This is a genomic window from Gordonia jacobaea (assembly GCF_001186365.1).
GTDB classification, from domain to species: domain Bacteria; phylum Actinomycetota; class Actinomycetes; order Mycobacteriales; family Mycobacteriaceae; genus Gordonia; species Gordonia jacobaea.
Genome location: NZ_LDTZ01000017.1, coordinates 115016 through 172686 on the forward strand (window position 1 = coordinate 115016; position 57671 = coordinate 172686).

Consider the following 57671-nt stretch of genomic DNA (forward strand, 5'->3'; position numbering starts at 1 on the left):
TCGGCTGGCTCTACTGGTGGTTCTGGGTGCTCGTCATACCCGTCGAAGCGACGGCCGCAGCCGCGATCCTCACCGACCTGGTCGGTGGTCAACAGTGGATCTGGGCGCTTGCCGTGACACTGCTGCTGACCATCACGAACCTCGCGAGCGTCGGCAACTACGGAGAGTTCGAGTTCTGGTTCGCGCTGATCAAGGTCGTCGCGATCGTGGCGTTCATTCTCGTTGGCGTCGCAGCGATCTTCGGCTGGATTCCGAGCTCAGAAGTCAGCGGTGTGAGTCACCTGTGGCAGCCGGATGGGTTCATGCCCAACGGGTTCGGCGCGGTGATCGCGGGCATGCTCATCACGATGTTCTCATTCATGGGCACTGAGATCGTGACGATCGCCGCCGCAGAATCTCCGAACCCCGAACGCGGCATCACCAAAGCGGTCAACTCGGTGATCTGGCGGATCTCGCTGTTCTACATCGGGTCGATCTTCGTCGTCGTCGCACTGATGCCCTACAACAAACTCGAGAACGGTTCGTACCAGTCGGTGTTGGAGGCCATCGGGATTCCGGGGTCGAAGATCATCATGGACATCGTCATCCTGACGGCCGTCGCGTCGTGTTTGAACTCGGCGCTGTACACGGCGTCGCGCATGATGTTCTCGCTGGGAACCAGGCACGACGCCCCGCAGGTGGTGCGCAGCCTGACGCCGAAGGGAGTGCCGTGGGTTGCGGTGTTGATGTCGATGGTGGTCGGATTCCTGGCAGTGGTCGGCAATTATGTGTTGCCGGACAAGATCTTTGCGTGGTTGCTCGCTACGAGCGGTGCCATCGCGCTGTTTGTCTACCTGACGATCGCGGCGAGCCAGTGGCGGCTGGGACGCGTACTGCGCGCGGAGGGTCACCGGCCGCCGGTGCGGATGTGGCTGTTCCCGTACCTGACCGGTGTGGTGATGCTGTTCATTCTCGCCGTACTGATCTTGATGGTCTTCGACAACGATCAACGGCAGGCGATCATCTTCTCCGCAATCTCCGCGATGATCATCGTCTCGGCAGGATTCATCGTGCAGCGACGCAGCCGCTACCACTCCGACGACGAGGGTCCTCAGACGCGGTACCGAGAAGAGGTCTCGTGACGTCGACGTGCCGGTTGGGTGGCGCATCGACGCCCCCGACGTACTCGAGTGAATCTCCACTTCTCGATACCGCTGGTACTGACGGCCGTGATCGATAATGTCCCGATGACCGCGGAATCGTCAAGCTCCACTTCCCCAGGCGCCGGAGCCGACGTCGAGCCCCAACCGAAGCGCAGGCCGAGCCGCGCGAACGTTCAGGCCGACATCAGGGCGGCCGCGCGCGAGGTCTTCCTCGAACGGGGATACGCCAACGCGTCGTTGGAGATGATCGCGGGGCGCGCCGGATACTCCAAGGGCGCGGTGTACTCGAACTTCGCCAGCAAGGGCGCGCTGTTCATGGACCTGACGTCGTCTGTGTTCACCGAGCGGGCGACGGCCTTCACCGCGCCCGCGCTGGTGCCGACGTCGGAGAGCGCCGACCCCGAGACGGACATGCGCTTCCTGGCGCTGATGATCCTGAAGCAGATCCGGGACACGTACCGGACAAATGTGGTGTTCGCGGAGTTCCGGTCGGAGGTCGATCGGGACCCGCAACTCCTGGAGGACTACACCGCTGCGCGGGCGCAGCTCGCCGAATCGCTCGCGAGGAACATCGAAGAGGTCGTGGCTGCTCGACACCTGCGACTGCGGGTGCCTCCGCTCGACGCCGCCGTGCTCGTTCTCGCGCTGATCAACGGGCTCTCGCTCGAGTACGTCGGCCGCGAGGGCGAGCACGTGCTGTCCGTCGACACCATGACCGGCGTCCTGCTGTCGTTGGTGACGCGGGCGGAGTAGGTCGGCCGAATCGGCTACGGACCTTGTCCTGCACACGCCGGCGACCTCGGGGTGCTGCGATCAACATTGACTATCGATCTTCCCGCGCGCTGGGTTCAGCTGGCCGCTTCGACGCTTCAGCAGCGTCGCACGCGGGCCGAGAATCGTTCTGTCGACTGCGTCGACACTCGCGCGTTGTGCTCCGCTGCCTCATAGGAGAGGCTGTCATCCTTCAGGCGCCATGCGTCGTGCGGGCCCGAGTTCGATGTGCACGAGCCTCTTCCCGGGCAAGTTCTTAGAAGGTTTCACAGCGCAAGGCCACTGTTCTACGTACACAACTGCGACCTCAGCGCGAGGCCATCGAAATTATTGTCGTGGCGCCTCGCTGACGACCGAGTTGTGTACGTGCCTCGTCAAGGTCGAGCGCCATCGCGGTCGGCAGACGCTTATTGTCAGACCATTGAGTACAAAATGACAGGTCGAACTGCATGAAGGTGAGAGATGCCGGAATAGCCCGCAAATGGCACCCTTGCCACTCGCGATGACCCGTGTGCTCAGCACAACGGTGAACGAAACTACCGAGGGGAAGGAACACCCCGAGTCCCTGGGACAGAGCATCTGCCGTAGCAGGCTCGACGCATCAGGCAAGATCAGAGGCCTGAGGCCGAGTTGAACCGCTCGTCGAGTCTCTAGTACCCATTGCCACACAACTCCGTCGTCAGCGCGCCCACGCCGCCTGGCACCTGGCCCGGTTCGGTGGCAAACCTTCTGACCCGAACTGTTAGTGAGTCCGACGCAACCTGACTTAAGTCACTGGTCTTGCGTTCAATTCAAGTGCTGGTCCTGACATTTCTCGATAAGAGCATCGGAGTAGAAGCGCGCCCTAGGTTTAGACACGCGAAATTCTGCAACTGCTGCACACATGATCGAACCTAGGTCGACTGGATCCGGGACGATCGAGCGATCGTAATCGAGCGCGGACTGATAGGCAGTGTTCCAAACTCGCTGTGAGCCACTCACCTCAGCAACCAGCGCAAGGCCGCGCTCGGGGCAATCTCTGTAGTCAGTCTTCACCGAAAAAGTATCCTCGGAGCCATCGAGGTAGACGAGCAACGAATCTATACCGACAGACTCCATTGCCGAAACATACTTGGAAACAGGCCAGTCCTTCAACGTCGAGTTGTAATTGGGCTTGAAATACGAAATTAGCACATTCTCCAGAACAGCTACGATATCCAAAGATTCGAGGCGCCCATCTCGCGACACAAATTCTTGAACCCGTCCCACGGTAGGCAATGGACGCCCAGCTACAAAACCCCCTAAGACTGCTGACTGCGTGCAGGTCATCGGAATTATGCGGATATCGTAGGGCAATCCGCTGTGCTCGTCCATTATTCGAAGAATAGTGCTGTGTTTGGACAGTCTTTCGACTAGTGACCCATAGCCCTTGCCGTAAGACATTCCTACGTATAGGACATCCCAGCTCAGCAGTTCGAGGTATGTTCCCACATCATAACAGCCGGCGCCAAGTCCTTGGTATAGCACCTCTGCGGCAACGTCATGAGAATAGCACCAGTCTCCACAATCTACATCCTGCACCTTTTTCCCATGACAGAAGGCTTCAAAACCAATTAGAGAAGTCTCGACGCAATACGAATAGCGCGCGTCATCAGGATTGCGTGATTCGATATCGAGTCGATCGCGAGATATTGAGACTGTGACGGAAGGACGGATAACGACCATATACAGATGCGAGGAGTTAATCCTCTCCCGCAGACCCCGGTCACTCTGAATATCCGACCACGACGCAATCCCTTGCGGATGGATCGTGACGGCGAGAGGATTGCCGAACGCATAGCCCATATTGTCTCTCCTTAGTAGCCACAGCACGAGTAGCGTATAGGCCGGTACCGACAGCTCAAACGGGCAGATTCTTCTACCCATCAGTAATAGCTCCCGATGACGTTACGAACATAGCTGGGCTGGGCGTGTCGTCCTGGGCGTTAGCCCGACAGGACGATCTGATGGTTCACCGCCGAAGCGTTGTGGTGTCACGCCAACCTTTGCATTGGAAACCTCCTGGCCGCCGGGACTGAAATAGTCATGCCGCCCACCGCGAGGCTATTGCGCGCGGGAGATGTGTCAGACCTGAGAGCTAACCTCAACGAGCTGTAGCCTCCGGCAGACGCCGAGGCGTTGAGAGGAGCCAACGATGGCAACCAAGACCGTGTTCTATTCGTTCCATTACGAGCGCGACGTGCACCGAGTGCAACTCGTCCGACAGATCGGAGCGCTCGAGGGCCAACCGCTACTTGGCGCCCAGCAGTGGGAGGCGGTCCGCCGACAGGGCGCGCAGGCGATCAAGGACTGGATCCACAAGGAGATGGCCTATAAGCGCGCCGTTGTCGTTCTGATTGGTCAAGAGACCGCTTCTCGACCGTGGGTGTTGTACGAGATCGAGAAGGCGTGGAACGACAAGAAGCCACTAGTCGGTGTGCGCATCCATGGCCTGGCATCGATGGGTTCCGGTGCCGACCGTCGCGGAGCCGACCCGTTCGCCAAGGTTCCGGCTGTGAGCGGCGTTCCAGTGTTCGACCCGACACAGACGAACTGGCAGGGACAAATTGACACCAAGGCCACCTACGCGTGTTTGTCCAAAAACCTGGAGAACTGGGTGGGGCAGGCAAAGACTCGACTGCTGTGAACCCTGAACAGTGCCCGTTCTGCACGATCGTCGCTGGGACCGATCCCGACGTCCGAGAGGTGTACCGGAATGAGCATGTCGTCGCGTTCTTTCCGACGGAACCGGCCGTCTTAGGTCACGTACTTGTGGTGCCGAGGCGGCATGTGGAAGACATCTGGGGACTGCGGCCGGAGGAATTGGCGGAACTATCGACTGCAGCAGTATTTCTCTCCTCAGCGCTACGCATCGCGCTGCTGCCGGAGGGTCTCAACGTCATCCAGTCCAACGGAGATGCCGCTACCCAGACCGTGCACCACCTTCACGTGCATCTCGTCCCTCGACGAGGTGGGGACGCGATGGGACCGATCTGGCCACCAGAGACCGACTACACGGAAGCTAGCAAGGACGACGCGCTTCGTCGCGTGAAAGCTGCGGTTCAGTCCACTCCGCCGCTCGCGCAGCCAGAGTTGTCGCCCGAAGATCGACGCAAGCACCTCGACTACATCCAGGCTGTGGTGACGCGACAATCTGCGGCGTCTTCGTCTGCGAAGGGATGGCTCCTTCCGGTCACAACAGCAGCCTTCGGCTTCGCGCTCACCCAGCACCTATGGCCACTGGCCCTCCTCGGTGTTGTCGCGGTAATCCTCTTCGCTTACCTCGACGCCAACTACCTGCGCAGCGAGAAGGCGTTCCGGAAGCTCTACAACACGGTCGCGCGAGCGGAACGCATGGTCCCACGGTTCACTCTCGATCCGACAGACGCCGACGAGCCGCTGGCGGACGGCACGCCCGAAAAGACGAGGTGGCAGAAGCTCAAGCAGTCATACCTCCCGGAATGGTCTGTCTGGCGGTCATGGTCTATCGCCCCCTTCTACGTCGCGATGCTCGTCCTCGGGGTCGGCGTCCTGATCGCTGCAGCCGTCACCCGCCCCACACCGGTGGGCTCGCGGGAGAACATTCAATCGCCACCGCCGACGCATACAACGGTCACCTCTGTGCCCATCCCGGCAAACATCCCCGAGCCGCCACGGCCCTAGCGAAGCTACCCTCCCCGCCGGGTCAGCATTCCCGATGCGAGGATTCGACCAAGGGCCCCGCTCGCCGTCGCAGATCGATCTACTTATCCTCCGATCGGCCATGCCCCGGTCACCGCGAACGCGAGAGCCTGAGCCGCGAAGAGTCGGAGATCCGAATCACCTGGAGCACATCCGCAGCAGCGAACATGTTGCTCACCGTCACGTCCGGAAGGAGCCCCACCGGCAGGGTCACCTGCATTCCGAGCGCGTCACGAACCATCACGATGTGCTGTCGCTCCTCGAGAGCCGATAGTGGGAACCCGAGCTGATTCATCTCCGCCGCCATTCGCCCCGCATTCGTGATCTCGACGGGCGCGATCACTGAGACTGTGTCGTCGAGGGTGTGTGACACGGTCCCCGTCGGGGAGTACGCGCATCTCGTTCGTCCGGTGTGCGAAGCGCTACCCCTCATGCCGCCCAGCGTGCAGCGTCGGCGTGTGCGGCGGCCAGGACCTCAGCGAACTCGTCGCCGCCGCCGGTCGCGTAGCGAACCGCGGTTTCGTCGTTGAGGGCGGGGTTGGGTGAACACATCCAGAGCACAGCGGTCCACGCGTTGGTGTGTTCGCGCAGGATTTGCCACACCTGCAGCAGATGTTGGTCGACCTTGGCGGCATCGGTGAACTGCCATGTGGGGTACACCCAGGTACCCGACTCGAGTTGGCAGCCGATGAGAGTGTTGTTCTTGACGCGTTTGGCGATCGCCTGCTTGCTCACACCGAGCCACGAGGTCAATCCGGCAGTGTCGTAGAACGGCCCCACTCGCTGGTCGTGCACCGTGACCGATGGCAAGGCAGCGGCCATCGCCGTCGCTATCCGCTGGGTGTCGGCGAAGACTTCGGCGTCGACACCGGCATCCTCGGCCATCGCGAACCGCTCATCGACCAGCCTGCTCAACTCGTCGAGCAGCGCCTGCTTGCAATCGGTCAGATCAGACACAACAACCCCTCCGGCGAACCTAGACGACTTACGACGTGTCTACGCCGCCACGCGGCAGCGGGCAACCCAGTCAACCTCGATGAGCGTCCTGTAGACGGGTTCCCGATGCTCCGATTGGGGTATTCGCATGGCCACCGCAAGTGTTCGACCGGACAAAGCAGCGCACTCTTCGACCGGAGCTGACACCCGGATGTCTGTGGCGCGTGACCACCCAGCCCCACGCCGCATGCCCTGCCCGCATCGAACACCGCAACGACTCAAGTTTCGGAACGTCAATTTTGTTACAGACAGGCGGATTCAATGATGATGTCGCCCAATCGGGTTGGCGTCAGCGACGAGTGCCCGGGCCGCGCGGATAGACGCAGGGGCTCGGTCGGCTACACCCAGGCTCGGGCAAGCTTGCGCGCACACGGTTGTCACAGACCACACGTACGCGCACGACACGCCTAGCGGCCAGCGCTCTCCGTCGTTAGAGCGTCGAGAGGCAGCTGCTGGCGGCGAGCGTGCAGTTGCCTGTTTCATTGGCGTAGCGCTTTTTGGCACGTAACAGGTCTTCGACGCCGATCCCTCTCTCGAGGACGAGCGACAGGTCATGACCGCCGATGGCCTAAAAGGTGTGCCACGCTGATAGTCGCGTAATCCCTCCGCGCTGAACCCTGAGAGGCTGACGAACAGGCCTAACGCACGTTATGCAGCATTGAAGGGCGACGGAAAGTGCAGGTAGAGGCTGTGCGGCCACTTGCCGGCTCGCCCTCGTGGAGCGTTTCCAGCAAACGAAGGGCGACGATGTAGGTCCTCAGGACACACAGCAGACGGCGAAGATCGGATCTACCTTCGGGCGTGTCGCCTCGGCCAAGCTGTCGGAGCGACGCGCTATACAGTTCTGTTCGGGTTCATCACGACTGTTTGGGAGTACACGAGAGTGATCACGGGAGAGCAGAAGAGCAAGGTCAACGCCGTTTGGGACGCATTCTGGTCCGGCGGCATTTCTAACCCGTTGGAGGTGATGGAGCAGATCACCTACCTGCTGTTCATCCGCCGCCTCGACGACGAGCAACAGCTCGCCCTCAACCGCGCCAACCTCACCAAGAAGCCCATCACGGGCAACCCGTTCCCCGTGGACCGCACCGACCTGTCGTGGTCGGAGTTCAAGAACTACGCCCCCGACGACATGTTCCGCACCATCGATGAAGAAGTGTTCCCGCTCATCCGCACCATGCGCGACGAAGACTCCACCTACGCCCACTTCATGAAAGACGCCCGCCTCTCCATCCCCAACCCGGGCATGCTCACCAAGGTCGTCGACCTCCTCGACAAGATCGAGATGCGCGACCTCGACACCAAAGGCGACGTCTACGAGTACATGCTCGCCAAGATCGCCAGCGCAGGACAGAACGGCCAATTCCGCACACCCCGCCACATCATCAAACTCATGGTCGAGATGATGGCGCCCGAACCCGGCGACACCATCGTCGACCCGGCCTCAGGAACCTGCGGCTTCCTCGTTGCCGCCACCGAATACATGCGCGATCACCACGCCGCCGAGATCAACTCGAGCAAGGGAGCCAAGCACTTTCACCACAACATGTTTCACGGATTCGACTTCGACAACACCATGTTGCGAATCGGATCGATGAACATGCTGCTACACGGAGTCGAGCAACCCGACATCCGCTACCGCGACTCACTCGCCGAAGCCAACAGCGGAGACGCCGGCGCCTACTCCCTCGTGCTCGCCAACCCACCCTTCGCCGGCAGCCTCGACTACGAGAACACCGCCAAAGACCTCCAGCAAATCGTCAAGACCAAGAAGACCGAACTACTCTTCCTCGCCTTGTTCCTGCGGTTGCTCAAGCCTGGTGGGCGGGCGGCCGTGATCGTGCCCGACGGCGTGCTCTTCGGCTCCTCCAAGGCGCACAAGGCCCTCCGCAAGATGCTGGTCGACGACCACAAACTCGACGCCGTCGTGAAACTGCCGTCGGGCGTCTTCAAGCCTTACGCGGGGGTCTCCACAGCGATCCTGTTCTTCACCAAGACAAACTCAGGCGGCACAGAGCATGTCTGGTTCTACGACGTCCAAGCGGACGGATTCTCGTTGGACGACAAGCGAATCGCGCTCCTTGACAGCGAGAACCTCGGACCGCTCGCCGAACTCACTAACGACGAGCACGTTAAGAACAATCTTCCCGACGTCCTCGCCCGCTGGGCCGAACGCGACGGCACCGAACTCGAGCGTGAGCGCACCGAGCAGTCCTTTTGCGTTCCGCGGAACGCCATCGAGGAGCAGGGCTACGACCTCAGCCTCAACCGGTATAAGGAGATCGTCCACGACGAGGTTGAACACCGAGCACCCGAAGAGATCCTCGACGAACTCGCCAAACTCGAACTCGACATCCAAACCGGCCTCGCCGAGCTACGCCAGATGCTCGCCGGTGGTGCCAAGTGACTTGGCGCGAAGCGCAGTTGGGGGATGTCGCACTGATTGAGCGCTTGGGGGTTGCACCGAGTGAGATTCAGGACGGCACTACATATGTTGGATTGGAAAACATCAAGTCCGGAGGCGGGTTCGTTGACGTCGAACAAGTGGTGAGCGGCCAACTCGCGAGTACCAAGTTCACTTTTAGTGACGATCACATTCTTTACGGAAAGCTCCGACCGTACCTAGCGAAGATTGAGGCTCCGGACTTCCCCGGTGTCTGTAGCACTGACATTCTTCCGATTCGCCCTGGACCAGAACTTGACCGCCGCTACCTTCTGCATTTTCTTCGCCAGCCATCCCAAGTGGCTCTTGCTGATAGCAGAAGCTCCGGAGCGAATCTCCCGAGGCTGAGTCCGACGGAACTGGCCAAGTTCAGTGTTCCTCTCCCTCCCCTACCCGAACAACGCCGCATCGCAGCCATCCTCGACCACGCCGATACCCTGCGCGCCAAGCGTCTACATGCAGTTTCTGTTCTGGATGACCTTGGCGGCGCCGCATTCCAACATTTCGCCGCAGGCGCACCCCAAGCACCGCTCGGAGATCTATTAACCTTCGTGACCAGCGGAGGCAGAGGTTGGGCGAAGTACTACGCTGATCGTGGTGACCGCTTCATCCGATCGTTGGACGTTCAAATGAACTCAATTTCCGATGATGACTTGGTATATGTGTCTGCGCCAGACAACGCAGAAGCTGGTCGAACACGTACACGGGAAGGCGATGTACTGCTAACCATTACCGGATCGCGAATCGGACGGGCAGCGGCGCTGCCCTCGAGCCTCTCCGGGGCATACATAAGTCAGCATGTCTCGATACTTAGGACGGATACCGAGCGGTTACTACCAAGGTACCTGTCCGCATTTCTGTGTTCAGAAGTGTGGGGGCAGCGACAGATTCGTTCGAGTCAGTATGGTCAGACGAAGCCCGGCTTGAACTTCAAACAGATCCGTGATTTCGCAATACCTCTACCCGCTGTGGGACAGCAACAGAAATTCTGTGACTTCGCCGCGGCGTCGGAATGTCGCGGCGAAATGGGTCGAGAGGCTTTGGCTGCAACAAAAATGCTGTTCGACGCTCTCCAATCTCGTGCGTTCAGTGGTGAACTGTGAGCGATGTTGACCACAAGTTCGAGGGTTTGGCTTTGCAAAAAAGACTCACGCTCACATCTGGTTTATTGTCCTGTCGTGCGCAGAATGGCGTTCACTAAGACGGGATTGTGTGAGTTCTTGTTTTTCCCCATCTTGCCTTTCTTCATGAGATGCAAGGCTGCGGTTGCGGCTGCGCGAGTGACTGCAGTGTCATCGAGGAGGTCATCAATCGAGGTGAGGTCTGGTGCCCACAGCATCAAGTTGAAGGGCCCGGCCTCCTGAAAGTCGGTTTCCGTAACGCACACTCCAGGGTGTTGACGCATAAATCTGATCAAGGCGTCGTCGGACATTGACTCTCCAAGGAGTTCAACGCCGTTGACATGCAGCATTCCTCGTAGATGTTTGTCCTTGTCGATCATGGTTCTGAACGCTTCGGTGTTCCGAATGCTGAGATTGGACAGGGTGCGGAAATATGGAGTGTTGCGCGGAGAGCTCAATACCCAGTGCTGGTATTCGGTGTGGCGCGGAAGCGGAAGACATCGCTCCATGTAAGTCCGTAACAACGAACGCACTGTGTCGGCGTGCTCTCCAGTGCGTTTGAGCCACACCCTGTAGTCGTCTTCGGCGGCCGTCAGGCTTCTTCGGCTCTGGTTGGGCGAATGGGCTATTTGCTTGTGCGCGTTGACGCCGATGGGATCGGCGAGCCATGCCGCGGAAGTTGTCCCGTTCTTCCTGAAGATGTCATCTAGCGAGCTGTCATCGCCGATGGCGTAGGTCATTTGAGCTTTGTTTCGTGCCGGAAGTCCAGCTTGTTGGACGCTGTGGATCAGGGTCGCTTCGTGGTCGAGGAGGTGTCGCAGCGGGTTCACGATGCTTCCTGCTTCGATATCCGGCCGTAGGCGGATTCCGCGAATGTCTTTGTGTGTGCTGCGGTGTCCTTTGAGCCGATCGGCGATGGATATCGACTGGCCTAAGTAGCAATCGCCGTTAGTGAAATCTAGAAGGTAATAGCCGGCGTTTCCGGAGTCGAGTGCGTCGAGGGCTCGCTGCACATTTGCGGGCATTGCGGGGTGGACTGGCGATGTGAAGTCGTTGCTCGTAGCCCATTGGTCCACAGCTCTCCGCCGTTCATCGATCTCGTCTTGGGTAGGTGCCTGTTTTATCGGCGGCTGGGTGACGATGGATGTTTTCATCGAGCTACCGGAGGTATGCCGCTGGATTGGAGCGTCGAGATCGGGGGTCAGTGTCCACGTTGCTGAGCTGCACAGCGCAAACGTGAACATGTCCTTGAGTCGGATGGTTTGTATTGTGCCGCTGCGTGTTACAGCGCTGACCTGCTCGTGGGGAAAACCCCACGATTCTGTTCCGTCGCCTGCCCCTTGCTTGTATGTGGCCTCAACGCGTGAGAAGCCCGTCGGCAGACGCATGGCTCGTACTGCGGTGTACGCGCGGTCGTGGTCGAGCTCTGGCGCATCCGCGCGGAGTGTGATCTGCGGTGTGCCATCTTCGGCAGCTCCGTGTTGCACCGTCACTTGCCAACCACTTGCGACGAGTGTCGTGAATAGGTCGATCAACGCAGCGTGTGCCTCAAGGGTGGCATCTACTTGGTCGGAAAATGCATCTTCGTCGCCCGGATCGATCTCCGAAACATCGTGAGGAATCAGCGGGGTCCATAGACCTGAGGATTCCGAATCTTCCCCGTCAACCGTGGGATCGTTATCTACCCAGCGATCGCCGTCGTAGGTCTTCACGAACTCGCCGCCGCCATCCTCTTCGAGGAACTCGACGGTCAACGTCAATACTCCTTCGCAAGGACATAGCCGTATGGCGAAGTCGCAAGCAGCGAGCGGGAACACGCTGAGTTCGTTGAGCAGGTCAGCTAGGAACGCAGTTCTCGTGGTGGCGAGTGGCATCTGATTCTCCGTTGCATGGTGGTCGAGCAGTCTGATTGTTCCCGCCGTCACCGACAGTGTTCCGGTGGAAGTTGGCGAGTGCGCTCTGTCGGACCAGCGGCCTATTCTGTCTGGCTTGCCGAGATTCTGCGGGGTATGTGTCAAGATCGGACAGGCTGGAAGGGAGGCATCGTGGCCGGTAACTTTGATTTCTTGCAGGGTGAGTGGCCTCATGTTCACGCGTCTGCGAAGAACGCTGAACGCGATGCGCTCTTCGACAGCCGCTCCACCTGCTTCTACGCACGGCGTGCGGTCGAGGCGGCGGTCAAATGGCTCTACACGGTCAACGATCTGGACCAGCCGTACAAGGCCGACCTGTCAGCCCGCATCCACGATCCTGCCTTCCAGGCGATCGTTCCAGGCGCGGTGCAGACCAAGCTTGATCTGATTCGACGGGCTGGCAACCACGCGGTGCATGATGACCGTCCGATCGGTCAGGAATCCGGTGTCCGGCTGCTCGAGGAGCTGTTCCATGTGATGTCGTGGCTGGCGCGCACGTACGCGTCCCAGCCGGATTCCAAGCCGACACCCGAGCAGAAACTCGACCGGGCGAAGCTACCCAAGCCGGGTGGCGGGGCGGCAGTGGCTAAGACGATGGCGCAGTTGCAGGAGCTCGGCGCCGAGCTCGAGGCCAAAGACGCCCAACTTGAAGAAGCCGCGAGTGCGCGCGCTGATCTCACCGAGCAGTTGCTGGCCCGCGATGAACAACTCAAGGCCGCCGACGCCGCCCATGCCAGCTTGGAAGAACTCGTAGCGCAGCTGCGCGCGCAGGTCGCCGCGGCACAATCAGCAGCTGCCGGGCACGCCGATACCCACGACTACGACGAGGCCCGCACCCGCACCGACATCGTCGACCTGCTGCTGCGTGAAGCCGGTTGGGATGTTAATTCCCCCCGGGTCCGCGAGTATCCGGTGACAGGCATGCCCGACGGCAAGAACGGTTTCGTCGACTACGTGCTCTGGGGCACCGACGGATTACCGTTGGCGGTGGTCGAGGCCAAACGCACCTCCAAGGATGCGACCGTCGGTCAGCACCAAGCCAAGCTCTACGCCGACTGCCTCGAAAAGATGCACGGGCAACGTCCGATCATCCTCTACACCAACGGATTCGACACCTGGCTGTGGGACGACCTCTACTACCCGCCACGCGAAGTCGAAGGCTTCTACACCCGCGACGAACTCGCGCTTGAGATCCAACGCCGGACCACCCGCAAGAAACTCGCCGACGTCGACATCAACACAGCAATCGTCGAACGCCCCTATCAGACACGCGCGATCCGCAACGTCACCGAAGGCTTTGAGGACAAACGCCAACGCGCCGCACTACTCGTGATGGCCACCGGGTCCGGCAAGACCCGCACCGTGATTGCCCTGTCGGACGTGTTGATGCGCGCGAACTGGGCCAAACGCATCTTGTTCCTCGCCGACCGCAAAGCCCTCGTGAACCAGGCGGCCAACGCGTACAAGACATTCCTGCCGGACACGTCACCGGTCAACCTCCTCACCGAGAAGACCACCGACGGCAGGGTCTACGTGTCGACGTATCCGACGATGATGGGGTTGATCAACGACCTCGACAACGGCCGACGGCGCTTCGGTCCCGGCCACTTCGACCTGGTTGTCATCGATGAAGCCCACCGCTCGGTGTACCAGAAGTACCGTCGCATCTTCGAGTACTTCGACTCTTACCTCCTCGGGCTGACCGCCACCCCCAAGGACGAGGTCGACTACAACACCTACCTACTGTTCAACCTGGAAACAGGTGTTCCCACAGACGATTACAGTCTCGACGAGGCTATCAAGGACGGATATCTGGTACCGCCGCGCGCGGTGACGGTGCCGCTGGCGTTCCCGCGATCGGGCATCAAGTACGACGATCTGTCCGAGGAGGAGAAGAAACGCTGGGAGGGCGAGGACTGGGGCGAAGATGTCGATCCCGACGAGTTCCCCGACGAGGTGTCGTCAGAGGCAGTCAACAAGTGGCTTTTCAACACCGACACTGTCGACAAAGCTCTCGAGGTCCTCATGACTCGCGGCCACCGCGTTGCTGGTGGTGATCGCCTTGGCAAGACCATCATCTTCGCCAAGAACCAGAAACACGCCGACTTCATCGCCCAACGCTTCGACCGCAACTATCCGCAGTACAACGGCCACTTCGCCGCTGTCATCACCCACGCCGTCTCCCACGGCCAAGACCTGATCGACCAGTTCTCCCAACCAGATTCCAGCCCGCACATCGCAATCTCAGTCGACATGCTCGACACCGGGATCGACGTTCCCGACGTCGTTAACCTGGTCTTCTTCAAACCCGTCCGGTCCAAGACCAAGTTCTGGCAGATGGTCGGACGCGGCACCCGCCTACGCCCCGATCTCTACGGCCCTGGGCAGGACAAGAGCGACTTCTTCATCTTCGACCTCTGCGGCAATGTGGAGTTCTTCAACGCCCACCCGGCACCTGCCGAAGCCCGGCTGCCAGCCTCCCTATCTGAGCGGCTATTCACCGCCCGCACCGACATCGTCTGGGCGCTCGACCGGTCCCACAGGAACACTGAGCTGCGCGACGGCATCACCGACGTGCTGCACACTCAGGTGTCTGGAATGAACCTCGACAACTTCCTCGTCAGGCCACGCCGCCAGCAAGTGGAGGTCTACCGTGATCGCAGCGAATGGGAATCGCTGACCGAACAGAAGGTCCGTGAGATCGTCGAGAACCTCGCTGATCTACCCACGGCCGTTCGAGACACCGACGAAATGGCAAAACGCTTCGACCTCATCGTCCTACGCGGCCAACTCGCCGTCATCGAAGCCGACGACACCACCCTCGAACGTCAGAAAGACAAAGTTCGCACCATCGCCGACGGCCTCCTCGAGCAGCTCACCATCCCCAAGATCAAAGCCAAAGAAGAACTGCTCCGCGAAGTCGCCTCCGAGGATTGGTGGGACGACGTCACCCCCGAGATGCTTGAGGACGCGCGCAAGGAATTGCGGTCCCTCGTGGGGCTACTCGAGAAGACAAAGCAGCCGATCGTCTACACCGATCTGCAAGACACCTTCACCGGCGACGTCACCGAGGTCGACATGCCGCACATGGCGACTGGTACCGACAAGGAGCGATTCAACGCCAAGATGCGCGACTACCTGCGACGACAACCCGACAATCTTGCGCTCCAGAAGCTGCGGACCGGAAAGCCATTGACACAGGCCGACATCGACTCGCTCCAGGAACTCCTCACCCGAAGTGGCGCAGGCTCGGAGGACGAGCTTCAGCAGGCAATCAATGACGCGCACGGCCTCGGGCGCTTCATCCGATCGCTTGTAGGGCTGGATCGGCAGTCGGTCAACGAGGCCTTTGCCGAGTTCATAGACGACGTGAATGCGACTGCCGACCAGATCCACTTCATCGGACTCGTCACCGAATACCTCACCCGAAACGGTGCAATGGATTCATCGCAGATCTTTGACCCGCCCTTCATCGACAACGCCCCCCAAGGTCCAACGCAAGTGTTTGCGATGGACGTTGTGTCCCGCCTGATGGATACGATCGAGCAGATCAGCTCATCAGCGGATCAGGAGTCTGCGTAGTTGCGACGACAAAAGCAGTTCGACGCGCGTTTGAAACATAGGAGTCGGCACCGGATTCGAACGATTCGATGGTAACCAGGGCACGTGTTCCAAAGGAGGCCGATCTGCGGAGTAGTTAAAACCAAGCTTTTCGAGGTGGATGTCTCAGAGACATAGCGTCCTCAAATCTTGATCAGGCCCTCTGAATCTGGTGAATTCAAGGAGTTGCAGTATTTGTTCAACAATACAGGTTGTGAGAAATGAAGAGAATTGCTGGGGTGCACGTCAAGAGTGGAGGGATCAATGTGGCTGTTGTAGAGGAAAGTGGTTGTGATACACCACTGCTGATCTCGACAAAGCGCATCGAGAGCAACAATGCGCTTCCTGACACGGCGCGCTTTGCAGACTTGATAGACCGGTTTCGGCAGCATCTTTCCCCAATGGGTGTGAACGCGGTCGCCATTCTCCAGACCAGAGCGTTCAGCAATCTAAAGTACTCTGCCGCGTTCAATAGGGTTTTCGCGATCTGCGCCGTGCTCCAGGGGGCATCAGCTCTCCACATCGATGCCACCACCTACACAACGAACGCAGTTGGGGCTTCCATGTCGCTCGAAGCCAACCAACTCAAACAGTTTGACTATAAGACGCTCGGAGTGACAGAGGCTCCCACTTACTGGACGACAGGCATGGCAGAAGCTAGTGCCGTATCCGTCTATGCCCTAAAGGCCTTGAGGTGAACGGCGAGGCGAGTCAACCGCACACCGGCTCGTCTACACAGCGACGGGACCAGCATGTTCTGTCGTTGCCATTCGAATGCCTTCGCAGTATCCCCGAGGGGATCAATGAAGTTCGCGTCTGGCATGACCCACTCCTGGATTGCAAGCGAGTCGGCAAACGCATCGAGATATCGCAGATTGACGATGCCTTACCAGAGGCCGCGACACTACAGTCGATCCAGCACAACAACGTTGTACCGGTGTTGGGGGCAGCAGAGGTGAGCGGTTATCCAGCGCCGCTGCGGGTTGTTGAGATCATCACACCCTACTTCGAACGGGGGTCGATCACTGATGCTCAGCTACGGGGGGAAGAATTCAGGGCTTCAGAAGCCGTCGCGATCACGCAGGCAGTATTGCGCGGTCTGGCGGAAATCCATGAGGTACATGGGATCGGCCACCGTGACATAAAGAGCGGAAACGTCCTGCTGTGTCACAATTACCGCGCGAGAGTGGCCGATCTCGGCCTCGCGGGTCGCTTCAATGACGGAGGCGAAGTCAGAGCCCTCAACAATCCGACCCTGTACAGCCCACCTGAGTTTGCGACGAGCAAGATGCTAACTAGGGCGAGCGATATCTACGGGATCGGACTTGTGCTGAGGGAGCTCCTCGGCGGCCATTTTCCATTCGCCGAGTATCCAATCTCGTTGATCATCAAGCGAATAAGTGCCGGTCGAACACCGCTCACGATTTCAGATCAGGCCCTGCCACTCTGGGCCTCGAGTTCCATGCGGCGCGTATATGCAAAGGCGACCCACCGAGACCCCGGTCAGCGATACCAGTCAGCGCAGGAGATGGACGAGGCATTAGCGCATGTCACGGCGATTGACTGGGAACAGACCGACATAGGCTGTTGGGAAGCACCATTCCTGTACGAGCAGCGCAAAGTCCGTGTCGAAGCGCGGCATATGGTGCGATCTGGCGATTACCGGATGAGCATTCTTACTCACGCCGGGCGCGGTTGGCGCAGGGCTGCCGAGGATGTCGATGTGCCAGATCTCGGCGGCCGTCCCGTCCGGAAGGTCTTCGACCAAGCGTCAAGGATCGCGACCGTTCGCTGAGCGCTTTGCTGAAGGATTATGGCGTGCCCGACTGCTCGGCCCATGTTGTGGGCCTCGGATCGCCACCGGGTCGACAGACTCCAGCCCGCGCATTCACCAACCCCCACAGGGATTAGATATCCAGCAGCGCTCAGTCGTTCGAATGAGGCGGTGACACGCGGTTGGACGACTCCGCGTTGCGGATCGGACAGGACGCCCAAGCACTGCCCTTCGGCGGACTGGCCAAACCCAGCGATCAACTGTTCGGCGAATACGGACATCGCCCACCCATGACGGGGAAGAACGGTGTAGGTGCGGTCGACGCCACGCGCCTTATCCAGTGCAACAACGGCAGCCAAGACCAGCGCATCAAGGTTGCCGATGCGGTCGGCCTCTGCCAGCATCTCCATGCAGACCAGATTACATGTTTCGTGTAACTCGTTTCACGTAACATGCTTCAATGGCCATGCCTAGTAACCCAATGGAGCGGCTATCGAAGATTGTCCTCGGGCAAATCCACCGATTAGCAGTCATGTCATGGATCGCGCAGTCCGAGGACGTGATAAATCCGAGCGATCTCGCAGCTGACCTGGGATTGCCTTCTCTCAGCGCGATACAGAACCCGCTGCGTGACTTGGCAGAGGCCGGGCTGATCCAGCGGCTACCTACGACCGCCGGTAGGACCTACTACGAGAAGGTGGACAGCTCGGCCTGGTCCTTCGCTGAAGAGTTAGTGGCCTCTCTCGGACCGATGGAAGGCGACGCCCTCAGTGCATACGGCCAAACACCTGCCGGACATCAGATGGCAAACGGAGACACGCAATGAGTCAACGCCGCGGATTGGTGTGCCAGTGCGACATTCTCGCTGTGCTATTGCTCGGAGGATCTGTGATGAGCCGCTGGTCAACACCATTTCCAAACATGCCTGCTCGGAGGTCAGTGTTTCACACGTTCTGGCTCTTCGCGCGTCCCCGTATCGGGGCCAGTTTTTCACCCTCGCATTACCCGCTGTCGCCCACTCAACTTGAGTATGCGCCCGCTCGCCCCGGCAGGGTTCCTCTCACAAGTGGACCTCGAGGCCGGACAAAACTCGAGCGAGCCCGCCTCCAAACAGACGGGATTAGCGCAATCGGGGATCTTCAAATCTCATGTCCCGCCGGCGCCGATAATGCCGAACAGCGACCTCCCACGTACACAAAAACAGAGGTCAAACCGGATTCACCAGCTTGACCCCTGCAGCAAATTTGCGATGAACTGCTCGTGGTGGGCGAAGGGGGACTTGAACCCCCACGTCCCGAAGGACACTGGCACCTGAAGCCAGCGCGTCTGCCATTCCGCCACTCGCCCGTGGCCGCCGAATTCGGCGGGCATGTCGTCGAACTGGGTAGCTCGACGACTGGAGAACGATAGCAACAATGCGGCGCCGATGTAAAACTCGGGCGGGCGGGTGGTCTCGACGGGCTCGACCAGCGGCGGTAGCGCTCGACCAGCGGGGGTTGGCTCGATTAGCGGCGTGGTGGTCTCGACAAGCTCGACCAGCGGGGCCAAGGCTCGGGCAGCGAGTGGTCTCGACAAGCTCGACCAGCGCGATCAAGCCCGACCCTGAAGTCATAGTTGAAGCTGCGGCGGTTGATCTGAGACGGTGTTAGCCGTAAGTATCGGTATCATCAATCAAGGTCACTTGCACGACGACACGCCACCAGGGCTGCGAAGGGAGGTCGACGATGGGAATCCTGCAACGATTCGAGCGCAAGCTCGAGGGGGCCGTCGACGACGGCTTTGCGCGCGTTTTTGGTGGTCAGGTTGCTCCGCAGGAGATCGAGAACGGCCTGCAGCGCGAGGCCGAGGAGTCGCTGGAGAGCCTCGGCGACGGCACGGTGCTGGCGGCGAACAGCTACTCGTTGTTGTTCAGCCCGACCGACCACCAGCACATCGCCACTGAGTACGAGTTGAACCGCAAGACCTTCTCCAAGCACCTGGAAAACTTCATCGCCGACAACGGATGGCAGACGTATGGAAAGGTCGTCGTAGAGTTCGACCAATCGCCGTCGTTGCACACCGGTATCTTCCGTGCCCGTGGTCGGGTCGATCCGGATGCGAGCCCGCGTCCGGTCGGATCCGCTACAGGCGCGGGTAACGATGCTTCAGAACCACCGCGGGCCGCACGTGGTCGGCCCCCGGGGCCGCGAGCCCAGCCGCCGACTTCCGGTCCGCCCCCACAACCACACGCACCACAACAAGTAGGAGTCCCAGCCATGACGCAGAATCCCGGTTACGACCAGCGGCGAGGCGCAGAACCCGCTTACGACGACGCCCGGGGCTACGGCCAGGGCCAGCAGGAACACGGCCAGGAGTACGCCCAGCAGGGCTACGACTACCAGCAGGGCGGCTACGGACAGGGCTACGAGCAGGCTCCCGGCTACGGCCAGCAGGGCGGCTACTACCCGGCGCAGGGCCAGCAGCCCGGCTACGGATACGAGCAGGGCTACGAGCAGCAGGGTTACGGACAGCAGCCCGGCTACGACCAGGGCTACGCACAGCAGCCCGGCTACGGCCAGCAGGACTACGACTACGCCCAGGGCTACCCGCAGCAGGGTTACGACCAGGGCTACGGCCAGCAGGGCTACGAGCAGGGTTACGCACAGCAGCCCGGCTACGGATATGACCAGGGCTACGGACACCCCGGTGGCTACGCACCCGCCGCGATCACGCTGCTCCTCGAAGACGGCAGCAACCGCACATTCCAGTTGCGTGAGGGCTCCAACGTCATCGGTCGCGGCCAGGACGCGCAGTTCCGCCTCCCCGACACCGGCGTCTCGCGTCGCCACGTCGAGATCCGCTGGGACGGCAGCACCGCCATGCTCACCGACCTCAACTCCACCAACGGCACGACCGTCAACGACGTCCAGGTCAACAGCTGGGAGCTCGCCGACGGCGACCGCATTCGCATCGGTCATTCGGACATCACCGTCCGGTTCCAGTAAGACCGGCTGCACCTGCCAGTTAGCCGAATCGGCGCCCGTGGCATCGTCTGATGACGCCGGGCGTCGATACACAACTGTCACTTTCGAATGACGGTGATCGGGACTCTGGCCCATAAGATGCAGTCGGGATCCGTTGTCGCGCGCGAAGCGTCGGCACACGGACGTACTTTGTAGTGACGGATGCGTGGGAGGTGAGGACTAGATGCAGGGCTTGGTTCTGCAGTTGACCCGTATCGGGTTTCTGGTCCTCCTCTGGTTGTTCGTCTACGCGGTCATCCGCACCCTCCGTGCCGACATCGCCACAGCGTCGGGCTCGCCTCTCTCCCGCTACACCGGGGCCGACCGTCGTCGTCGAAAAGCCGCGACGGCCAAGGGGTCGGCGCGCTACCTGGTCGTCACGCACGGCGCACTCGCGAATACGCGCATCACACTGGGTCAGCAGCCAGTCCTGATCGGCCGAGCCGACGATTCGACGCTGGTCCTCACCGACGACTACGCCTCCGAGCGCCACGCACGGCTCTCGCGCCGCGGCGACGACTGGTACGTCGAAGACCTCGGTTCGACGAACGGCACCTACCTCGACCGTTCGAAGGTGACCACAGCCGTGCGCGTCCCGTTGAGCACGCCGATCCGTATCGGTAAGACCGTGATCGAGTTGCGCCCGTGACACTGGTGTTGCGCTACATCGCGCGGAGCGATCGTGGGTTGGTCCGCGCGAACAACGAGGACTCGTTCTACGCCGGCCCTCGACTGCTCGCACTCGCCGACGGTATGGGCGGACACGCGGCAGGCGAAGTGGCCAGCCAGTTGGTCATCCAGGCACTGCGCACACTCGACGACGACGAGCCCGGCGGCGATCTGCTCGCCGCACTCGACCGCGCGACCCACCGCGGCAACGCGGCCATCGCCGCACAGGTCGAACGCTCGCCCGACCTCGACGGCATGGGCACGACGCTGACCGCGATCCTGTTCGCGGGCAGCAGGATCGGGCTTGCGCACATCGGCGACTCGCGCGGCTACCTCTTCCGCGACGGCGAGCTGACCCAGATCACGCGCGACGACACGTTCGTCCAGACCCTTGTCGACGAAGGTCGCATCACCGCCGAACAGGCGCACACCCATCCGCAGCGCTCCCTCATCATGCGCGCGTTGACCGGTACAGAGGTCGAGCCAACACTCACGATCCGCGAGGCACGCGCGGGCGATCGGTACCTGCTGTGCAGCGACGGCCTCTCCGACGTCGTGAGCGAGGAGACCATCTCCGAGACGCTCGGCTCCATCGACGACGAGAAGGAATGCGCCGACCGCCTCATCGAACTCGCACTGCGCGGCGGCGGCCCCGACAATGTCAGCGTCGTGCTCGCCGACGTCGTCGACACGCAGTACGGCGAGTCGCGACCCATCGTCGGCGGTGCGGCGGGCGACGACTCCGAGCAGAACTACACGCCCGATCCCAAGACCGCTGCAGGTAGAGCCGCAGCACTGCGTCCACCGGCGGCCGCACCCCAGCGCCCGACGATCCTCACCGATGACGACAACGAACCCGCGCAGCGTCGAAGTCGTTGGGGCCGTTGGATATTCGCAGGCATTGTGGCGCTGGTCATCGCGGCACTGATCGCTGGCTTCTTCTTGACGCGCGGACTGTTGCGCAGCACGTATTACGTCGGCGAGGACAACGGCAAGGTCACCATCTTCCAGGGCTCGCCCGACAAGATCCTCTTCTTCTCGTCGAGCAAGGCGTCGGAGAAGGTCTGCGTCACCAACGTCGCGACCGACGCCCCGACCGTCAGTTTCCAGTCGGTCGACAGCAAGGACGAGTGCCGCCAGCTGAGCCTCTCCGACCTCGACTCGGCGAGCGTGAACACCGTGCGCACGTTCGGGGTGAGCAAAGTCGACCTCGACGACGCCCGCAACCGGGTGCGTCGACTCACCTTCCTGCCCCTATGCCAACCCGCGCCGAGCACCACCGAGCCCGCCCCGGCGCCGGGTGCGACACCCGGAGCCCCGACACCCGGCACCCCGCCTCCCGCGAGCCCCGCTCCGAACACCGCACTCCCCGCGCGGTTCACACTGCCGCCGGTCGCCGAGCCGTCGAGTCCGGCACCGTCGTCGACGCCCGCCCCCTCCGCCTCGACGCCTGCGCAGCCTCAGTTCGACGACGGACCGTGTCGGGAACCGTAGATGTCGCAGCCGTCGAATCCGCAAGCGCAGCACGCGCCGCCGCGTGAACCGGCCCGCCAGACCGGGCGCACCGTCGAGATGATCCTGTTGATCTTCGCGATCGGTGTGGTGACGATCGCCTTGATCATCGTGCAGGCCGCGCAGGGTCAATCGTTGACGTGGGATCTTCTCAAGTACGTCGCCGCCTACACGGTGCTGTTCGCGATCGCGCACCTCGTCGTACGGCGGTACGCGCCCCACGCCGATCCGGTGCTGCTGCCAATTGTGGCCGCGCTCAACGGAATCGGGCTCGTGCTGATCCACCGCCTCGACCTCGGGTCGGGTCCGCGCGGCGAAGAGATCAGCCCGACCGAGCAGACCAACAACGCCGATCAGCAGCTGTTATGGGCGCTGCTCGGCATCATCGCGTTCGCAATGATCCTGATCTTCATCCGCGATCACCGGACGCTCTCGCGCTACGCGTACACACTCGGCCTCGGCGGCGTGATCTTCCTGGCGATCCCGGCGATCCTGCCGTCGTCGATGTCGGAGATCAACGGGTCGAAGAACTGGATTCGCACCCCGCTCTTCAACATTCAGCCCGGCGAGTTCTCCAAGATCCTGATCATCATCTTCACCGCGGCGTTGCTGGTCTCCAAGCGCGACCTGTTCACGACGGCGGGCAAGCACTTCCTCGGCATGGACCTGCCGCGCGCACGCGACCTCGGACCACTGCTGATCGCGTGGCTGGTGACCATCGGCATCTTCGCCCTCGAGAACGACCTCGGTGGCCCGCTGCTGATCTTCTCGACGATCCTCGCGATGCTCTACGTCGCCACCGGCAGAGCGGGCTGGGTGGCGATCGGCGTCACGCTTTTCGTCGCGGGAGCGGTACTCGCGTACCAGTTGTTCCCACATCTGCAGGTGCGCGTTCAGGTGTGGCAAGACCCCTTCGCCACCTTCGACACCACCGGTTATCAAGTGGGACAGAGCCTCTTCGGGCTCGCGACCGGCGGGCTGTTCGGCACCGGACTCGGCTCCGGCCGGCCCAATATCGTTCCGTTCGCCAATACCGACTTCATCATCGCGACCATCGGTGAGGAGCTCGGCCTTGTCGGGCTCACTGCCGTGATGATGCTCTACCTGATCTTCGTGATGCGCGGTCTGCGCACAGGCGTCGCAGTCCGCGACAGCTTCGGCAAACTGCTGGCAACCGGCCTCTCGTTCACGATGGCCGTGCAGATCTTCGTCGTCGTCGGTGGCGTCACAAAGCTCATCCCGCTGACCGGTCTCACGACGCCGTTCGTGTCGTACGGCGGGTCGTCGTTGCTGGCGAACTACATACTTCTCGCGCTACTGATCCGCGTGTCCAACGCCGCGCGCGAACCCGACCCGACGAAGCGTCGGCCCACGCCGAAGCCCATCGAGTCGCTGCCGACACAGGCGGTGCGGCAACCATGAACGCTCCGATCCGCCGGGTGTCGATGGTGGTCATCGTGATGATCATCGTGTTGCTCGCCAACGCCACCTACGTTCAGGTCTTCAAGGCCGACGCCCTGAAATCCGACCCGCGCAACAACCGCGTGCTGCTCGACGAGTACTCGCGCCAGCGCGGTGCGATCACCGCTGGCGGCGAGGTCGTTGCGGTGTCGGTGCCCACGGACAGCAGGCTGAAGTTCCTGCGCAGCTACCCACCCGAGGGTGCCGAGGCGTTCGCGCCGGTGACCGGCTACTTCTCGTACCAGTACGGCAGCACCGAGGTCGAGCGCTACGAGAACTCGTTTCTCTCCGGAAGCGACGACCGGCTCTTCGGGCAGCGCTTCACCGACATGTTCTCCGGGCGGGATCCGCGCGGCGGCAACGTCGTGACGACGATCAATCCCCGTCTGCAGCGTGTGGCCTACAACCAGATGCGCAACGGCTGCAGCGGCGGTTGTCGCGGTGCGGTCGTCGCGATAGCGCCGAACACGGGCAAGATCCTCGCGATGGTGTCGACGCCCAGCTACGACCCGAACAAGCTCGCCAGCCACGACCAGTCGGTGCGCGAGACGGCCTGGTCGTCGTGGAACGACCCCAACGGTTCGGAGCCGATGCTCAACCGCGCGATCAACCAGCTCTACCCGCCGGGGTCCACGTTCAAGGTGGTCACCTCGGCGGCGGCGCTGCGGGCAGGGGTGTCGCCCGACGTGCGCCTCACCGCGGCGTCGCAGTTCCCGCTGCCCGACACCACGATCTCGCTACCCAACTACGGCGGCGAGACATGCCCGGAATCGTCCGGCGGCACTGTCTCGATGGTCACGGCGTTGAAGTACTCGTGCAATACCGCTTTCGCCGACCTCGTGACGAACAAGATGCCCAACGCGACGTCGAACTTCAAAGACACCGCTCGACGCTTCGGCCTCGACGAAGCCGGACCGGAGATTCCGATGCCGGTCGCGCAATCGACCGTCGGCGAGATCCCCGACCGTGCCGCGCTGGCGCAGTCGGCGATCGGACAGCGTGACGTGCGCCTGACCCCGCTGGAGAACGCGATGATCGCAGCGACCGTCGCCAACGGTGGGGTGCGGATGCAGCCCTATCTGGTGGATAAACTGCAATCGGCAGATCTGCGCACGCTGAGCACAACTCAGCCGACAACGATTAACGAACCGATCACCTCCGACCAGGCGGCCACGCTGACCAGCATGATGGTCGAGTCGGAACGGGCAACCGCGGGAGCGGGCGGTCCGGTGTCGATCGCGTCGAAGACCGGCACGGCCGAGCACTCCGACACGAGCGCAGGTGGCGACTCGGAGACCCCGTACTCCTGGTACATCGCGTTCGGACCGTCGTCGAATCCGCAGATCGCTGTCGCCGTGATCGTGGAGAACGGCGACTACGGTGTGAACTCGGTCGGCGGAACCGTCGCCGCACCGATTGGACGAGCTGTGATCAACTCACTGGTGGGAGGTGGACGATGAGCCTGCAGAACGGCACGATCATCGCCGACCGTTATCGCCTGATCCGGCTCATCGCGACCGGCGGCATGGGACAGGTCTGGGAGGCCGTCGACACGCGACTGAACCGTCGTGTCGCGGTCAAGGTGCTCAAGGCCGAGTATTCCGACGATCCCGAGTTCACCGCTCGCTTCCGCACCGAGGCGCAGACGACGGCCAAGCTGAACAACCCCGGCATCGCGAACGTCTTCGACTACGGCGAAACGCCCGACCGCGCAGGCGGCGGTCCGCTCGCCTATCTGGTGATGGAACTCGTCGACGGCGAGCCGCTGAACTCAGTGATCTCACGGCTCGGACGGCTGTCGCTGACCAACACGCTCGACATGCTCGAGCAGACCGGCCGCGCGCTGCAGGCCGCGCACACCGCAGGCCTCGTGCACCGCGACGTCAAGCCCGGCAACATCCTCATCACACCCGCGGGCCAGGTGAAGATCACCGACTTCGGCATCGCGAAGGCGGTCGACGCCGCACCGGTCACCCAGACCGGCATGGTCATGGGCACGGCCCAGTACATCTCGCCCGAACAGGCCACCGGTGACGAGGCGACGGCGGCGTCGGACGTCTATTCGCTCGGCGTCGTCGGATACGAGGCGCTGACGGGGCGTCGACCATTCCTCGGTGATGGCGCGATCACCGTCGCGATGAAGCACATCCGCGAGACCCCGCCGCCGCTGCCTGCGAACGTGCCTGCGTCGGTGCGCGAGCTGATCGACATCACGTTGTCGAAGGATCCCAAGCAGCGTTATGCCAACGGTGGCGAGTTCGCCGACGCCGTGGCCGCGGTGCGTGCGGGACGTCGACCTCCTACCCCTGGCGGCGCCGGAGCCATCGGTGCTGCCGGAGCCGCTGCGGCGGGAGCCGCAGGTGGAGCCGCGCTCGCACGCGGAACCGGCGCGACCCGCGCGATGACGAGCGGTGTGCCGCCCACGGGAACCGCACGCAGCGCGACGCAGGGAACCGGTCGGGCTCCGACGGCATACGGCCAGACCTCATATCCGCAGACCTCGTACCACCAAACCTCGTACCCGCAGACCGGCTCGACGCCTCCGTCGAACAACAACAACGGGTGGACCACCGGCCAGAAGGTGCTCGCGGGTATCGCGGGAGTGCTGCTGCTCGGCGCCATCGGACTGATCGGCTTCTGGCTGGCGAACCTGGATTCGGGATCGTCGGAGACGCCGACGCCGTCGACGACGGTCACACAGACCACGACCGCTGTCCCGACCACTGCCGAACAGCAAGAACCTGAGACGACGACCCGCGAGCAGACCACGACGACGCGTCGTCCGACCACCACCGAGCGACCGACGACCGAAGAAGAGACGACCCAACAGGAAACCGAGGAGCCGACCACGACCGATGGCGACTCCGGTGCACCCACCGTGACCGGACAGTTCTGTCCGCCCTTCTGTCTGCCGAGCCGATGACAGCGACCCCGCACCATCTCTCCGACCGCTACGAACTGGGCGAGACGCTCGGTTTCGGAGGGATGTCGGAGGTGCACTTCGCTCGCGACCTGCTGCTCAACAGGGACGTCGCGATCAAGGTGCTGCGCGCCGATCTCGCACGTGATCCGTCGTTCTACCTCCGCTTCCGACGCGAGGCGCAGAACGCCGCGAAGCTCAATCACCCGACGATCGTCCAGGTGTTCGACACCGGCGAATCCGAGACACCCGACGGGCCGCTGCCGTTCATCGTGATGGAGTACGTCGACGGCGAGACACTGCGAGATGTGTTGCGTGCCAACGGTCCGGTGTCTCCGCGGCAGGCCATGACGTGGATGGCCGACGTCGCCGCGGCCATGGACTTCAGCCACCGCAACGGGATCGTGCACCGCGACATGAAGCCCGCCAACGTCATGATCGACAAGGCCGGCGCGGTCAAGGTGATGGACTTCGGCATCGCCAGAGCAATCAGCGACTCGACGTCGACGATGACGCAGACGTCGACCGTGATGGGCACCGCCCAGTACCTCTCGCCGGAGCAGGCGCGCGGCATCAAGGTCGATCCGCGCAGTGACATCTACTCGATGGGCTGCGTGCTGTTCGAGTTGATGACCGGCGAACCGCCGTTCACGGGTGATTCGCCCGTCGCCGTCGCCCATCAGCACGTTCACGAGGACCCGCCCTGGCCGTCGTCGATCCGACCGGAGATCCCACGCGAGCTCGACTCCGTGGTGCTCAAGGCGATGAGCAAGAACAAGGAGAACCGGTATCAGTCCGCCGCCGAACTGCGCGCCGACCTGATCCGCGTGCTCGCGGGCGGCCGCCCGTCGGCCCCGCTGCTGCTGACCGACGAGGATCGTACGGAGTTCCTCGACACCGGTCCTCGACGCGCGGCGCGCGGCTCGGACGGTGGCGGCACCGGGGGTGGTGGCGGCGACGGCTCCGGCGGTTCGGACGGCAACGCTCCTCGACGCTCCAGTGACAACACCCCTATTCGACGCCGGTCCCGCGGACTGGTCCTGGGATCGGCCGCGCTCGTGGTGCTGCTGCTGGCAGGACTATTGCTGTGGTGGGCCCCGTGGGCGTCGGAGAGTGCGCGGCAGATCGCGGTGCCATCGGTGAGTGGACTGTCGTCGCAAGACGCCGAGAGCAACCTGCTGCGTGCGGGATTCAAGGTCAAACAGCTCCAGGAACCGAGCCTCGACGTCAAGGCCGGGACGGCCACCAGGTCGGCGCCGGGCGCGAACGTGCTGGCACCCGACGGCTCCGAGGTGACGCTGTACGTGTCCTCCGGGCCTCCACGGCACCAGATGCCGTCGATGCAGGGCAAGACACCGGAGGAGGCGACCGACGCGCTGAAGGTGCTCGGATTCACCAACATCCGGACCGACGAGGTCGATTCGACGGCGGCACTCGACGGCAAGGTCGTGAGCACGACACCCGCGTCCGGAACCAACGCCGCGGTCAACAGCCCCGTCGTGCTGCACGTCGGGTCAGGGCCTCGTCAGGTGACCGTGCGCGACGTCGTCGGTATGCGTGAGGACCAGGCCCGCACGCTGCTCGAGCAGTCGAATCTGAAGATGGTGGTCGTGCAGGGCGACTCTGATCGGCCTGTCGGCGAGATCATCAGCTCGTCCCCGTCCGCCGGAACATCGGTGGACGAGGGCAGCACGGTTCAGGTGACGGTCTCGCGCGGCAACCAGTTCACGATGCCCGACCTGCGCGGTCAGACACCCGAGCAGGCACGCTCGACGCTGCAGTCGCGCGGATGGTCGGACTCGACGCTCACACAGTCGACGAAGGGCGTGCCGCTGGGCAGTCCGGACATCGGCAAGATCGTCGACCAGCAGCCTGCCGCGGGCTCACAACTGAGCCGCAACGACGCTGTCACCGTGACCGTCGGGCAGCTCAGCCTGTTGCCGAACTAGGGCTCGAGCGGTCGGTTCCTGCAGGGGTCGGCCCAGGCTCGCCCGTCAGCCCAGCGCGGCGGCCATCTCCTGTTCGAGCGCGTCGACCAGACCGGCGTCGACCTTGATGCCCGCGACGGCGAGCCAGTTGGCCAGCATCCGATGTCCGCCCTGGGTCAGCACGCTCTCCGGGTGGAACTGGACCCCGTGGATGGGCAGGTCGCGGTGACGCATGGCCATGACGATGCCGGTGTCGGTGCGCCCGGTCACGACGAGTTCGTCGGGGATGGTCTCGGGGAGCACAGTGAGCGAGTGATAGCGCGTCGCGGTGAAGGGATCCGGTAGTCCGGCCAGGACGCCGTCGTCGTCGTGGATGACCTGCGACGTCTTGCCGTGCAGGAGTTCCGGTGCGCGGTCGACTGTAGCGCCGAAGGCTGCGCCGATCGCCTGATGTCCGAGGCAGACCCCGAGCAGCGGGATTTCGTCCGACGCCGCGAGCCGCACGAGCGGGATGGTCGCGCCCGCGCGCTGTGGAGTGCCCGGGCCGGGGCTGAGCAGTACGGCGTCGAATCCTTCGACAGCTCGACGCAGTGATTCCGTGGTGAACTCGCCGTCGGCGTCGGAGAGGACCGGATCGTCGTTGCGCCAGACGGTGACGTCGAGGCCGGCGGGGCCGCCTAATTGACCCGCGGCGGAGCCGCCCAATTGACCGAGGTATTGGACCAGGTTGTAGACGAAGCTGTCGTAGTTGTCGATGACGAGCACGCGGCCCAGGGGCTGCGCGGATTCGTCGACGGCGGGCGTATTCACAGGCTCAGGTTACTCGGGGCGTCGCGGGGTGGTCTCGACAAGCTCGACCAGCGGGGGTGGCTCGACCAGCGGGTGCAGCTCGGGTGGGAGGTCTCGACAGGCTCGACCAGCGGGGGCGGCTCGACCAGCGGGTGGTCCTTCCCGCTGATTGAGCCGGCCGCGAGCGAAGCGAGCAGCCGAGTCGAAATCACCAGCGGGGGCCGTCGACCAGCGGGTGGGTCCATCCCGCTGATTGAGCCGGCCGCGAGCGAAGCGAGCAGCCGAGTCGAAATCACCAGCGGGGCCTCGACAAGCCCGACCAGTGGGGCAGCTCGACCAGCGAGCGGGGTCGGTCGCGGCGACCAGGTGAGATACCGTGTAAGGCGAGTGATCTGCACCCAACAGAGGAAGTCATGCCGAAGTCTAAAGTCCGGAAGAAGACCGATTACACGATCAACCCGGCGTCGCGCACGCCGGTCAAGGTCAAGACCGGTCCCTCCAGCAGCATCTACGTGGGCGTCATGCTCGGTCTGATGCTCCTCGGCCTCGCATGGCTGATCGTCTACTACCTCGCTGCGAGCTCAACCACCTACGGCGGCGAGGGCCAGGTTCTCCACTGGATGGCCAACCTCGGATCGTGGAACTTCCTGATCGGCTTCGCCCTGATGGTCGTCGGCCTTCTGATGACCATGAGATGGCGCTGACCTGCGACAACAGGCTCGGACAATCATCCACAGCCGTTAATCACATGTGTGTAATTCATCCCCACTGTGAGTAACTGCTGTGGATAACCGTTCCGACTTGTCCACAGGCGAATGGTCGACGCCGCGACCTGCTGCCGCCGCACTGCTGGTCGGCGGCCTACTTCTTGTGATCCTTGGCGTGATCGCGGCGTCGGATCCCGCCGGCATGGTCCTGATGGTCGTCGCAGGCGTGCTGCTGCTGGCGTTCGGCGCGTACGCGTGGGCGATTCGACCGCGCCTCGCCGTCAGTCCCGGACCAGTCCTGCACATCCGGACGCTATCGGGCACGCGTGACTGCACGCCCGCGCAGATCGATCAGATCAAGGTGCTCAACATCCGCCGCATCGGACGTCGTAGTGGGCAACTCGAGATCGACGTGATCCCCGACGACGCCGCCCCGACAGATCAATCGGACGGTCTACGACTCGACACCAAGCTCTACGTCTTCGGCCGCTGGGATCTCGGCGCCGCACCCTCCGACGTCGCGGTGCAGTTGCGTCAGGCCGGGTTCGACGTCGACGGCTGACCCATCTCGAACACCGTCGAACTACGTCGCGCGAGGCCGAATTACATGTGTGTAATTCATCCCCACTGTGGGTAACTCCTGTGGACAACTAACTGAGCTATCGATTGCAGGTGTCGTGGAAGCCTGCTCAGAGCAGACCCGACCTCGAACTTCCGGCGATGATGCCGAGCGCGATCGCAACGACGAGCAGCACGATCAGCGCGATCCACCCCACTCGCGAAGCGTTGTGCTGGGTACGCGACTCGTCCGGCAGAAGCCGAGCTGGAAGGTAGATGACGGCGGCCGTCGCGGCGGCACCGAAGACAAGACCACCCATGTGGGCGGCCAGCGAGATCCCGGGCATCGTCACCGAGAAGACCAGGTTGATCACGATGATCGTGATGACTCCGGTCGGGGAAATTCGGGCCTTGAGGACGATCACGAGCATTGCGCCCATGAGTCCGTAGATCGCGCCGGAGGCGCCGGCACTGCGTACGTTGCCCGCCTCGAACAGCATCACCGCGGCGCTGCCGCCGAAAAGCGCGATGAAGTAGACCATCAGGAAGCGACTGTGTCCGAGCGCGGTCTCGAGGTCACGGCCGAGGATGTAGAGCGAAATCACGTTCAGCGCGATGTGCATCACGGTGAAGTGGAGAAAACCTGCGGTGAGAAGTCGCCAGTACTCGCCGTTGGCGACGTCGGCTCTGACGAGGTCGCCGTGCTGGAAGAGAGGCGCGAGCCCGGCGTCGAACGACTTTGCCTGGATCACGCAGAGCGCGAAGATCACCACGTTGACGGCGATCAGCGCATAGGTGCCGATCGGGGTATTGCGCGTAGCCGTCGGCGTCGAGATCTGTGCGGTTCCGACGCTCGACGCCGCGCGCCGTGATCCGTCGTCGCCGCGACATTCGACGCAGTGTTGCCCGACGGCGGCCGGGGTGAGGCACTCCGGACACGCCGAACGCCCGCACCTGCTGCAAGAGAGCAGGGTCGGGCGATCGGGGTGCCGGTAGCAGACCTGCGACGCGCGCGTCGGTTGCTGCGGTGTGTTCAGTTGATCTCGATCTTCTCGATGACGACCGGGTCGAGCGGGCGGTCGGCGCGGTCGGTGGACGTCGTCGCAATAGCGTCGACAACCTGCTGCGATGCGGGATCGGTCACCTCACCGAAGATGGTGTGGCGACGATTGAGGTGCGGGGTGGGGCCCACGGTGATGAAGAACTGCGATCCGTTGGTTCCCGGTCCGGCGTTTGCCATCGCGAGGAGGTACGGACGGTCGAAGGAGAGCTCCGGGTGGAACTCGTCCTCGAAGCGGTATCCGGGGCCACCGCGGCCGGTGCCCGTCGGATCGCCGCCCTGGATCATGAAGCCCTCGATGACACGGTGGAACACCGAGCCGTCGAAGAACGGTCCGGAGTTGCCTCCGGAAGCGTTGGGCTCGCTGTACTCCTTGCTGCCATCGGCGAGGCCGGTGAAGTTGGCAACGGTCTTGGGTGCGTGATTTCCGAACAGGTCGACAACGATGTCACCGCGGTTGGTGTGGATGGTCGCGGTCTGCGTTTCAATACTCACGCCCTCCATACAACCACCTCAGCGCCAGTAGGTGTCAGAAGTGGCATCCGCCCGCAGCGAACTGGCACGCTGTGCACATGCAGAAGAAGCAGGTGCTCGCCATCGCAGGGGGACTCGCGCTGGTATCGGCCGTCGCGGCAGCCGTCGTCGTCGTACTTCGTCGGAGTCGGCAGGAGCCGCCGCCGATCTCCGCAACGGTTCCTCGGATCGATGAATTGCCGACGACGATCACCGCTGGCCCCGAGGCCGGATAGCCCGTCGGGAAGGTCACGTAGTCGACGGTCCATGCGATCTCGGGACACCGGTGCAGGTAATTTGGACCCGTGAACTCCGACGACACCCGAGCCGACGACGCCGACAGCGAGTCGGGCGTGAACCGAGCATCGGGGTGGTCTCCCCTGTCGAAGGACGACGTACCGGCTGCCAACAGGCCATCGCAGCCGACAACAGACTCGGAATCACGACCCGCGCGTGACACCGTGGCCCCGGCCTCCGCGCCGTGGGAGCGCGCGAACGGACCGTCATCGGGCTGGTCGGTGCGTCCGGACGCGCGCGGCGGCTCGCCGTCGGGCCGCGACAACGGACCTATCCAGCGCGACAGCGGGCCTGCCCCGCGCGAGAACGGCCCTGCACCGCGCGACGGCGGCCAAGTCCCGCGGAACGTCGGACCCGCGTCGCGGAACGTCGGGCCTGGCCCTCGCGACGGGGGCCCTGCCCTGCGCAGCAACCCGCGCGACCAGCACGGAACGGGTCCCGGCCCGGCCGGCGCCAACCCCACGTTTACCGGGAACAGGCCGCCGCCCCCGCGTCCCGCCACGGGGAACGGCCCGGCACCCTCACAGGGCAACAGGCCGCTTCCACCAAACACCGGTCCGCGACCGGGATGGCAGGTCGGCGCCCCGCCGCAACGCCCGCCAGCACCCGGCGCGCAGCCCGGCCCGGGAACCGGACAGTCGTCGGGAAGGCCGTCGGGACAGGGACCCGTGCCGCCGCAACGCCCAGGGGCGCCGGTGCCACCGCCGGGACGGAGGGCTCCGATCGGCGCGCCGGGAGGTCCTCCCCCGCGCGCCGGTGATCCGGTCGGAAGAACGGGCACGACGCCGCCACCGAAAGAAAGTCTGTCCGGCGCAAGCGAATACGCACGGAGCGGAGAACGGGTGTTCGTCCCGCCCCGTCGCGACGTCCCCGCCAACACGCCTTCGCGTGACGCTCCACCGGTGGGCCCGGCCGAGACGTCGGCGACGCAGGCATACTCGGCTGTGAAAGAACCGTCGAACCGAAAAGGCATCGGTTCCCGCGTCGAAGACCAGGAGGAGCCCGTGGCACCGCCTCGGACTGCAGCACCGGCATCGTCGACGACGACGATGAACCGCACGGCGATCTGGGCATTCGTGTTGTCGCTACTAGGTATCACGTCGCCGATCGGCATCTATCTCGGCTACCGCGCACGCGATGAGATCCGCTCCCGACCCCAGTACGGCATGCCGTTCGCGACGGCAGCGATCCGCCTCGGCTGGGTGTGGGTCGCAGTGGCCATCGTGGCGCTGCTCGTCTACTTGTTCATCTTCGTCTTCTGACGGGCTGCCTGTTGGCGTAGTCGGTCTCCTACCGGCGCGCAAATTGATTCCGCGGATTCGTGAATAGGTGTGCACTGAGGCCCATCCGAGTGGCCACAATGGACGAATACCCTGAGTACTCTCGTCCACAGTCGGCTGTGATCGACGTCTGCCGGCGCACGACTCCGCAAAGGAACTCCATGCCGAAGCTCGCCTTTTCGCGTCCACGCTCCGGGCGTGACCGTCGCATCTCGCCTCTGAACAGTGCCGCCCGTCGGATGGCGCTCCTTGCGGGTTCGCTCGTCGTCGCTGCCGGCGGTGTCCTCGCCGCAGCGCCACACGCATCTGCGGCGTCGTGCCCAGACGTCGAGGTGGTGTTCGCTCGTGGAACGGCCGAAACGGCGCCGCCGGTCGGGCTCACGGGATTGTCCTTTGCGCAGGCACTGAGGGCGCAGCTACCAGGCAAGTCGGTGGCGGTTTACGGCGTCGACTACCCCGCCAGCAACAACTTCAACAACCGCGTGGCGTTTGTCCGCAACGTGGTTGCAGGCATCACAGATGCGCAGGATCACATCAAGGCCACCGCGGCGCGATGCCCGAACACAGGAATCGTTCTCGGCGGCTACTCCCAGGGCGGCGCGGTTGCGGCCTACGCAGCAAACAGCGGAATCGCCGTTCCGGCGCGCTATGCCGAGTACGCGTCGCAGGCCCCCAAGGCCATGCCTGCCGAGGTGGAACCCCGCGTCAAAGCCGTCGTGCTCTTCGCTCCCCCGTCGGACCGCTGGATCCGCGACGTCGGGGCACCTGAGATGAACGTCGGACCGCGGTACAAGCCCAAGACCGTCACCTACTGCATCCCGGGCGACGTCGTGTGCGACGGCGCTCCAGTGGGTCAGCCGAACGGTCTGCACGTGCTGTACGCCGTGAACGGCATGAACGTCCAGGCCGCGCAGTACGCGGCAGCGCGGCTGTAGTCGACGCGGCTGTAGTCAGTCGTTGGTAGCGCGTGACGCGGTCTGTGCGGCCGCGTCGCGCGCTATTTCTCTGCCGGCCAGGGAAGCGCCACTCGTCAGCAGTGCACGCTTCCACGGGACGACGCCCTCGATCTCGATCTGAATCGACATCGACAGCACAGTTCGAATCAAGACGATGATCCCGAGGATCAGCGCGTCCTCGATCGACGGCTTGGACGTGATCGTGCGGATCAAGTCCGCTGCCACGAGCACCTCGAGGCCAAGCAGGATCGCCGCACCGAGGGTGTTGCGCAGCGTCGAATAGGCGGTTTGGCCGCCCTCGCCTCGTTTGAGAGCTCGACCGGCCAGCACCAGCGACATGATGAACCCGAGGACCATCGTCAACGCACCGATCGCCTCGAACGCCACAGCGACCCCGGAGAAGACTTCCTCGATGTGCATGTGGAGAGAGTACGCAGCGCAGCGTCGCCGCGACGGCGCATCGAGGCGTGTTGTGAGGTGTAGGTCGTGAGTCGGCCTGGGGCCTGCGGGTGCGCGTTACGGTTGTTCGCCTGTGTCGTGGTGGCTTCGGCGTCTTCCGGTTGTTTCTGCGCGACGCTGCGGGCGGGGCGGCTTATCGCCATTTCGGCGGCCTACGGACAGTCCGCGAGAAGCCGAAACTAGGGGAAACTCGAGGAAAGGTACGTGGACCCGCGGAAAGATTCTTTCCCCTAGTTTCTGCGCTGCGGGTGGACTCTTCCGCGAGAAACTGCGCCGAGAGACCGCATACTGCCGGACACGACGTCGGAGCCTTACGAGGGGATGTGGCCGACGCGCTATGCGCGGTCCGAGTGGCGGACAAGAGCGGCCGTGAAGTACTTGCTTGTGGAGCCTAGGAGATTCGAACTCCTGACATCTGCCTTGCAAAGGCAGCGCTCTACCAACTGAGCTAAGGCCCCGTGCCGGGCGTCGAGAACGACCGACGGGTTGCGAAACGGGCTGACGAACAACCACTCGCAGTGGGCCTAGGAGGACTTGAACCTCCGACCTCTTCGTTATCAGCGAAGCGCTCTAACCGCCTGAGCTATAGGCCCGTGAACCGAGGATTGAGGTTACCCGACGAGGTCGTCAACAACCAAAACGGCTGGTCAGAGGTGGTCTCGACAAGCTCGACCAACGGGGGTCAACTCGACCAGCGGGTGAGGCTCGACCAGCGGGTTCGGCTCGGCTCGACCAGCGAGGTCGGCTCGACCAGCTAGTCCAGATCCCCCAGCGTGACCTCGGCGCCGCCGACGAGGTCGGCGCACAGGTTGTAGATGTACGCGCCGATGGTGGCGATGGCGGTCAGGAGGATCGCGTTGATCGCGCCGAGCAGCACGGCGTAGCCGAAGATCGTGCCTGCGCCGATCACGTCGCCCTCGCTCGACGACCCGTCAGCGGTGACGAGCGTGCCGAACGAACTGTTGATCTGGTCCCAGACGCCCATGCCGTCGAGGACCAGGTACAGCACGGCCACGGCGATCATCCAGATGAAGAATCCGACGACGGCGAGTACAGCGGAGATCTTAAACGTCGCCCACGGATCGATCCGGCGGATCTGCACAGCGGCACGCAGCGCGGTCGCAGGACCGACCTGAGCCGGTGCCGAGCGCGGAGCCGCCACAGGAGCTACCTCAGCGGACTGGCGGACCTCTGCGGTGTGGTGGATCTGGTCGAGGTCGGGCAGTTGCTCGTCCTCGGAGGGGTCACGCACGATCGTCCGCGTAGGTGACTCGACGAATCCGGTACGCGCACCCGAGCCGCCTCCCACAGGCGTCGACGACGGGGCTGGACGAGACGGACCGTCCGTGCGGGCGGGACTGTCGAGTTTGGTGACCGGCGCCTGTCCACCGGCCGGTTCGGACGTCACCATGCCCCGCGGAGGCGGGCCGCCCTTTCCGCTTGGCGGCGGGCCGCTGGTCCCATTCGGCGGCGGACCAGCTTTGCCGTTCTGCTGCGGGCCGCCCTGAGGCGCCGGGCCGTTCTGGCCGTTAGGGGCCTGCGGCGGCACGCCACCGCGCTGCCACGGCGGCACGAGGCCACCCTGCTTGGGAGCCCCGACCGGGTTCGGATTCTTCTGCTGCATCGGGTGGGTCACCTGGTCTGACCCTGAAGTTTGAGCACCCGAAGGACCCGGACCGGACGACCGCGCCGGACCCCCGGAGTTACCGGAGTCGGTTGGGCCCGAGGGCCGGCCGGTCGTCGACTTCTTGTCGTCCGGGTCGTTCGGTGTGCTCACTCGTGTTCCCTCACTCCATAACGCGTGCACTCCCAGCCACAACGACGCGGGCTGGCGTTGCACACCACACTAACGGTTGAACCGCTCCCACTGGCTGAAGCGACCGCCGTGGGGTCGGGACTGTTGCGCCGAGGCCCTTGGGGCTACTCGGCAGCCTCGACGTCGGGCTCGTCGGCGTTGCGTGCGATGGCGATCAGGGTGGTTCCCTCGTCGAGGTTCATCAGACGGACACCCTTGGTCTGGCGCCCGGCCTTGCGGACCTGTTTGGCGGCCGTGCGGATGACTCCGCCGCCCGAGGTGATCGCGTACAGCTCCGAATCGTCGTCGACGATGATCGCGCCGATGAGTTCGCCGCGCCTGCGGTCGTGCTGAATGGTCAGCACGCCCTTGCCGCCGCGACCCTGAACCGGGTAGTCGTCCATCGGAGTGCGCTTGGCGTAGCCGCCCGACGTCGCGACCAGGAGGTAGGTGCCCTCACGCACGACGTTGAGCGACAGCAGCTCGTCGTCGCCGTTGAAGCGCATGCCCTGGACGCCGGAAGTCTGACGTCCCATCGGGCGCAGCGTCTCGTCGTCGGCGTGGAACCGGATCGACTGGCCCTTCTGCGAGACGAGCAGCAGGTCGTCGTCGGAGCTGCACAGCTGCGCGCCGACCAGTTCGTCTTCGCCGCGAAGGTTGATCGCCGCGATTCCGCCGGAGCGGTTGGAGTCGAAGTCTTCGAGCTTGGACTTCTTCACCAGGCCGTTGCGCGTGGCGAGCACCAGGTACGGCGCATCCTGATAGGTCTTGAGCTGGATGACCTGAGCGATCCGCTCCTCCGGCTGGAAGGCCAGCAGGTTGGCGACGTGCTGGCCGCGCGCGGTGCGGTTGGCCTCGGGAAGCTCGTACGCCTTGGCCCGGTAGACCCGACCCTTGGTGGTGAAGAACAGGATCCAGTCGTGGGTGGAGCTCACGAAGAAGTGCTTGACGATGTCGTCCTGCTTGAGGCCTGCACCCTGCACACCCTTGCCGCCACGTCGCTGACTGCGGTACAGGTCGGTCTTCGTGCGCTTGGCGTAGCCGGTCTCGGTGATGGTGACGACGACGTCCTCGCGCGCGATGAGATCCTCGTCGGCGACGTCGCCGTCTGCCGCGATGATCTTCGTTCGACGCTCATCGCCGAACTTCTCGACGACCACCTTGAGCTCGTCGCGCACGATGGCGCGCTGACGCTCGGGCTTCTCGAGGATGTCCTTGAGGTCGGCGATCTCGAGCTCGATCTCGGCCAACTCGTCGACGATCTTCTGGCGCTCGAGTGCCGACAGACGACGCAGCTGCATCGCAAGAATGGCGTCGGCCTGGATCTCGTCGATGTCGAGGAGACCGATGAGGCCCTGTCGCGCCGCGTCGGTGTTAGCCGACGCACGGATCAATGCGATCACTTCGTCAAGTGCGTCAAGGGCTTTCACGAGACCGCGCAGGATGTGCGCGCGCTCTTCGGCCTTGCGCAACCTGTACCGCGTACGACGCACGATGACGTCGATCTGGTGCGCGACGTAGTAGCGGATCATCTGGTCGAGACGCAGGGTGCGCGGCACGCCGTCGACGATCGACAGCATGTTGGCGCCAAAACTGGTCTGCAACTGGCTGTGCTTGTAGAGGTTGTTCAGCACGACCTTGGCGACGGCGTCGCGACGCAGGGTCACGACGATGCGCATGCCGTCGCGATCGGAGGACTGATCCTCGATTCGACTGATGCCCTTGAGTTTTCCCTCGTTGACCTGTTCAGCGATCGACGCGATCAGGTTGTCGGGGTTGACCTGGTACGGCAGCTCGGTGACGACGAGGGTGGTGGTGCCCTTGTTCTCCTCGATGTCGACGACGCTTCGCATACGGATGCTGCCGCGGCCCGTCGTGTAGGCATCGCGGATGCCCTGACTGCCGACAATCAGTGCGGCCGTGGGGAAGTCGGGTCCCTTGATGGCCTCCATACATGCCGCGAGCATGGTTTCCTCGTCGGCTTCGGGATTCTCCAGAGCCCAAAAGACCGCGTCGGCAACCTCATTGAGGTTGTGCGGCGGGATGTTGGTGGCCATACCGACCGCGATACCGCCCGACCCGTTGATCAACAGGTTGGGGATACGTGCGGGCAGAACCGTCGGCTCGTTGGTCTTGCCGTCGTAGTTGGGCGTGAAATCGACTGTCTCTTCGTCGATGTCGCGCAACATCTCCATCGCGAGGGGCGTGAGGCGTGCCTCGGTGTAACGCATGGCGGCCGCGCCGTCGTTGCCGCGCGAACCGAAGTTGCCCTGACCGTCGATCAGCGGGTACCGCATCGACCACGGCTGCGCGAGGCGCACCAGCGCGTCGTAGATCGCGCTGTCGCCGTGGGGATGGTAGTTACCCATCGTCTCCGCAACGGGTTTCGCGGATTTCACGTAGCCGCGGTCGGGGCGGAACCCGGCGTCGTAGGACGCGTAGAGAAGTCGACGGTGCACGGGCTTCAGTCCGTCGCGCACCTCGGGTAGCGCGCGACCGACGATGACGCTCATCGCGTAGTCGATGTAGCTGTTCTGCATCTCCTGGCCGAGATCGACCGGTTCGATGCGATCGCCCGCTCCCCCGTTTGGCGGGAGTGTGGTGTCAGTCATCAGTATCCTTTTCGATTCGTGAGAGATCAGACGTCAAGGAAGCGAACGTCTTTCGCGTTGCGGGCGATGAAGCTGCGGCGCGCAGCCACGTCTTCGCCCATCAACACGGAGAAGAGTTCGTCAGCCGCGGCGGCGTCGTCGAGGGTCACCTGGCGGAGCACGCGAACGGCGGGATCCATTGTGGTTTCCCAGAGTTCCTTCGCGTTCATCTCGCCGAGGCCCTTGTAGCGCTGGATGCCGTCGTCGGTGTTGATCTTCCAACCCGCGGCCTTACCGGCCTCGAGCAGTCCGTCGCGTTCACGGTCTGAGTAGGCGAATTCGGGTTCGCGCTTCTGCCACTTGAGCTTGTAGAGCGGTGGCTGTGCCAGGTAGACGTGACCGTTTTCGATCAGCGGCTTCATGAAGCGGAACAGCAACGTCAGCAGCAGCGTCGAAATGTGTTGGCCGTCAACGTCAGCGTCGGCCATCAGCACGATCTTGTGATAGCGCAGCTTGGCGAGGTCGAACTCGTCGTGGATGCCGGTGCCGAACGCGGTGATGATCGACTGGACCTCGGTGTTCTTGAGGACGCGGTCGATGCGGGCCTTCTCGACGTTGATGATCTTGCCGCGGATCGGCAGGATCGCCTGGTACATCGAGTCGCGGCCGGACTTGGCCGAGCCACCTGCGGAGTCGCCCTCCACGATATAGACCTCACACTTGGTGGGGTCGTTGCTGCGACAATCGGCAAGCTTGCCGGGCAGACCGCCGATATCCGTTGCGGTCTTGCGGCGCACCAACTCTCGCGCCTTGCGGGCAGCGAGGCGGGCCTGCGCGGAGTCGACAGCCTTCTTGACGATGATCTTGGCTTCGGCGGGGTTGGCCTCGAACCAGTGACCGAGGTGCTCGTTGCACGTCTTCTGCACAAAGCTCTTGACCTCGGTGTTGCCGAGCTTGGTCTTGGTCTGACCCTCGAACTGCGGGTCGGCGACCTTGACGGAGATAACGGCTGCCAAACCCTCGCGGATGTCGTCGCCGCTGAGCTTGCCGTCCTTCTCCTTGAGGAGCTTCTTGTCGAGCGCGTACTTGTTGACCGTCGAGGTCAGCGCCGCGCGGAAGCCCTCTTCGTGTGTGCCGCCCTCGTGGGTGTTGATCGTGTTCGCGAAGGTGTGCACCGACTCGGAGTATCCCGAGTTCCACTGCATCGCGATCTCGACCTCGTGACCGGTGCCCTTCGCCGTGAAACCGATGACCGACTGGTGGATCGGCGTCTTGGTGCGGTTGAGGTGCTTGATGTAGTCGATCAGGCCGTCGGGGTAGTGATACGTGCGGGTCCGCGGCTTCGTGACGGTGGGAGCCACCGCCTCTTCCTCGGCGGTCTTGGGCTTCTCAGCAGTGTCTTCGTCACCTTCGACGACGGCGTCGGCCGCGGCGGTCTGCGGTCGCCGGTCGGTCAGCGTGATGGTGAGGCCCTTGTTGAGGAACGCCATCTCCTGCAGACGACGCGCAACGGTCTCGGCGCTGTAGGTGGTGGTTTCGAAGATCTCCGGATCGGCCCAGAACCGGACGGTCGTGCCCGTCTTGCGCGTCGCCGCACCCTGGACCAGCGGCCCGGGCTTGGCGTAGTTGTACGTCTGCTCCCAGTGGTAGCCGCCGTAGTTGATCTCCAACTCGACCTTGGTCGACAGCGCATTCACGACGGAGATACCCACGCCGTGCAGACCACCGGACACGGCATACGCGTCGGAGTCGAACTTGCCGCCCGCGTGTAGCTGCGTCATGACGACCTCGACGGTGGGTACGCCGGTCGCGTGCATGCTGGTCGGGATACCGCGACCGTCGTCGACGACCTCGACGCCGCCGTCCTCGAGCAACGTCACGTCGACCTTGCTGGCGTAGCCGGCCATGGCCTCGTCGACGGAGTTGTCGACGACCTCCCAGATCAGGTGGTGCAGGCCCCGTTCACCGGTCGAGCCGATGTACATACCTGGTCTTTTGCGGACTGCTTCGAGTCCTTCGAGGATGCTGATCGACTCGGCACCGTACTCACCTGGCTTCTTCCGGCTCTTCTTGTCATTCGTGTCGGCCACGGGGTGCGTCCGCTCCTCTTCTGCTCTCGACTGCGCTGGTGTGTGTGCGCTGCCTCGTTCACGGCTGGACTCCAGTCGTGTGATGCTGGACAGGGTGACGTGACCAGCGCCGACCACGGGCACACGACGAGGTGCCGGGCCTTCGCCCGCTCGCGTATGTGACCGCCGGTCACGGCTGCTTATCTCCCCTGCCGGGACAACTGTCTCCAGTGTACTGCCTCATTCGCTCAGGAAGCACCATCCGGGGCCGCTAACGCGCGCTCAGATCGATTTTCTGCACAAGATGCGCGATCGGCGGTGGTCTGGGGATAAAAAACGGCTCAGAGCGGCGTCGGACGAGGTTTGTCGGTGTCGGCGTGTATGTCGCGCCTCGACCGGCTTCATCTGGCTCAGCCGTAGGTGTCGCGGGGACCCCGACCGGGCACGTTGCGTTTGCCCTTTTGCCACGACGGCGCCTTGGGGCCCGTGATCCGCAGCGACGTCACTATGTCGTCGCCGATGGCCGCGGCGATCTTCGCCAGGATCTGGCGCTGCACGTACCGCAGCTGCGTAGCCCACGCAGTCGACTCGGCCTGTACGTGAAGTACCTTGTCCTGCAACGCTTCTGGCTTGGCGTGCGCGGCGATGTCTGGTCCGACGATCTGCAGCCACTGCCCGAACAACGTGCCTTCGGCGATCTGAGGCTCCCACCCGCGGTCACGCGCGAGTCCGCCGACGAGCCTGGAGAAGGGCTGCGGATCCCGCGAATCCGGGCCGGCGCCCGACCAGCGTCGACGACTCGACGACCCGCGCGGACGTCGAATCGGCGACGCCCGGCCATGACCCACCGACTTGCCCGCAGCGCGCGCCGACGCCCGTGCCTCTTCCAAGGCGCGGCGTGCCCGCTCGTACCCGCTCGACGCGTCGCCACCAGGCGACTCGGTGCCTGGCTGCTCTTCGGGGGTGTCGCTCACGAGTCCATGCTCTCAGTTGCCTCGGACATCAGTTCGGAATGCCGTGTGCCGTCGGCCTCGTCGACGACATCGACTCCGATACGTCTGCCGCCGACACCCTCGGGGATGTCCTCCGCGACAGCAGCCGTGATCAACAGCTGTTCGGCACCGGCGGTGAACTCCACCAGTTTGCGACGTCGCGCGGCGTCGAGCTCAGCGAAGACGTCGTCGAGCATGATGACGGGTTCGATGCCCTCACTGCGGACGAGCTCGACCGACCCGAGGCGCAACGCCAACGCGAGCGACCACGATTCTCCGTGCGAGGCGAAACCCTTGGCCACCTCGGACCCGAGAACGATGTCGATGTCGTCGCGGTGCGGACCGACAAGACTGACGCCGCGCTCGATTTCCTTGGTGCGCGTCTGCCCGAGGCGCTCGAGTAGTTGTGTCGCGATGGTTTCCGAATCTGGTTCGACATCGCGCGGTGGTACCAACTCCGGCCCCGCCGACGCGCGATAGCTCAACGCGGCAGGACGCGAAAGCGGAGCTATCGACGAGTACGACGCGACGAAGTGCGGCTCGAGATCACGCAGTACCTCGATCCGCGCGGCAGTCACCTGGCCACCGAGATCAGCGAGCTGAGCGTCCCACACGTCGAGGGTGCTGATCACCGAGTCGGCGTCGGAGCCTCCTCGACGCAGCGCCGCGCCCGCCGTCTTGAGCAGCGCGGAACGTTGCCGGAGCACCCTGTCGTAGTCCGAACGTGCTGCAGCCCAACGTGGTCCGCGCTGGGCGACGAGCTCGTCGATGAAGCGTCGACGATCGCTCGGATCGCCCCGGATGAGTAGTAAGTCTTCCGGGGCGAACAGCACCGCGCGCAGCACACCGAGGATCTCGCGCGGGCGTCGACATGGAGATCCGTTGAGCCAGGCCTTGTTTGACCCCTCGGCAGCAATCTGCAGGCTGACCGCGAGTTCACGACCTGCGTTCTCGACGATGGTTCCGACCGACGCCGACGTCGCCCCTGACCGGACCAGCGGCGCGTCGGAGCTCACCCGGTGCGAACGAAGTGTCGCGATGTAGAAGAGCGCTTCGAGCAGATTGGTTTTGCCAAAACCGTTGCGGCCGGTGAAGATCGTCGGTTCGGGGCGAAGGGTGAGGTCGGCCGACGGCCACGATCGGTAGTCGCGCAGGTGCAGTTCACGAACAAACACGGGACGTCGAAATCAGTTGGGCGGAGCGGTATTCGACGGATTCTGAAGCGGCGTTCCGGTCTCGCCGACGTTCTTGCCCGCAGTGTTCTGCATGGCGTGTCCGCCGAACTGGTTACGCAGCGCCGACACTGCCTTGAGCGCGGGCGAACCGCCCTTCTCCCGCGACGCGAAGCGTGCGAACAGCGCAGCCGAGATCACATTGGCGGGCACCGCGTGGCGAATCGCTTCCTCGACTGTCCATCGACCTTCGCCGGAATCCGGTGTGTAGTCGGAGATTTCGGTGAGGCCAGGATCTTCCTGCAGGGCTCGGACCAAGAGGTCGAGGAGCCACGATCGGATCACCGTGCCCTGTGTCCAGGCTTGCATCGTGCCTTCGACATCGACAATGAGCGGCTCGGCGTTGAGCAGTGCGTAACCCTCGCCGTAGGCGTGCATCAGGCCGTACTCGATGCCGTTGTGCACCATCTTGGCGTAGTGCCCGGCTCCGACGGGTCCGGCGTGAACGAATCCGTCGGCTCGCTCGCCGGGCGGGCGCAGTGCGTCGAAGATCGGCATGAGCCGCTCGACGTCGGCGTCGGATCCACCGACCATCAGGCCGTATCCGTTCTCCAAGCCCCACACACCGCCGGAGACACCGCAGTCGAGGTAGCCGATTCCCTTGTCGCCCAAGGTTTTTGCGTGGGGCTCATCGTCGGTGTACCGCGAGTTACCACCATCGACGACGACGTCGCCCGGCTCCAGCAGGCCTGCGAGTTCTGCGACGCACTGCTGGGTGGGTTCACCTGAAGGCACCATGATCCACACCGCGCGAGGTGCGTCGAGCGCGGCCACCATATCGGCCATCGACGCGACGTCGGAGACCTCCGGGCGGGGGTCGTATCCGACGACCTTATGGCCACCGCGCTCGATACGGGTGCGCATGTTGGCACCCATCTTGCCGAGGCCGATCAGTCCGAGCTGCATGGCTTCCCCTTCGCATGTGCGTGAAAGATCAGTGCTGCCTTGATGTTTCGTTACTCGGACTCAGTGCATGAGCCGCTATCCGGGCAGGCGAACCGGCATCAGCAGGTAGGTGAAAACGCTGTCGGGTGCGACGAACGCTCCGGATTCGTCGGCGATGGGTTCGTCACCGGTCGACGGGCGCAGCACCGCGGGACGACTCGGCGTCGTGAATCCGAAGTCGACGGTTGCGACGCCGATCGCGGAGAGTCCGTCCTGCAGATACGTCGGGTTGAACGCGATGGTCAGCGGCTCGCCGTAGAACTGCACGGGCAGCTCTTCTTCGGCGCGGCCTGCTTCGTCGCCGCCTGCCGTGAGCAGAACGGATCCGTCGCGGAATTCCATGCGCACCTGCGCGCCACGTTCGGCGACCAGCGCCACACGCTTGATGGCCTCGATGAGGGGTGCACTCTCGATGGTCGCAATGGCGGTGTGGCTCGCGGGCAACAGCTGGCGGAACTTCGGGAACTCGGCGTCGAGGAGACGGGTCGTCGTCTGCTTGGTCTCGCCGACGATGCCCAGGATCCCCTCGCCACCGAGTGCTGAACCGCTGCCGAACGCCAGCTTCACGTCGCCGGAGTCGGAACTCGCGGTTCGCGCGCTCTCGGACAACGTCTTCGCGGGCACGAGAACGGCACCCGATGCGCCGGAATCGGCTGGCTCCCACTCCAATTCGCGTACCGCGAGGCGGAAGCGGTCGGTGGCTGCCAGGACGACGGTCTTGCCGTCGATCTCGACGCGCACGCCGGTGAGCATCGGAAGTGTGTCATCACGGCCGGCAGCGACGGCGACCTGGGAGATGGCCTCGGCAAACACCTGCGCCGGGATAAGTCCGGTGACGGCCGGGACGTCGGGAAGCTGTGGGTAGTCCTCGACGGGCATGGTCGGCAGCGAGAACTTCGCGCTGCCGCAGGTGATGGCGACGCGGGATCCGTCGAGCGAGACGTCGACCGGCTTGTTCGGAAGAGCTTTGGTGATGTCGGCCAGCAGACGCCCGGATACCAGCACCTGCCCCGGTTCTGCGACTTCGGCGCCGATCTGCTGCTGTGCCGAGACCTCGTAGTCGAAGCCGGAGACGGTCAGCCCGGCGTCGTCGGCCAGGAGAACCACACAACCGAGCACGGGGACGGGCGGGCGAGACGGCAAACTGCGCGCTACCCAGGCGACGGCATCGGCGAACTCGTCACGCGCGACACGGAACTTCATGCTCGGTGGTTGCCCTTCTCTCGGTATTCGCCAGGAGTTCCCACTCTAGAGCGCGATCGCGTGACGGGGAGTCGTTGGGGTCAAGTCGCCACGCCGCGACCAACGCGTGCCCGTCTCGGGAACGGACGAGTCGACGACGACGGTCGGTCGAGGTGTGCACAACAGCTTCTTAAAAGAAGTTCTTTTAAGAGAGGGATCCATAACAGTCATAGGCACTGTGCAAACTGTGGACAACGCGCCGGATCCCATGTCAGAGCACTGACGAGGTGTGGATGGCGGGTGGACGGATCCTGGGCGGGTCGGTCGGGTTGTGCACATGTTGGAATCCGTTCGAGCATCGTCCACGTTCTGTACACATCAACACCTTCGTTACTCACAGTCGATCCACAGCCATCCGGCGACCGCGAAGACATCGAGAGCGTCGTCGGGAAGAGGTGTGAATCGGCCTGAAGCCATCGCCGGAGACCCTTGGGTTGTGGTTGAGACTTGTCGTTTTGGCCCGGAACGACAAGACCCTCCGCGCCCGGGCGGGAGCGAAGGGTCTCAGAGGGGGATCCTGGCGGTTCTGTCAGCCGACGGCGCGCTGTTTGATGCGCGCGGTGAGTTCCTGGACGTGGTCGTAGACCTTGCGGCGCTCGGCCATCTCCTTGCGGATCTTGCGTTCGGCATACATGACGGTTGTGTGGTCACGGTCGAAGGTTTCGCCGATCTTCGGCAGTGAGAGGTCGGTGAGCTCTCGGCACAGGTACATGGAGATCTGACGCGCCTGCGCGATGGCCCTGGTCTTGCCAGGCCCCCGCAATTCGTCGACCGAGATGTCGAAGTACTCCGCGGTGATCGCGAGGATCGACGCCGCGCTGACCTCGAGCGTGCCTGAATTCGGTAGCAGCGCTTGAAGAACCACCTCGGCGAGTGATTTGTCGAGGTCGGTGTTGTTCAGGGAGGCGAACGCGGTGACGCGGATCAGGGCGCCCTCGAGCTCGCGGATGTTGCGCTCGATCTTCGACGCGATCAATTCGAGGACGTCGTCAGGAACAGCGATGCTGTCCATCTGCGCCTTCTTGCGCAGAATGGCGATGCGGGTCTCGAGGTCGGGTGGCTGAACGTCGGTGATCAGGCCCCACTCGAATCGTGTGCGAAGCCTATCTTCAAGTGTCGCAAGCTGTTTCGGCGGACGATCGGAGGAAATCACGATCTGCTTGCTCGAATTGTGCAGCGTGTTGAAGGTGTGGAAGAACTCTTCCTGGATACCTTCCTTGCCGATCAGGAATTGGATGTCGTCGACGAGCAACACGTCGACGTCGCGGTAGCGGCGCTTGAACGCGACCCGACGGTCGTCACGCAGCGAGTTGATGAAGTCGTTGGTGAATTCCTCGGTGGAGACGTACTTGACCCTCATACCCGGGAACAGTCGCTGGGCGTAGTGCCCTGCTGCGTGCAGCAGGTGCGTCTTGCCGAGACCGGACTCACCCCAGATGAACAGCGGGTTGTACGCGCGCGCCGGGGCTTCGGCGACAGCGACGGCCGACGCGTGCGCGAAGCGATTCGACGCTCCGATCACGAAAGTGTCGAAGGTGTACTTGGGGTTGAGGTTGGCGCCCGACGGAGTGGGCGCCGCGGTTGGGCGTTCGGCGAAGTACGACGGCCAGTTGGCCGGTCCACCCCGCGACTCGGTCCCATTGGCAGCAGTCGTCGACGGTCGTGGAGGCTGCTGGGCGCCGAAGGAGTCGGTGCCGAGCTGGTCGATGGCTGACTGTGTGCTGGCCGCAGCCTGGCCGGGCGCGCTGTGATCAGCGCCGAAGCCAGATCCGTTGGCACTGCTGATCTCTGCTGCGGTGACCTCTGCCGGGCCGAAACCGGCTCCGGGTGCAGAGGAGTGGGTCGGCTGCTCGGCGGGAGCGTCGATGATCGGATTCGGCGTCGCGATACGGACACCGAGGTCGACGGGTTGTCCGAGGTGACGTGAGAGCGCGCTTCGGATCGTGTCTCGGAGGGTGCGTTCGATCTGCTCCTGGACCAGCGGCGTCGGCACGGTGAGCAGCGCGAATCCCTCGGCAAGGGTGAGTGGCTGCACGAGCGAGAGCCAGGCTTTTTGCTGCCGGGTGAGAGGTTCGTGGTCGCCGCCGGCGGAGTCGTCGTTGAGCTCTGCGACGACCTGTTGCCAGACCTCGCCAAACGAGTCGCGATCAGAAGTCACGGTCAGGCCTTCCCACCCCGAGAAAATTACCAGCATCAGTCATCGGGGACTCACGATGCCGGTGCGGGAGCCGACTTGTCCACACACTTATCCACAGTTGTGTACAACCAAGTCGGGATGGGTTCGACGCCGCGATTGCGTCGTGGTGATGTGAGTGGCGTATCGGTCGCCGTCACTGGGGAATGACGCTAACAGAACGACCACGGAGCCGACAACGCAAGGCATGAATTCGCTCGGCCAGATCACAAGTCGTGCGGCAAGGACGTCGTCGAGCGTGTCGCACATGCAGGTAGCGCGGGCGGTATGGCACTCGTCACCGCTGGTCACGGCGTTGGTGAGGATCCGCTCGTTTGATTTGAGTACACCGGGTCCAGTAGTCTCGACTGGTCATCCAGGTATGCGGATTTACGTGGTGGCGTTCCCGTCATTCAAAGGGTTGACCGCGTGCGGTCCGTTCGGCGAAAACGGGGTCATCCAACCGGCACGAGTCCGGCACCGCTGCCTGGATAAGAAGACCACTCAGGAGATCGTGGGTGCGCGTGCAGTTGGCGTGCCTACGTACGAACACAAGGAGTACCAGCCGTGGCCAAGGGCAAGCGGACTTTCCAGCCGAACAACCGTCGTCGTGCACGCGTGCATGGTTTCCGGTTGCGTATGCGTACCCGCGCGGGTCGTTCGATCGTCAACACCCGTCGCAGCAAGGGCCGCGCAAAGCTCTCGGCCTGATCTGCACAACACCGCGAGTCCCGGCGGCGGCATCGTCCGTCGTCGGAACACTCCGGTGGCGATTGGGTCGGTGATGGCGTCAATCCATCGGATCTCCACACGATCCGACTTCTCCCGCACGCTCAAGAAGGGCGTGCGGGTATCGTCGCGTGATCTCCTTCTGACCTTGTCGATCCTGCCAACGCGCTGGCCCGACGACACGGGGCGTCGAGTCGACGTCGCGACGTCGGGCGGACCCTGGCTCGGGTTGATAGTGAGCAAGTCAGTCGGCAATGCCGTGACCCGACATCTCGTGGCGCGTCGAATCAGGGCGGCGTTCGCAGAGGTGATGGATGAATTTCCGACGACCGATATCTCGGTCGTCGTGCGTGCACTTCCCAGCGCCGGCGAGGCGTCGAGCGTCGAGTTGGCCGAGCAGCTTCGGAAAGCATTGCGAAACGCCAAGGTTCGACGACTCGCCGCCGAGGTGCTCGACGCTCCGCGCTCGTTCTCGACCGAATCTGCTGACGGTGCGTTGTGATGTCAGCGTCGTCGACCCAGGCATTCATCCGGTTCTGCCACCTGCTGCCACGTCGAGTGGTGATCTTCCTGATCGAGCTGTACCGCACCTGGGTGTCGCCGTTGCGTCTGCCGACCTGTCGTTTCGAACCGACCTGCTCGGGTTACGCGGTCGAGGCGCTCACACGCCACGGCTTCTTCTACGGCGGCGTGCTGTCGGTGATCCGACTGCTCAAATGCGGCCCGTGGCACAAGCCCGGCTACGACCCGGTGCCCGAGGAGTCGTTCCGGTGGCCGTGGATGCCGAAGCCCGACCCGGCTCTCGACAGTCAGCAGGCTCTCGACGATGAGCAGGCCGAGCAAGACCAAGAGTTTCCATCGACGCACGACGGATCCGCTGATGGCGGGCCGGCGGTGCGCGGACGTGTAATCACGGAGGACACCACGATCAGCGTGGGTGTCTCCGCGAAGAGTGAGGGGTAACTGTCCCGTGCTGAACTTCATCTATTGGCCGGTCTCCTGGATCATGTGGGTCTGGCACTGGGTGTTCGACCACATCACACCGAACACGCCGGGCGGCAATGGCATCGCTTGGGCGCTGTCGGTGATCTTCCTCGTCTTCACGCTGCGCGCGATCCTCTACAAGCCCTTCGTGAAGCAGATCCGCACCACGAAGAAGATGCAGGAGATCAACCCGCAGCTTCAGGCGATCCGGAAGAAGTACGCCAAGGATCGGGTCAAGATGACCGAGGAGATGCAGAAGCTGCAGAAGGAGCACGGGTTCAATCCCCTGCTCGGCTGTTTGCCCATGTTGCTGCAGATCCCGGTGTTCATCGGTCTGTTCCACGTGCTGCGTTCGTTCAACCGAATGGCCACAGGCATGGGCCAGTTGCACATGACCGCGGAGCAGACGCGTAACACCGGAAACTATGCGTTCAACCCCGAACAGGTCCAGAACTTTCTCGACGCCCGTCTCTTCGGAGTCCCGCTGTCGTCGTACATCACCGAGCCTGTCTCCGAGTTCCAGGCCTTCGTGCAGCCCGGTCAGCCGATCGACTTCACACGTCTGAACATCGCGATCGTCGTCATCCCGATGATGATCATCGCGTCGATTGCCACGCACATGAATTCGCGCGCATCGGTCGCGCGGCAGCCCGAGGCGGCACTCGAGAACCCGCAGACCCGCATGATGAACATGCTGGCGCTGTACGTCTTCCCGCTCGGCATCCTCGTCACCGGTCCGTTCTTCCCCGTCGCGATCCTCCTGTACTGGATGAGTAACAACATCTGGACATACGGGCAGCAGCACATCGTGTTCGGTCGTATCGAGAAGGAAGAAGAGGAAGCGCGCCAAGCGAAGCAGGAAAAACTCAAGGCGAATGCTCCCAAGCCCGGCGCGCGGCCCGACCGAGCGAAGAAGAACAAGAGCTCCGGTTCGGGGCAGGCTCCCCTCTCGCTCGACAAGTCCGACGACTCTCCCGAAGAGGCGGCGCTTGACGCTGCCTCAGACGGTGACAACACCAACGGCACAGACGACAGCTCCTCGACGCAGCACGTCGTCGGAAGCAAGCCGAAGCCCGGTGCGAAACCCGCGGGCGCGGCGTCGTCGAAGAGCTCGGGTAACTCGGGCTCGGGTCCGAAGAAGCAGGGAACTTCCAATCAGCGCAACAAGAGGGGCGGGAAGAAGGGTCGACGATGATCGGCCGCCGATCCGAGTGGCGGTGTTTGCGAGGCGCAGATGACGTCGCGCGGAAACACAGCCAGGAGCCGGTGCGGCACGAGTCCGTCTAGAGACTCTCCCCTCCCCCAACACAGACATCACCGATGAACACACAGCGAGGTGCAACTGATATGACAGCCGAGACTGCAACACACGCAGACGCCGAGTCGACCGAACGCGACGAGACCCTCGAGGCGGGCGCGAGCCAGGAGGCCGCCGACACGGCAACCGTCGAGTCGACGACCGATGGCAACGACGGCGACGCCACAGACACGGCCAACGACGATGATGCCGCGACGGCGGACGCCGACGACGCCGAAAACGAGGACGCCGACGCGGATGACGAAGCTGACGAGGAAGACGAAGAGGAGCGTCTCGTCGAAGAAGGCGAGATCGCGGGCGACTACCTCGAACAGCTTCTGGACGTGCTGGACTTCGACGGCGACATCGATCTGGATGTCGACGGTGACCGCGCGATCGTGAGCATCGACGGCGGGGATGATCTGACCAAGTTGGTTGGTCGTAAGGGCGAGGTGCTGGACGCACTCCAGGAACTCACCCGGCTCGCCGTGCAGCAGGCGACGGGTGATCGCAGCCGGTTGATGCTCGACATCGCGCGGTGGCGTGCGGACCGTCGCGAGCGGCTCGCACGACTGGGCCGCGAGGTCGCGGAGCGTGTACTCGAGTCGGGCGAGCGGGAGCAGCTCGATCCGATGACACCGTTCGAGCGGAAGATCGTGCACGACGCTGTCGCTGCGGTCGACGGGGTCATGAGCGAGAGTGAAGGCGCGGAACCGAAGCGTCGCGTCGTCGTCATCAAGAACTGAACAGGATCGCCCGCCGATGCGGCGGTAGATCGCGCTACGAAGTCCCGGTTCCGGCCGGGACTTCGTTGTTTCACCGGTAGGAATGACATGCGTGTAGTTCGGTGTTTCACGTGAAACATGAACGCGAGCCGCGCCAGAGGAAAGGCACTGTTTCACGTGAAACACGACGGGTCCGACGGAGACAATGGCGATCACTCGACGGCCGACGACGGTGACCTAGCGGACCGTGCCGCTGTCGCGGACTCCCCTCCCCCAGCCGCAACAGCGATCTTCGGCGACCGTCTCGAACTCGCGCAGCAGTACTGCAGGATCCTTGCGACCGACGGGATCGACCACGGCCTCATGGGTCCACGGGAGGTTCCACGTCTCTGGGATCGACACATCCTCAATTGCGCGGTGGTTCAAGAAGTCATCGATGACGGGCAGTCGATCATCGATATCGGTAGTGGCGCGGGCCTGCCGGGGATACCGCTCGCGATCGCACGCCCCGACCTCACGATCACGTTGATCGAACCACTGCTGCGGCGAAGCGATTTCCTGCAGCGGACGGTTGACGCGCTCGGACTTCCAGTCCGTGTGGTCCGCGGGCGTGCAGAAGAGAAGGCGGTCCGCGCGGAGGTGGAGCCGGCGGATGTAGTCACGTCACGCGCGCTCGCGCCCCTGGACCGACTCAGCAGATGGTCCGCTCCCCTGATTCGTGACGGAGGTCGTCTCGTTGCACTGAAGGGATCGTCGGCGCCCGACGAGATCGAACGGGATCGGAAGGTCGCGGAACGGAACGGAATCGGTGGGCTCCGCGTCGAACTAGTCGGGAAGTCTGTTGTCGAGCAGCCGACGACACTGGTGATCGGAGACAAGCGCGGTGCACCGAAACGTCGTCGAACGAGGTGAGAATGCGAGGACCTGAGTTGCTGACGTCTGCAGTTGGTTTGCGACGGCTTGAGGGAGCAAAATGGACAAGACATCGGAGTGTGGGCGAGGGATCGTGCGTGCTGCACGATAGAGGGGCGGAACAATCTTGGACGCCGACGATGCTTACGAAATATCGCAGAGGAGCCACAGCGTGACCGACCAACAGCCGGATGTTTCACGTGAAACGATTCCGACGGCCACGCCGACGCCCGAGCAATTCGACGACACTCCCATCGCCGCCGCCGCAGCCCGAGCCAGTCAAGTACTGACCCCTGGAGGCGCGGGCCAGTTACCCCGCCCCCCGCACACGCGCGTGATGACGGTGGCGAACCAGAAGGGCGGCGTCGGGAAGACGACCACGGCCGTGAACCTGGCCTCGGGGCTCGCGCTGCACGGGCTGCGCGTCCTGGTCGTCGACCTCGACCCGCAGGGCAATGCGAGTACAGCTCTGGGCATCGACCATCGCGCGCCCGATATCGCATCGGTCTACGAGCTGCTCCTCGGCGAGGTCACGCTCAAGGAGGCGGTGAAGCAGAGCCCGAGTCACGAGAACCTCTACTGCGTACCCGCGACCCTCGATCTGGCTGGCGCCGAGATCGAACTGGTCTCGCTGGTCGCTCGGGAGAACCGACTCCGCAATGCGCTCAACGATCCATCGGTCGCGGAGTTCGGCTTCGACTACATCTTCATCGACTGCCCACCGTCGCTGGGTCTGCTGACCGTCAACGCGATGGTCGCGGCTCGAGAGGTGCTCATCCCCATCCAGTGCGAGTACTACGCCCTCGAAGGTGTCGGCCAGCTCCTACGGAACATCGAACTGGTCCAAGCGCACCTGAACCCGAATCTCCACGTCTCGACGATTCTGTTGACGATGTACGACGGCCGAACCAAACTCGCGGATCAGGTCGCCGACGAGGTGCGACGCCACTTCAGCGACAAGGTGCTCGGCACCGTGATCCCCCGCAGCGTGAAGGTGTCCGAGGCACCGGGGTACGGCATGACGATCATCGAGTACGACCCGGGTTCACGTGGAGCAATGAGTTACCTCGACGCTGCGCGTGAAATCGCCATGCGTGCCAAGGACGAATTCCCCTCCACCACGGACCTCTCGAGAGGACAGCAGTGAGTCAACGAGACGCCCAACGACGCGGAGGACTCGGCCGCGGTCTGGCAGCCCTCATCCCGACCGGCCCCTCGGAGAACGAGTCGAGCGCTCCCCGACTCGGCTCGGCTGCTGCCGATGTCGTGATCGGAAAGGGAAATTCCGGGGGCAGTGCAGGCGGTAGTGACGCTCCCACCTCCCCTGCGAACGGAAGTCCGCAGAGCACCACGACGGCGCCGACCGATGCAACGCAATCGGGCACTAACGGAAACGCGTCTGCCGTGGTCACTGTCGACGAGGCCGGAGCGGTCTATCGCGAGCTGACTCCCACACTCATTCAGCCGAACCCGCACCAGCCACGCAGCGTCTTCGACGAAGAGGCGATGGCCGAACTCGTGCACTCGATCAAAGAGTTCGGGCTCATGCAGCCGATCGTCGTGCGCAAGCTCGCGACTCCGACACCCGACGGCGTGCTCTATCAGATCGTCATGGGCGAGCGACGCTGGCGAGCGAGCCAGGAAGCAGGCCTCGAGGCGATCCCCTCGATCGTGCGCGAGACACCAGACGGCGACATGCTGCGCGACGCCCTGCTGGAAAACATCCACCGCGCACAGCTCAACCCTCTGGAAGAGGCGGCCGCATATCAGCAGCTTCTCGAGGAGTTCGACGTCACCCACGAGGAACTGGCCAGCCGCCTCGGACGCTCGCGCCCGGTGATCACCAACATGATCCGTTTGCTGAAGCTCCCGATCCCAGTGCAGCGTCGAGTTGCCGCGGGCGTGCTGTCGGCCGGCCACGCACGCGCACTGCTGTCACTGGAGACCGGAAGCGATCAGCAAGAAGCGCTCGCCGCGCGGATAGTTGCTGAGGGACTGTCGGTCCGGGCCACCGAGGAAGCGGTGACTCTCGCCAATCGTGGCGACGGACCGTCGACCCCCACCCCATCCCCGAAGCGTCGGCAGATGCAGATGCCGGGTCTGCAGGATCTCGCCGAGCGGCTCTCCGACGGCCTCGACACCCGCGTGACCGTCAGTCTCGGCAAGCGCAAGGGCAAGATCGTCGTCGAGTTCGGCTCGGTCGACGACCTCGAACGTATTGTGGGGTTGATCCAACCGAAGACGTAGCAGCGATCGGCGCCTCGGGGAGATAACAGCGACCGGAGGCGCCGACACCCGCGAAAATTCGTGACCCACCGCATCCGAAAGTTTCGTCACAGTGACAGTCGAGCAGCACACCGAGCACATGAACAGTGAAACACCCTGCAGGACATCAGATTTCACGTTCGTGGACGGTCGACCGATGCGTCGGGACGAGGATTCACAATGAACTTCACGATTTCCAGCCTCGATCTCGAAGCATTCGAGTCACTGCCCCCGCACACCCGTCGTTGCGTGTTCTGGGAAGTCGATCCGACGTTCACCAACGCGGCGCCCACCCCTCCCGACGACGACCCCTCCCCCGTGCGCGGCTCCGCGTCGTCCACCGAGGTGCCGGCGGGACCGGCGAGCCTCACCAACTTCGAGAGCGAGTTCGACAAGGAGGCGTGGATCTCGTCGGTCCTCCTCGAATGGGGCACCTGCGGCCAGATCGCGATCGACTCGTCGACCGGCGTGGTCGTCGGCGCAGCCCTCTACGCTCCACCCGGACGCGTCCCCCGCTCGCGAAGTTTTCCGACGTCGCCGGTGAGCGCCGACGCGGTGCTGCTGACATCGGTGCGCACCGAGCCAGGTTTCGAGGAAGCAGCCGACCTACTCGTCGATGCCGTGGTCAGTGATCTGATTCGACGCGGTGTCCGCGCAGTCGAAGCGTTCGGTTTCGTTCGACACGGTGGGTCTCGCTACGGGGGCTCCCGACACGGTTCGTCGCGCGACGCACTCGAGCGTGAGTATGATTCTCCCGCAGCGTATTTCGGTGACGACGAATCAGCAGATGATGGAAAGAGCTCCGGCACAACAGATTTCGGCGACCTGAGTACGTGGTCGGATGAGGCCGTCGTCGAGATTGCGCGTGAAATCCTCGACGGTCCGGGTCAGGATCTGTGCGGGCAATGCATGATCGACGCCGAGGTCCTGAAGGACTCGGCGTTCGACGTCGTCGCGTCGCATGTGCGGTTCCCCCGCTTTCGACTGGAGCTCGACGAAGGACTCGGCTGGAAGGTCGGGGTCGAGAGCGCCTTGGAGAAGCTCGTCGTGATGGCCGCGATCGATCTCGTCGGCAGAGAGCGGCTCACCGTTCCGGCCGGTAGTCGTAGCGGAGCGCGAAACCGGTTTAAGCGGGCACGCGAAAGCTAACCGCGACCGAGCTCGCGGGAAGAGCTGGATACCTACCGGTCAGAATCCGGAAATACGTTCGGCCGCAAGGAGATCTGCGAACGTGTAGGTGCCTGTCGGACGGTCGTTCTCGCCGAGCAGGTACAGGCGCTTCACCGCGACGAGGATGGCCTCGGTAATCACGTTGCGATAGTGCGGATCGTCGAGCACCTTGGCGTCGTCAGGGTTGGTGATGTAGCCGACGTCGATGAGGACAACCGGCATCCTGGTGAGCCGAAGGATGTCCCAGGTGCGTTCGTGGACGCGGCAGTCGGTCAGCGGTGTGCGCGCGGCGATCTCACGCTGGATGAAGTCGGCGAGGTTGCGCCCGATGGTCGAATACGACCCGCGGTTGTTACCGAAGTAGAACGACGCGACGCCATTCGCGGCGGGTGTCTCGTGGTGTCCGCATCGCAGCGAAATCATCATGTCGGCGTCGACGAGATTGGCCACCCGAGCACGCTCGTCGTCGGATGCGTGGCCGCGACCGTCGTGCGACAGGAAGGTCTCCATTCCTGCAGCAGCCATCCTGCCTTCAAGGCGAGCGGCGAGATCCCACAGCACGCGGGATTCCAACTCGGCGACGGCTCCTGTCGAAAGTGCGTGCATCCCAGCGGTTCCCGGATCGATGACGATCCGCTTACCGGACAGTTGCGGGCCGGAGCGTCGAACATGCTCTTCTTGACGGATCGCATACGGCGACCCGCCGGTCACACGGGTACCGAGCCGGTCGAGTGCGCGCAGCGTCGACGGACCGCAAATGCCGTCGGCGGAGAGTCCGTACTCGCTCTGGTAGAGGCACACCGCGTTGTGGGTGCTCTCCCCGAAGACGCCGTCGACGAGTCCGGTGTAGTAGCCAAGGTTCTGCAGTCGGCTCTGGAGCGTGGCGACGTCGTCGCCGACCATGGGAGCCGACAGACGGTAGAGGAGCACGCGCGCGCCGAGTTGATACGACGCCTCGCGCAGCGACCGATACGTCGCCT

At 63.5% G+C, this 57671-nt stretch carries 49 protein-coding genes and 3 tRNA genes (2 of these 52 running past the window's edge); 31 read left to right on the forward strand and 21 right to left on the reverse strand.

The annotated features are described in order from the left end of the window. On the forward strand, positions 1-1121 hold the 3' portion of the coding sequence (locus ABW18_RS11710; RefSeq protein WP_049699158.1) for an amino acid permease. 301 nt of this gene lie to the left of the window's left edge; the window shows 1121 of its 1422 coding nt (coding positions 302-1422); its start codon lies beyond the left edge, outside the window; the stop codon is at positions 1119-1121. 105 nt (positions 1122-1226) lie between these two features. Then, positions 1227-1895, forward strand: coding sequence for a TetR/AcrR family transcriptional regulator (locus tag ABW18_RS11715; RefSeq protein WP_049699441.1), 669 nt, complete (start codon positions 1227-1229; stop codon positions 1893-1895). An 804-nt stretch (positions 1896-2699) separates the two neighbouring features. On the opposite strand, the gene ABW18_RS22740 is transcribed toward ABW18_RS11715, so the two are convergent. After that, positions 2700-3737, reverse strand: coding sequence for a hypothetical protein (locus ABW18_RS22740; RefSeq protein WP_152930076.1), 1038 nt, complete (start codon positions 3735-3737; stop codon positions 2700-2702). A gap of 349 nt (positions 3738-4086) precedes the next feature. On the opposite strand from ABW18_RS22740, the gene ABW18_RS11725 reads away from it, so the two are divergent. Both ABW18_RS11725 and ABW18_RS11730 read left to right on the forward strand, forming a co-directional pair. Next, complete coding sequence (locus tag ABW18_RS11725) at positions 4087-4578, forward strand: TIR domain-containing protein (protein ID WP_049699160.1); 492 nt, start codon at positions 4087-4089, stop codon at positions 4576-4578. After that, a complete protein-coding gene (locus tag ABW18_RS11730) occupies positions 4575-5594 on the forward strand; it encodes an HIT family protein (RefSeq protein WP_083444383.1) in 1020 nt (339 codons plus the stop codon). Before ABW18_RS11725 ends, ABW18_RS11730 begins: the two co-directional genes overlap by 4 nt. A gap of 109 nt (positions 5595-5703) precedes the next feature. Here ABW18_RS11730 and ABW18_RS11735 read toward each other — a convergent pair whose 3' ends face one another. After that, positions 5704-5955 (reverse strand): hypothetical protein, encoded by a 252-nt coding sequence (locus ABW18_RS11735; protein WP_152930077.1) that lies wholly within the window; start codon positions 5953-5955, stop codon positions 5704-5706. 86 nt (positions 5956-6041) lie between these two features. Continuing rightward, a complete protein-coding gene (locus ABW18_RS11740; protein WP_049699162.1) occupies positions 6042-6569 on the reverse strand; it encodes a hypothetical protein in 528 nt (175 codons plus the stop codon). Between the two features lie 922 nt (positions 6570-7491). Here ABW18_RS11740 and ABW18_RS11745 point away from each other — a divergent pair. Beyond that, positions 7492-9015, forward strand: coding sequence for a type I restriction-modification system subunit M (locus ABW18_RS11745; RefSeq protein WP_049699163.1), 1524 nt, complete (start codon positions 7492-7494; stop codon positions 9013-9015). Further along, on the forward strand, positions 9012-10154 hold the full coding sequence (locus ABW18_RS22425; RefSeq protein WP_083444384.1) for a restriction endonuclease subunit S: 1143 nt from the start codon (positions 9012-9014) through the stop codon (positions 10152-10154). Before ABW18_RS11745 ends, ABW18_RS22425 begins: the two co-directional genes overlap by 4 nt. A 62-nt stretch (positions 10155-10216) precedes the next feature. Here the strand turns inward: ABW18_RS22425 and ABW18_RS11750 are convergent, their stop codons facing one another. Next, positions 10217-12046: a GIY-YIG nuclease family protein gene (locus tag ABW18_RS11750; RefSeq protein ID WP_049699164.1), complete on the reverse strand. Its 1830-nt coding sequence runs from the start codon at positions 12044-12046 to the stop codon at positions 10217-10219. Between the two features lie 171 nt (positions 12047-12217). Between ABW18_RS11750 and ABW18_RS11755 the strand changes: the two genes are divergently transcribed. From ABW18_RS11755 to ABW18_RS23000, 5 genes are all read left to right on the forward strand, one after another. Beyond that, entirely contained in the window at positions 12218-15667 is a 3450-nt protein-coding gene (locus tag ABW18_RS11755) for a DEAD/DEAH box helicase family protein (RefSeq protein ID WP_049699443.1), read from the forward strand. A 239-nt stretch (positions 15668-15906) separates the two neighbouring features. Beyond that, on the forward strand, positions 15907-16383 hold the full coding sequence (locus ABW18_RS22745; RefSeq protein ID WP_160318051.1) for a hypothetical protein: 477 nt from the start codon (positions 15907-15909) through the stop codon (positions 16381-16383). Beyond that, a complete protein-coding gene (locus ABW18_RS11765; RefSeq protein WP_049699166.1) occupies positions 16380-17480 on the forward strand; it encodes a serine/threonine-protein kinase in 1101 nt (366 codons plus the stop codon). Before ABW18_RS22745 ends, ABW18_RS11765 begins: the two co-directional genes overlap by 4 nt. 161 nt (positions 17481-17641) lie before the next feature. Further along, a complete protein-coding gene (locus tag ABW18_RS11770) occupies positions 17642-17896 on the forward strand; it encodes a hypothetical protein (protein ID WP_049699167.1) in 255 nt (84 codons plus the stop codon). A gap of 23 nt (positions 17897-17919) precedes the next feature. Then, the gene (locus ABW18_RS23000; protein WP_200903255.1) at positions 17920-18285 is read left to right on the forward strand and encodes a MarR family winged helix-turn-helix transcriptional regulator; all 366 of its coding nucleotides are present in this window, start codon (positions 17920-17922) and stop codon (positions 18283-18285) included. A 435-nt stretch (positions 18286-18720) separates the two neighbouring features. Here the strand turns inward: ABW18_RS23000 and ABW18_RS11780 are convergent. Beyond that, a tRNA-Leu gene (locus ABW18_RS11780) sits at positions 18721-18806 on the reverse strand. Between the two features lie 377 nt (positions 18807-19183). On the opposite strand from ABW18_RS11780, the gene ABW18_RS11785 reads away from it, so the two are divergent. The 7 genes from ABW18_RS11785 (at position 19184) to pknB (ending at position 28972) form a co-directional block, all read left to right on the forward strand. Beyond that, positions 19184-20443, forward strand: coding sequence for a DUF3662 and FHA domain-containing protein (locus ABW18_RS11785; protein ID WP_049699169.1), 1260 nt, complete (start codon positions 19184-19186; stop codon positions 20441-20443). A gap of 202 nt (positions 20444-20645) precedes the next feature. Continuing rightward, entirely contained in the window at positions 20646-21110 is a 465-nt protein-coding gene (locus ABW18_RS11790) for an FHA domain-containing protein FhaB/FipA (protein ID WP_049699170.1), read from the forward strand. Continuing rightward, a complete protein-coding gene (locus ABW18_RS11795) occupies positions 21107-22624 on the forward strand; it encodes a PP2C family protein-serine/threonine phosphatase (RefSeq protein ID WP_049699171.1) in 1518 nt (505 codons plus the stop codon). Before ABW18_RS11790 ends, ABW18_RS11795 begins: the two co-directional genes overlap by 4 nt. Continuing rightward, positions 22625-24064, forward strand: a complete 1440-nt coding sequence (locus tag ABW18_RS11800) for an FtsW/RodA/SpoVE family cell cycle protein (RefSeq protein ID WP_049699172.1) — start codon at positions 22625-22627, stop codon at positions 24062-24064. After that, entirely contained in the window at positions 24061-25563 is a 1503-nt protein-coding gene (locus tag ABW18_RS11805) for a peptidoglycan D,D-transpeptidase FtsI family protein (RefSeq protein WP_049699173.1), read from the forward strand. Before ABW18_RS11800 ends, ABW18_RS11805 begins: the two co-directional genes overlap by 4 nt. Further along, complete coding sequence (locus ABW18_RS11810; protein ID WP_049699174.1) at positions 25560-27026, forward strand: protein kinase domain-containing protein; 1467 nt, start codon at positions 25560-25562, stop codon at positions 27024-27026. The genes ABW18_RS11805 and ABW18_RS11810 overlap by 4 nt, the downstream gene beginning before the upstream one ends. Next, positions 27023-28972 (forward strand): Stk1 family PASTA domain-containing Ser/Thr kinase, encoded by a 1950-nt coding sequence (gene pknB, locus ABW18_RS11815; protein WP_049699175.1) that lies wholly within the window; start codon positions 27023-27025, stop codon positions 28970-28972. Before ABW18_RS11810 ends, pknB begins: the two co-directional genes overlap by 4 nt. A 45-nt stretch (positions 28973-29017) precedes the next feature. Here the strand turns inward: pknB and ABW18_RS11820 are convergent, their stop codons facing one another. Beyond that, positions 29018-29725: an aminodeoxychorismate/anthranilate synthase component II gene (locus ABW18_RS11820; protein WP_049699444.1), complete on the reverse strand. Its 708-nt coding sequence runs from the start codon at positions 29723-29725 to the stop codon at positions 29018-29020. Positions 29726-30153: 428 nt separating this feature from the next. On the opposite strand from ABW18_RS11820, the gene crgA reads away from it, so the two are divergent. Both crgA and ABW18_RS11830 read left to right on the forward strand, forming a co-directional pair. Then, on the forward strand, positions 30154-30444 hold the full coding sequence (gene crgA / locus ABW18_RS11825) for a cell division protein CrgA (protein WP_005205869.1): 291 nt from the start codon (positions 30154-30156) through the stop codon (positions 30442-30444). A gap of 79 nt (positions 30445-30523) precedes the next feature. Beyond that, complete coding sequence (locus tag ABW18_RS11830; protein WP_049699176.1) at positions 30524-31009, forward strand: hypothetical protein; 486 nt, start codon at positions 30524-30526, stop codon at positions 31007-31009. 127 nt (positions 31010-31136) lie between these two features. Here the strand turns inward: ABW18_RS11830 and ABW18_RS11835 are convergent, their stop codons facing one another. The 3 genes from ABW18_RS11835 to ABW18_RS22905 form a co-directional block, all read right to left on the reverse strand. Then, a complete protein-coding gene (locus ABW18_RS11835; RefSeq protein ID WP_049699177.1) occupies positions 31137-31841 on the reverse strand; it encodes a rhomboid family intramembrane serine protease in 705 nt (234 codons plus the stop codon). 197 nt (positions 31842-32038) lie between these two features. Continuing rightward, positions 32039-32569 (reverse strand): peptidylprolyl isomerase, encoded by a 531-nt coding sequence (locus tag ABW18_RS11840; RefSeq protein WP_082937800.1) that lies wholly within the window; start codon positions 32567-32569, stop codon positions 32039-32041. Positions 32570-32594: 25 nt separating this feature from the next. Continuing rightward, positions 32595-33140, reverse strand: a complete 546-nt coding sequence (locus ABW18_RS22905) for a hypothetical protein (RefSeq protein WP_049699178.1) — start codon at positions 33138-33140, stop codon at positions 32595-32597. A gap of 637 nt (positions 33141-33777) precedes the next feature. Between ABW18_RS22905 and ABW18_RS11850 the strand changes: the two genes are divergently transcribed. Both ABW18_RS11850 and ABW18_RS11855 read left to right on the forward strand, forming a co-directional pair. Next, positions 33778-34137 carry a DUF4190 domain-containing protein gene (locus ABW18_RS11850; RefSeq protein ID WP_235434377.1) on the forward strand — a complete coding sequence of 120 codons (360 nt, stop codon included), beginning with the start codon at positions 33778-33780 and terminating at the stop codon, positions 34135-34137. A 179-nt stretch (positions 34138-34316) separates the two neighbouring features. After that, positions 34317-35090 (forward strand): cutinase family protein, encoded by a 774-nt coding sequence (locus ABW18_RS11855; protein ID WP_200903256.1) that lies wholly within the window; start codon positions 34317-34319, stop codon positions 35088-35090. A gap of 15 nt (positions 35091-35105) precedes the next feature. Here the strand turns inward: ABW18_RS11855 and ABW18_RS11860 are convergent, their stop codons facing one another. The 11 genes from ABW18_RS11860 to dnaA all read right to left on the reverse strand — a co-directional run bounded on the left by ABW18_RS11860 (position 35106) and on the right by dnaA (position 48594). After that, positions 35106-35531, reverse strand: coding sequence for a DUF1622 domain-containing protein (locus ABW18_RS11860; RefSeq protein ID WP_049699179.1), 426 nt, complete (start codon positions 35529-35531; stop codon positions 35106-35108). Positions 35532-35955: 424 nt separating this feature from the next. Then, a tRNA-Ala gene (locus tag ABW18_RS11865) sits at positions 35956-36028 on the reverse strand. A 61-nt stretch (positions 36029-36089) separates the two neighbouring features. Continuing rightward, positions 36090-36163, reverse strand: a tRNA-Ile gene (locus tag ABW18_RS11870). 161 nt (positions 36164-36324) lie between these two features. Continuing rightward, positions 36325-37347 (reverse strand): DUF3566 domain-containing protein, encoded by a 1023-nt coding sequence (locus ABW18_RS11875; RefSeq protein WP_053117454.1) that lies wholly within the window; start codon positions 37345-37347, stop codon positions 36325-36327. A gap of 143 nt (positions 37348-37490) precedes the next feature. Then, a complete protein-coding gene (gene gyrA / locus ABW18_RS11880) occupies positions 37491-39977 on the reverse strand; it encodes a DNA gyrase subunit A (RefSeq protein WP_049699181.1) in 2487 nt (828 codons plus the stop codon). A gap of 26 nt (positions 39978-40003) precedes the next feature. After that, positions 40004-42046, reverse strand: coding sequence for a DNA topoisomerase (ATP-hydrolyzing) subunit B (gene gyrB, locus ABW18_RS11885; RefSeq protein WP_049699182.1), 2043 nt, complete (start codon positions 42044-42046; stop codon positions 40004-40006). 389 nt (positions 42047-42435) lie between these two features. Further along, complete coding sequence (locus ABW18_RS11890) at positions 42436-42999, reverse strand: DUF721 family protein (protein ID WP_005205889.1); 564 nt, start codon at positions 42997-42999, stop codon at positions 42436-42438. Beyond that, complete coding sequence (gene recF, locus ABW18_RS11895; protein ID WP_049699183.1) at positions 42996-44192, reverse strand: DNA replication/repair protein RecF; 1197 nt, start codon at positions 44190-44192, stop codon at positions 42996-42998. Before recF ends, ABW18_RS11890 begins: the two co-directional genes overlap by 4 nt. A 12-nt stretch (positions 44193-44204) precedes the next feature. Next, complete coding sequence (gene gnd, locus ABW18_RS11900) at positions 44205-45155, reverse strand: phosphogluconate dehydrogenase (NAD(+)-dependent, decarboxylating) (protein WP_049699184.1); 951 nt, start codon at positions 45153-45155, stop codon at positions 44205-44207. A 75-nt stretch (positions 45156-45230) separates the two neighbouring features. Further along, the gene (dnaN, locus tag ABW18_RS11905) at positions 45231-46397 is read right to left on the reverse strand and encodes a DNA polymerase III subunit beta (protein WP_049699185.1); all 1167 of its coding nucleotides are present in this window, start codon (positions 46395-46397) and stop codon (positions 45231-45233) included. Between the two features lie 568 nt (positions 46398-46965). Further along, positions 46966-48594, reverse strand: coding sequence for a chromosomal replication initiator protein DnaA (gene dnaA / locus ABW18_RS11910; protein WP_049699186.1), 1629 nt, complete (start codon positions 48592-48594; stop codon positions 46966-46968). A 582-nt stretch (positions 48595-49176) separates the two neighbouring features. On the opposite strand from dnaA, the gene rpmH reads away from it, so the two are divergent. From rpmH to ABW18_RS11955, 9 genes are all read left to right on the forward strand, one after another. Further along, positions 49177-49320 (forward strand): 50S ribosomal protein L34, encoded by a 144-nt coding sequence (rpmH, locus tag ABW18_RS22435; RefSeq protein WP_005205903.1) that lies wholly within the window; start codon positions 49177-49179, stop codon positions 49318-49320. 73 nt (positions 49321-49393) lie between these two features. Next, on the forward strand, positions 49394-49840 hold the full coding sequence (gene rnpA, locus ABW18_RS11920; protein ID WP_082937803.1) for a ribonuclease P protein component: 447 nt from the start codon (positions 49394-49396) through the stop codon (positions 49838-49840). Then, entirely contained in the window at positions 49840-50301 is a 462-nt protein-coding gene (gene yidD / locus ABW18_RS11925) for a membrane protein insertion efficiency factor YidD (RefSeq protein ID WP_049699188.1), read from the forward strand. Before rnpA ends, yidD begins: the two co-directional genes overlap by 1 nt. Before the next feature lie 7 nt (positions 50302-50308). After that, on the forward strand, positions 50309-51517 hold the full coding sequence (yidC, locus tag ABW18_RS11930; RefSeq protein WP_049699189.1) for a membrane protein insertase YidC: 1209 nt from the start codon (positions 50309-50311) through the stop codon (positions 51515-51517). A 152-nt stretch (positions 51518-51669) separates the two neighbouring features. Continuing rightward, positions 51670-52365 carry a Jag family protein gene (locus tag ABW18_RS11935; RefSeq protein ID WP_049699190.1) on the forward strand — a complete coding sequence of 232 codons (696 nt, stop codon included), beginning with the start codon at positions 51670-51672 and terminating at the stop codon, positions 52363-52365. Positions 52366-52521: 156 nt separating this feature from the next. Beyond that, a complete protein-coding gene (gene rsmG, locus ABW18_RS11940) occupies positions 52522-53256 on the forward strand; it encodes a 16S rRNA (guanine(527)-N(7))-methyltransferase RsmG (protein ID WP_049699449.1) in 735 nt (244 codons plus the stop codon). A 172-nt stretch (positions 53257-53428) separates the two neighbouring features. Then, positions 53429-54403, forward strand: coding sequence for a ParA family protein (locus ABW18_RS11945; protein ID WP_049699191.1), 975 nt, complete (start codon positions 53429-53431; stop codon positions 54401-54403). Next, positions 54400-55503, forward strand: a complete 1104-nt coding sequence (locus ABW18_RS11950) for a ParB/RepB/Spo0J family partition protein (protein ID WP_049699192.1) — start codon at positions 54400-54402, stop codon at positions 55501-55503. The genes ABW18_RS11945 and ABW18_RS11950 overlap by 4 nt, the downstream gene beginning before the upstream one ends. Positions 55504-55701: 198 nt before the next feature. Beyond that, positions 55702-56670 carry a hypothetical protein gene (locus tag ABW18_RS11955; protein ID WP_049699193.1) on the forward strand — a complete coding sequence of 323 codons (969 nt, stop codon included), beginning with the start codon at positions 55702-55704 and terminating at the stop codon, positions 56668-56670. A gap of 39 nt (positions 56671-56709) precedes the next feature. Here ABW18_RS11955 and ABW18_RS11960 read toward each other — a convergent pair whose 3' ends face one another. Then, a protein-coding gene (locus tag ABW18_RS11960; protein WP_049699194.1) for an N-acetylmuramoyl-L-alanine amidase crosses the window boundary here: on the reverse strand, positions 56710-57671 show its 3' portion. 274 nt of this gene lie beyond the right edge of the window; only the last 962 of its 1236 coding nucleotides appear in the window; its start codon lies off the right edge, out of view — the gene reads right to left on this strand; the stop codon is at positions 56710-56712.

Coding starts and splice junctions, on each gene's coding strand:
- ABW18_RS11715 (WP_049699441.1), top strand. CDS start 1,227: ATGACCGCGGAATCGTCAAGCTCCACTTCCCCAGGCGCCGGAGCCGAC.
- ABW18_RS22740 (WP_152930076.1), bottom strand. CDS start 3,737: ATGGGCTATGCGTTCGGCAATCCTCTCGCCGTCACGATCCATCCGCAA.
- ABW18_RS11725 (WP_049699160.1), top strand. CDS start 4,087: ATGGCAACCAAGACCGTGTTCTATTCGTTCCATTACGAGCGCGACGTG.
- ABW18_RS11750 (WP_049699164.1), bottom strand. CDS start 12,046: ATGCCACTCGCCACCACGAGAACTGCGTTCCTAGCTGACCTGCTCAAC.
- ABW18_RS22745 (WP_160318051.1), top strand. CDS start 15,907: ATGAAGAGAATTGCTGGGGTGCACGTCAAGAGTGGAGGGATCAATGTG.
- ABW18_RS23000 (WP_200903255.1), top strand. CDS start 17,920: ATGGCCATGCCTAGTAACCCAATGGAGCGGCTATCGAAGATTGTCCTC.
- ABW18_RS11785 (WP_049699169.1), top strand. CDS start 19,184: ATGGGAATCCTGCAACGATTCGAGCGCAAGCTCGAGGGGGCCGTCGAC.
- ABW18_RS11790 (WP_049699170.1), top strand. CDS start 20,646: ATGCAGGGCTTGGTTCTGCAGTTGACCCGTATCGGGTTTCTGGTCCTC.
- ABW18_RS11800 (WP_049699172.1), top strand. CDS start 22,625: ATGTCGCAGCCGTCGAATCCGCAAGCGCAGCACGCGCCGCCGCGTGAA.
- ABW18_RS11805 (WP_049699173.1), top strand. CDS start 24,061: ATGAACGCTCCGATCCGCCGGGTGTCGATGGTGGTCATCGTGATGATC.
- ABW18_RS11810 (WP_049699174.1), top strand. CDS start 25,560: ATGAGCCTGCAGAACGGCACGATCATCGCCGACCGTTATCGCCTGATC.
- pknB (WP_049699175.1), top strand. CDS start 27,023: ATGACAGCGACCCCGCACCATCTCTCCGACCGCTACGAACTGGGCGAG.
- crgA (WP_005205869.1), top strand. CDS start 30,154: ATGCCGAAGTCTAAAGTCCGGAAGAAGACCGATTACACGATCAACCCG.
- ABW18_RS11840 (WP_082937800.1), bottom strand. CDS start 32,569: ATGGAGGGCGTGAGTATTGAAACGCAGACCGCGACCATCCACACCAAC.
- ABW18_RS11855 (WP_200903256.1), top strand. CDS start 34,317: ATGCCGAAGCTCGCCTTTTCGCGTCCACGCTCCGGGCGTGACCGTCGC.
- ABW18_RS11860 (WP_049699179.1), bottom strand. CDS start 35,531: ATGCACATCGAGGAAGTCTTCTCCGGGGTCGCTGTGGCGTTCGAGGCG.
- gyrA (WP_049699181.1), bottom strand. CDS start 39,977: ATGACTGACACCACACTCCCGCCAAACGGGGGAGCGGGCGATCGCATC.
- gnd (WP_049699184.1), bottom strand. CDS start 45,155: ATGCAGCTCGGACTGATCGGCCTCGGCAAGATGGGTGCCAACATGCGC.
- dnaN (WP_049699185.1), bottom strand. CDS start 46,397: ATGAAGTTCCGTGTCGCGCGTGACGAGTTCGCCGATGCCGTCGCCTGG.
- rnpA (WP_082937803.1), top strand. CDS start 49,394: ATGGCGTCAATCCATCGGATCTCCACACGATCCGACTTCTCCCGCACG.
- yidD (WP_049699188.1), top strand. CDS start 49,840: ATGTCAGCGTCGTCGACCCAGGCATTCATCCGGTTCTGCCACCTGCTG.
- ABW18_RS11935 (WP_049699190.1), top strand. CDS start 51,670: ATGACAGCCGAGACTGCAACACACGCAGACGCCGAGTCGACCGAACGC.
- ABW18_RS11955 (WP_049699193.1), top strand. CDS start 55,702: ATGAACTTCACGATTTCCAGCCTCGATCTCGAAGCATTCGAGTCACTG.